This window comes from Hymenobacter sp. AT01-02 (assembly GCF_000961955.2).
In the GTDB taxonomy this organism is placed as follows: domain Bacteria; phylum Bacteroidota; class Bacteroidia; order Cytophagales; family Hymenobacteraceae; genus Hymenobacter; species Hymenobacter mucosus.
The window spans coordinates 114,616-169,907 of sequence record NZ_JZIR02000017.1 but is presented as its reverse complement, the minus strand read 5'-3'; the positions used below and the strand labels follow the sequence as shown (position 1 = coordinate 169,907).

The following is a 55,292-nucleotide window of genomic DNA, read 5'->3' as shown; positions in this document are numbered from 1 at the left end:
TGCCCCCGACAGCTTAGGGCTAGCCCTAACGCACCACTGGATGGTAGGCGACTCCACGCTTATCAACGAGGCTTTTTTCAACCGGGCTACCCCCGTTCAGTTGCCTTACTTTGTAGAGCACACGGCACTGCCCAAGCTGCGTAACCTGCTACTGCAACTCGGGCGCGACTATTTTCCGTTGTTGCTGCTGTTGGTGGGTACCTGCCTGGTTGCGTGGCGGAGTGGGCAGCCGTGGGGGGTATTTTGGGGAGTACAGCTGGCGTTTGCAATTGTTGTAGTAGGCCTGGGGGTAGGGCTGAAGCTGCCGCCCCGCCTCGCCCTCCCCGTGCTGGATTTCTGGGTTCTCGGCAACCTTATCTTCTGCCTGCAGCCCGCCGCCCGCTTTCCGTTACGGTCGGCACTGCTGTTGTTGGTGCTGCTATTGGTAGCTGCCATACCTTACGCGTACAAAACCAGCCACCGGCGGGTGGTGCTCAGCGCTGAAAGAAGCCGCAACCATGAGCGGCAGCGCCTACTTTTTGGTAAAGTGCGAGGAGGCATCTTGGTGTCAGATATCGTTGAGGAAACGTATAAATCGGCCTCGCCTTTCCAGGAGCATCTAGTGCCAACTCAGGGCCATTTGTTAGGAATAGCCGGCTGGCCCACCCTCGATCCGTCGCAGCCCGTGCTTCGCCACGCCCTCACGGACACGCGTGACTTTACTACTAGTATGCGCCGTTTGGCAGAGCAACCCCACGTAGCTTGGGTTCTTTCGCCGGAGGGGGCAGCGCTACTTAACCGTCAGCTAGCTCTACGGCGCCAAACTCAGCAGCCCCACGTGCGGTTGCAACGCGCCCCTGAAGTCGGCCCGCAGGCGTATAAAGCTTGGGTAGAAGACGTGAAATAGCTCCTAAGGCCAAAATTTTATAGGGGGGTATTGGGACTTATTTCGCGGAATGCGGGGTAGTGAATACATACATTTGAGCCAGAATTCTCCTTTTTCCCTACTCCGCACCGCCATGATTGCAAGTGTCACCTCCCGTGCAGAAGTTCTCCAGCATATGGAGTCTTTTGTGAAAGAAAACATTGGGACCTTTCTAAAAAGCGTGGAAGGCAGCTGGCAACCATCTGACTTTCTGCCCGATTCCCGTGTCGATACGTTTTTTGATGAGGTGAAAATCCTGCGTGAGCGCGCCAATGAGCTCAGCTACGATTTGCTGGCCGTCCTCATTGGCGATACGATTACGGAGGAGGCTCTGCCCAACTATGAAGCTTGGTTTCACGAACTCGATGACCTGAATCGGGACCGTGACAACGGCTGGGCGCAGTGGATTCGGGGCTGGTCGGCCGAAGAAAACCGCCACGGCGACTTGCTCAACCGGTACCTCTACCTCTCGGGCCGCGTAAACATGCGCGAGTTTGAGGTGAGCACTCAATATCTCATTGCCGACGGTTTTGATCTGGGTACCGCTCACGACCCTTACCGCGCATTCGTGTACACGAGCTACCAGGAAATGGCTACCAACCTCTCGCACCGCCGGGTAGGTACACTGGCCCGGAAAGCCGGGGAAGATCAGCTGTCGAAAATTTGCGGTATGATTGCCGGCGACGAAACCCGCCATGCTCGTGTCTACAAGACGTTCGTTGAGAAAATCTTTGAAGTAGACCCTTCAGAAATGATGTTGGCCTTCGAGGACATGATGCGCAAGAAAATCGTGATGCCCGCTCACTACATGCGTGAGCTAGGCGTAGAGATGGGCAAAACATTTGGCCACTTCACCGATGCCGCCCAGCGCTTGGGAGTATACACCAGCCAAGACTACACCGATATTCTGGAAACGCTGATTAAGGACTGGAAGATCGAGCAGATTACGGGCCTGAACGGCGCCGCCGAAAAAGCCCGCGACTACATTACGGCCTTACCAAACCGCTTGCGCCGCGTAGCCGACCGGATGCCGGTGCCCAAGCTGGAATACAAGTTCAAGTGGATTGAGTAGATAGCTACCAATCCAGGAGGTTATACCAAATAAAAGCCCCCGCACCGTAAGGAGCGGGGGCTTTTGTGTAAGCTACAGCAGTGATATTGGGTAATGGAGTTACTAGTTAGGGCTATCGGTAGAACGGCTCATTACTAGCTTGCCACTAGGATCAAGCGTGTACTCTACGGTACGGTTGCCCGCGGGAGTGGTAGCATTTTCAGCCGGCGTTACGGGGAACGTACGGGTAAGCGTATTGCCGCTGATCTGGTACGTGTCTTGGCCGCTGTAACCAGCACCTGCCGCCCCAGCCGGTGTACCAGGGTTAGTGATGGGGGTGTAGCCCCGCTCGCCAAACTCGTAGGCGTACAGGCCGCCGTTGGTGTTCTTGTTGTCCGTGAAGATATAGAGCTCAGGCTTGCCGTTGCCGTTCAAATCACCAGAGGCTACGTTGGTAACGGCACCCATAATGTCAACCCGTAGTGGGTCGATAGTTTGGGCAGCGCCGCGGTAAGAACGAATGCTAACTATCCGCTGAGGCTGTGAACCAAAGGTCTTAACCGCGAACCGATAGTTGCCTTGCGTTACTTCCCGGTCAAAGCTTACATCTGAAGCCTCGACGGTAGGCGACGACACATTATCGGCGGAAGAAGATTCGCTGGCTACGGGACGCGTAGTGTCGCAGGCAGACAGCGCTGCAATCATGCCGGAAGCAAGCAGGAGACGGTGAAGCTGAGAAGTAAGCATATAGAAAAGGGGAAATTTTAGGAAGGGCCGAGGTAAGACTACACGGGGTTGTACATACTACGAAGTCCCGGGAGAGAGACTAGCTGTAGGTAACGCAAGTAACAGAATTGAGTTGTATTTTTCCTGTTACATATTGATTAATATACCTGAATGGATATTGTAACCCATCTGCGTGCAAAAGATTCCGGAGAAGGCCCTTGGTAGCTCAGGAACGCGTAGTAGTCTTAGTAGCTGGTACTTGCTGAAACCCGCGGGCGCGGGTGGGCAGGGTATATCGAACGGTACGCCGTCCACCCGAAGGGCAGCAGTTGGCATCAGCTGGACGGTACACCGGAAACGAGCGAAGGAGCTCCTTGCCCTCAATACGGAAGGTGTCCTGGCCCTGGTACCCCTGAGCGGCCGGATCGGGTAGCTCAGGCAGTGCGGGCAAGCGGTTCATGCCTTGTTCGGCGTACCAATACCCGTACACCGACCCATAGGAACCACTGCCGGCGCTACGCACAAAAACCAACAGCTCGGGGTTAGTTTGGCCGCTGAGGGAAGCCAGGGCAGCGTCCTGCACTTCTCCATCAAGGGTGTCGCGCAGCGTACCTATTTCCTGCCCGTTTAGCAAAGTGCGCACGGTAAGCAACCGCAGGCTGCCCTCACCAATGGTGCGCACTTGGTATTGAGTGGGCCCCTGGGTGAAGCTGCGGCGGAAGCTGGTGACCGTGTCTACCTGCCCCGACTCGGCGCTGCGTAGTGCCACGGAGGGAGACGATGTTACGATGGTGTCGCGAGTAGTGTCGCAGGCAGCCAGGGCTAGCAGAACAGTAGCTGCAGCCGGAAAGCGGAAAGAAGCGGGTATCATGTAGAAAGAAGCGTATGCGCTAGTATACGCAAATAACCGCTCTGTAGCCGCCTACGGCACAATTTGTACGCCTTTCCAGAAAGCCACGCGGCCTTTGATTTGCTGAGCAGCTTCCTTTGGCTCGGGGTAAAACCACGCGGCATCTTTGTTCAGCTCGCCATTTACGCGCAAGGAGTAGTAGCTGGCGCGGCCTTTCCAGGGGCAGGTGGTACCTGCAATGCTGTCCTCGAAGTATTCGTGCTTAATAGCATCGGCCGGAAAATAGTGGTTGTTTTCTACTACCACGGTATCATTGCTCTCAGCCACGACAGTGTTGTTCCAGATAGCTTTCATTGGGGGAGGTAAGGTTGAGGTTAGAGAATAACAGCCCAGCAGCCAAAAAGTGAAAACAACTTATCTTAGGTAGACAGTCGCACAATTACCGCCGTGGGCCCGGCGGAAAACGAACATTGCCCGGCTGCTCGTTGTTCTGGTAACTCATTCCCCTTGATTTATGTCCGCAGGCTTTCGTTTTCGGGACTTTACGCCCGAGGAGTCGACCGAGAAAGGCTTCGACTCCCTTTTTAAGATATTCATGCAGCTCGTCACCATCACCAGCGGCGACGTGAGTGAGGCTCTTTCGTGGCTAAACGAGCTAGATAAGCAGCACGGCCTTACGGATAATGAGTACGGCATGGGCGACTTCATTGAAGACCTGAAGAAGAAAGGGTATATCGATGAAGACCCGCAGGAGCCGGGTGCATTCAATATCACGGCCAAAAGCGAGCAGAACATTCGCCGCTCGGCGCTGGAAGAAATCTTTGGCAAGCTGAAGAAGTCGGGCCAGGGCAATCACCGCACTCCCCACACCGGCCAGGGCGACGAGCTGAGCACCGACATGCGGGAATTCCGCTTCGGCGACTCCCTGGACCAAATTCAGATGACGGAGTCTATTCGCAACGCCCAGCTCAACCACGGCATGGAGGGCGACAGCTTCATCCTGACGGAGGGAGACCTGGAAGTACGCGAAAATGAACATAAGTCGCAGACCAGCACGGTGCTGATGATCGACATTTCGCACTCCATGATTCTGTACGGCGAGGACCGCATTACGCCGGCCAAAAAAGTTGCCATGGCCCTGTCGGAGCTAGTGAAGCAGAAGTACCCCAAGGACTTCCTCGACGTTATCGTATTTGGTAACGACGCTTGGCAGATCGAGGTTAAAGAGCTGCCTTACCTGCAGGTAGGGCCCTACCATACCAATACGGTGGCTGGTTTGGAACTGGCCCTAGATCTGCTCCGCAAGCGCAAGACGCCCAACAAGCAGATTTTTATGATTACGGATGGTAAGCCTACTTGCTTGAAAGAAGGCAACGGGTATTATAAAAATAGCTTTGGCCTCGACCGCAAAGTTGTCAACAAGACGCTGAACTTAGCGGCAGCGGCCCGCCGGCTTAAGGTGCCCATCACTACCTTCATGATTGCCTCCGACCCGTACTTGCAGCAGTTTGTGGAAGAATTTACGGAAGTAAACCAAGGCAAAGCCTACTACAGCGGTCTGAAAGGACTAGGCCACTTGATCTTCGAGGACTACAAGCGCAACCGCCGCAAGTCGGTGTAGAGTCGGCAGTCGGAAACGATAGCTGCATTATAAAAGCCGAGCCGCCAGGGTATGACTACCTTGGTAGCTCGGCTTTTATAATGCCCCGTCTGCGTTCAGGCTGCTTAGTTGGGCGTAAGCGAGTAATGTTCTAGCAGCACCGTATTGGCCGCTCGTTGGTACCAATCGTTGTACACCAACTCAAGCGCGTCTACCTCAAATAAGCCAATAGGCACGGACCGGTAGTTCTGAAGGGCAGTAACAAGGCCCTCTGGCTGGGGGAGCGGCGCTATGAAGCGAACAACAGTAGAGTGCGCCGTTTGGATAGTGTAGCGCTGGTCAATGGATTGTTGTAAGCCAGAGCTAAGAAAGGCCATCCGAATCTTGCTACGCAGTTTTTCCAGGCTGTCATCTTCCAGAAACCCTTGGACTATGATGCCCCCCGGCGATGCTGTAAGCCCCGTGTAGCGAACGGTAAACGGGCGGGCCTTACGCAGAACGGTGCGCACTAAGTCCTGGTAGGCCGGTGGGTCAACCTGCGACAGAGTAAACCCGCTGTGACAGGAGATGATGGACAGAATGGTGAGGTGGATGTCAGAAGCAGGGTAGTAGTACTGAGTAGGGTCTAGCTTCTGAAAATCAGCTAAAACGCGCTCAATGGTAGCGAGGATATGCCCCGGCGGACGAGCCAATAACGTAATGCCCCGGCGGGTGTCCTCCCCTGAAGTAAGTAACGGGTCGAGCTCCGCCTTGCCTTGCATGAAATGAGAAAAGGCAGTTGTGCGCATTGCATCATAATGGTCTTGTAGGCTCATGCGGGTAATAAATGAGAGGGACAACAGTAGCCGGCTTACTATTGCCAGCGGCTGAAGCTTGCAGCGTACTTTTAAAGCCTCCTTACTTCATAGCCTTTTTCGCTTTGCGGAAAGATTAGCCGGCCGCAAGTTGTGAACTACGCGCCGTATTGAAGCAACCGCGTGGGGCAGACAGATACCAAACTGCCCACGCCCGGCATCAACAACCTTAATCTTTCCTGTAGCATACTTTATTTTGCCCGAACCAACCGCCCGGCTTACTAGTTATACTACTAATCCGGCGGCCTGAACCAGACTGCTACTAGCCCGGATACGTAGGCAAGCCGGTAATCCACTCCCCGTATGACTCAACCTGACATCCGCACCCTCGGTGCCCTGAAGCAATCCGGCTATCAGCCTCGCTCCGTGAAGCAGGAGCTGCGCGACAATTTGATTAAGAAGCTTCAAAGCAAAGAAGATGTGTTTCCTGGCATTTATGGCTACGAGGAAACCGTTATTCCAGAATTGCAGCGGGCCATTTTGGCCGGTCACCATATTAACCTACTCGGCTTGCGTGGCCAAGCTAAAACGCGCATTGCCCGCTTGTTGGTAAGCCTGCTAGACGAGTACGTGCCCGTGGTAGCCGGCTCGGAGCTGAACGATGACCCTATGCAGCCCTTGTCGGTATTTGCGCGTAACCTCGTGGCCGAGCAGGGTGATGACACTCCCATTACTTGGTTGCACCGCGACGACCGCTACACTGAAAAGCTGGCAACTCCCGACGTGTCGGTGGCCGACTTGATTGGTGATGCTGACCCCATTAAGGCTGCTACCTTGAAGCTGCCGTATTCAGATGAGCGCGTAATTCACTTTGGCTTGATTCCGAGAGCCCACCGGGGCATCTTTGTAATCAACGAGCTACCCGACTTGCAGGCCCGTATTCAGGTATCATTGTTTAATATCCTGCAGGAAGGCGACATCCAGATTCGTGGTTTCAAGGTGCGTTTGCCCCTCGATATCCAGTTCGTCTTCACGGCTAACCCCGAAGACTACACCAACCGTGGTTCCATTGTAACGCCACTGAAGGACCGGATTGACGCTCAGATTATCACGCACTATCCTAAGAGCATTGAAATCGGGAAGCGCATCACCAAACAAGAGGCGCGCATCCGGGAGGAGCAGCGCGGCTTGGTGACCACCAACGAGGTAGTACACGACTTGGTAGAACAAGTGGCTATTGAGGCCCGCGGCTCTGAGTTCGTTGATGCGAAGTCGGGCGTGTCGGCTCGTCTCACTATTTCAGCCTACGAGCAAGTTATTGCTGCTGCTGAGCGCCGAGCTCTCATCAATGGCGAAAAACAGACTTACGTGCGCATTGCTGACTTCTTGGGCGCTGTACCGGCCGTAACGGGCAAGGTGGAGCTAGTGTACGAAGGTGAGCAAGAAGGCGCGGGTATTGTGGCCGAGAAGCTGATGGGCAAGGCTCTGCGCACCCAGTTCCTGAGCTACTTCCCCGACCCCGAGAAAACCAAAAAGCAGCGCGACAAGCCCAATCCGTACAAACCCGTACAGGATTGGTTTGGGTCGCGCACCATCGACCTGCTGCACGATGCTTCCGATGATGACTACCGCAAGGTGCTGGACGTAGTGCCTGGTTTGCAGGATTTGGTGAAGCAGAGCGTACCCGGCGAGTTAAGCAAGGACAACATGCACTTCTGGATGGAGTTTGCTTTGCACGGTATGGCCGAGCATAGCCTGATTTCTCGCAACCGCCTCACGGCTGGAGCCCAGTTCAAGGACTTGCTGTCGTCGATGTTCACCATGCCAAACTTTGGCGATGACGACGATGACGACGAGTACCAATCGTCGCGCAAGCGTAAGCGCAAATAAGCACTACGAAGGCTCGACTCACTACCATAAAACAGCCGCTCCTACCAGGAGCGGCTGTTTTGTTTCCAATTCATATGGCGTTGCTTACTAGTTCTCTACAACAGCAGCACAGCCAGGTATAAAACGATAAGAATACGTGCAGCTAATAATTGGATAAAGTAATACCATGGCCCGTCCGTGTTAGTGGGCCAAACGTCGGTTTATATAGGAGCGTGCGCGAAGGCCTTACAGCCGTTGCACTTCAAGGCGGCTAAGGAAGCGTCTAGCGCCCCGGCGAGGGCGCTAGACGCTTTCTGCTGGCAGAAAGGACAGGCGTGCATATCGCCATCGGTGTCCACGTACAAGAACCGGTCGGCGGCTCCGCTGCAGCCCATGCGCCGCTGGTGGTAACCGTAGTAGTGCACAATTGGCCAATCCAGATAGTCCTTGCTATAGTTAAGCTTTAGGTAGAACTCTTCCAATAGTTCTAGTTCAGCAGCGCCTAGGTCTACCACCTGCCCGGCGTAGTGACCTACGGCCCGGGGCTCCAGTATGTGTATAAACGTGACACCCAGTTGCTTGGCTAAGCGGGCGTAGGCCATAAGATTTTCGGGGGTAGTAAACTCACGGGTGGCGCACACCGTGAGGGCCACTACCAACCCAGCTTCGTGGGCGTACTGCGTAGCGTTTATGGCATGTTGGTACGCGTCTGGCGAGCCCCGGAAGGCATTGTGCTGAGCAGGGTCGTGATGGTCTAGGCTGATGGATACGCCGGTTAGGCCAGCATGCTTGAGTAGCTGCGCATTTTTGCGGGTAAAATGAAAGCCCGAGGTGAACACCCAAAAATCGGTACCGGGCTGGGCGGTGCGTAGCACATCCAGGATATCGTGCACGCGTAGCATGGGCTCTCCGCCGCTAAATAAGATTTGGGTAACGTGGCGGCTCTGAAACTCGGCTACCATGCGGCGTAAGTCGGGCAGGGTGAGCTTTTCGCGTTGGTTGAGCGCATCCCACTCAAAGCAGTGGGCGCAGGCAAGTGGACACTTCTTGGTAATAGCCAGAAACACCATTTGCAAGGAATGGGCGTCGGGCCGGAAGGGTGTTAGGCGGTGTAGGGTAGTAGCTACGTAGCGTGCGTGGGCCACCGAAGGCCAGCCCGGCGTCTGAAACTCGCGGTAATACCGCCCGGCTACGTGCGCCACCTTTTGCACCCGTAAATTGCCATAGTACGCTTGCCGCAGCACCTGCACTTCGGCTCCAGCCTGCCGAATGCGGCTGGGGCTGCGCAAGTAGTGTAAAGTCAGGCCAGTCTCAACGAGCGTTAGGCAGCGGTTGAGTACATCGCGCCGTAGCCCCGATGCTACCATGGTAGGCGACAAGGTAGGCACCGTTACGGGGCCCGATGCTTTGGTGGTAGCCGGTGCAGGATGGTCTAAGTAAGGTAGGTCGGGTAGGATAGTAGCTTGCATAACGTTAGTGAGTAGCGGCTGCTAGGTGTAGCTCCTGATATGACTGGTGGTACTTGTCTTTAGAAAACGTGATAAACCGTCCTGGCTTGCGGAAAGAGTACAGCTCTGTCAGGTTGGGTAGGCCTTCGTAGTTGCGGATGTGCTCGTAGTAGCCACGCGTATGCAGGAAAGCAGTAGTACCATGTGGTCTGGCGTAGGCGTGCTGGCCGTACGGTAGCGCAGGGCCACCTCGGTGCCCGGATGGGTTTGGGCGAGGTAGTGGCTATCGGTGGTGGCGAGGGCCGTGCGCTGGTCACGGCCCTGCTCATCGCGGGCGCTGTGCGGCGTCAGCTTCTCGATGTGCACGGGCGCATCGGCGCTGAAATCAACGGCTGCATAGTCTACCTCCCAAAACATGAAGCCCGTTTCCAGCTTCAAGCGAATAGGGCCGGAAGACGTAGTGCCCGGCACCGTGAACGGGACTACTAGGTCGCGCGACGCCAGGGGGCCTACCGTCTGGATTTGCTCGACGAGTTGCCAACCCTGCGTCGTTTCTATGGATACTCGCAACGGAACGCCCTGTTGCTCCGACCACTCCCGTAGCTCCCGCGCTGGTACGTTGTGCTGGGTGCTGGCCCACTGGCCGTAGTACGACCCGAATTTCTTTGTGAACTCGCCGTAGAGGTAATCCAGCCACAAGGAGTTTTGGGCGTGTAGTACCAACTTGCCAGCCTAGCCTGCGTGGGGTTCGGAAAGGTAAGCACCACGCTGTTGGGAGCAGTGCCAGGCGTTTCGTCGTTGAAGAGTAGCGCGCTCTTGTCGCGCGTTGCGAGGTGGGTGGTGTAGTTGGTGCCAGCGTCGGAAGTTGCTTGCACGGCGGCCATTGGGCGCCCAATGGTGTGCATATTACCCTGGCTGTCTATCAACACGGACGTAGCCGCCGGATGATGCACCAACCACAGCTCTGCCACGTTGGTATACTGCCGCTCCCGCAGTTCGTTCGTGATTTTGAGCTGATAGTCCTGCCCCTGGGCCTGCAGGTTGGGTAGGGGCATGTAATCGTCGCGCTCAGCAGGTGCGAAGATGGCACCCCCGTATGCTTCGCCCACAAACTGGTAATTCGCCCCATCGTAAGCATACACGAAAGGACAAGAACTCTTGGTGAGCAGTACGATGATGCCTAGGATAACATAGGCCCCGCCTACAACTCCAGCGCCGACAAGCACATGAGAAAAAATGGTTTTGCCCGTATCCCGCTCTATCACCTCCAAGCGCTGCATGTCCGCTAGCGGAATACTAACCTGGGAGCCCGTGAACGTATGCGAATCAGTAAGGTAGAGATGAACGAGATTCAGGGCCGTATGCTTGTCACGACGCTTGTAGCGCAATCCCTGACCTATAATGGGAGTAGCATACTGGCGCAATTCCAATGTTAGGTCGGCTTTTTGTCCTTGTAGAGCCTCGCCGCTCAACTGCGGATTTTGAAGCTGCCACACGCTATTGCCTTGGTGCACTAGGAATAACTTAGACGAGGCCAAGCTAGCTACCCCAGCGGGGTCAGCTGTTTGCTGCTGGGGCCAGTAGTAATTGCAGCCGGAAGCCAGCACCATGTGGATCACAAGCGTCACCCCACTCAGCAAGGAAGCAGGTAGGCGCCGTCGGAATGCTGCAAGCACTCCTGGGCGTGTAGTACAGGACGTTTCCATACAGAATAGGATAATCTTACGTGTACTAATGGAGGCAGGCGCAGCGCCCTACAGTAGCAGGTGGCTTTGTTGCTCCGAACGTACTTAGCCCCCGTGCCGCAGCAAAACCAACTGCCTTGCTGTCAAGACTTTCTGCATATCTATGTGATTATATATAGTATTGACTACAAACGTATTGCAACAATTTATTCTGACTTTGTAGAAGTGTTTACAGTTCTGAGCTACACCTAAGTGAGGTTGAATAACCAGCTTAAACGCACAAAAGCCCACCGGAAAATCCGGCGGGCTTTTGTAAACTCAGTACTACTAGAAGAGAAGCTAACCTTACGCCTCTTCAGTTACTACAATCTTTTGAATCTCGTCGTTGGCGCGAATCTGGTCGATAACGTCCAGGCCTTCTACCACTTTACCAAATACGGTGTGGTTGCGGTCGAGGTGAGCCGTATTCTGACGGTCGTGCACAATGAAGAACTGCGAGCCCCCCGTGTTGCGGCCAGCATGAGCCATGCTTAGGGCGCCGCGTTCGTGGTACTGATGGTCGCCGCTCAACTCGCAGTCGATTTTGTAGCCGGGGCCGCCAGTGCCAGGAGCACCTTTGGCTCCCTCGCGGGTGTTAGGGCAGCCGCCCTGAATTACGAAGTTTGGAATTACACGGTGAAACTTCAGGCCGTCGTAGAAACCTTTCTTCGCAAGGTCAGTGAAGTTTTTAACAGTGTTCGGAGCGTCCTTTTCGTAGAACTCCACTTTCATTACACCTTTTGCGGTGTGGATTTCGGCAGTTTTCATCGGGGTGAAAAATGGGTGGTACGGGCGAGTATACGGCAAGTGCCGCCCAGCGGGTGCCGCTGGAGGCGCAAAGGTAGCCAAATTACGTCCTGTCCTACATCCAGTAGATGAGCTACTCTCGTATCTGTACTACCGTAGCACTTACAGAATTACTTTCTTGCACTATTCTCTACCAAAACTCCTAACTGCTTCAATGAAGAAGAACCTGAGCGCTGCTTTCTTGGCTTTGTTGTCAGCTGGCATTGTTACCACTGGCTTAACCAGCTGCGGCGAAAACTCGACCACCGAAACTGCTACTGTTACCACCGAAACGACCACTCCCACCGTGGATTCTGCGGCCATGATGTCGGACTCCGCTCGGATGGGTAAGCCGAAAGGTGTATTGGTGGACGGTGTGGCGATGACGCCCGACAAAACAATCGTGCAAAATGCGGTGCAGGCCAGCAGCGTGACTACGCTAGTGAAAGCCGTGAAAGCGGCTGAGCTTGACGGCACACTCAGCGGCCCCGGCCCATTCACAGTTTTTGCGCCTACTAACGCTGCCTTCGATAAGCTGCCCACGGGAGCCCTAGCTGGCCTGATGAAGCCTGAAAGCAAGGAAAATCTCAAAGGCGTGCTTACCTACCACGTAATCCAGGGCCGGTTGCTAGCCGCCGACCTTAAAGATGGGCAGCAACTGACGACCGTGAACGGCGAAAAAATAAAGATATCTGTGCAGGGCGGCAAGGTGATGATCAGCAATGGCAAGGACGCTCCCGCAACCGTGCAAATAGCGGATGTGGTGTCTAGCAACGGTGTCACACACGTGATTGATGGGGTGCTGCTGCCCCCCATGTAACCCCTTTTGATTTCCTGATTGGTTGAAAAGGCCCGGCTGCTTCAGTCGGGCTTTTTTGCGTGCTCCAAAAAGCAAAGTGCCCGGAAGGAAAAGGACATAGCTCGTTTTCCTTCCGGGCAGCTATCTACTTAGCTGTACGCTACAAACCGGCATTCTCGGCGGCCCGCTCCGCAAAACCAGCCCAGTCATTCTGCTCGCCCTTGGCTACGCTAATGGAGAGGTTGTCATGAATGATGTTGGCAAAGGGCATAGGAGCTACGTATGTGCGCGACTCGTCCAACACCAAGCGCAAATCTTTGCGAATGATGGCCGGAGCTGCGCCAACGGGTTCGTACCGACGGTCGGCCACCAGCTTGCCGTAGTTTTTGTAGATGGGGATGTTGAACAGCGTGTTCGTGAAGAACTCGTACACCTGCTGTCGATCAAGGCCACTTTTTTGCGCCAGGGTAAAAGCCTCGGCCATGGCCTCAATGGCCGCGCCCAGCATAAAGTTGCCGCAGAGCTTTACCGTGCTGGCTGCGCCGGGGTCGTCCCCGAACTCATACGTACCCTGACCAACTGCCTCCAAAAGGGGAAGCAGTTGCTGCCGGGCAGAAGCGGGGCCGGCGGCAGCCAGCCACAACTTGCCAGCGGCAGCCACGTCGGGCTTACCAAACACGGGCGTTGAGACTAGAAACGTGCCGTGTTGGGCGTGTGCTTCTGCCAAGCGGCGGTTCGTATCGGGAGCCACGGTGCTGCACGATGCATGAACGGCACCAGGCTTCATGGCCGGTAAGAAGCCTTCAGGGCCTGTGCACAAGCTTTCAAGGGCGGCATCATCGGTTACCATCGTAAACACGAAATCGGCGTTCTGTACGGCTTCCGTGGGTGTAGCTGCTACGGTAGCGCCCTGGGCTTGCAGGCCAGCAGCTTTGCTAGCAGTGCGATTATATACCGTGAGCGAATGCCCGGCTTTGAGCAGGTTGGCGGCCATGGCCTCGCCCATATTTCCAAGGCCGAGGAAGGCAATGCGGTGCGACATGGAAGAAAAATTAGATGCCAAAGAAGAGTGTAGTAGGTGGCGGCCAGAGTTCAAAGAACCCAGGCCCCGGGACATGATGGTTTACCGAGTAACTATCAAGCCTGAAAAAAGTCTGCTACCCAAAGCAATACGATGTTTTGAGCACGCGAATAGGCTATTTCCGGTTATCATCGCCTTCCAGCATGCTTACGTAGCTGTCGTAGCGAGGGAGGGCAATTTTACCTTTATCTACGGCTTCACGCACGGCGCAACCAGGTTCGTGGGTGTGCTGGCAGTTGTGGTAGCGGCACTGATTCAGCAAGGCCCGCATTTCGGGGAAATAGTGCGCCAGTTCCCCGGGTTTCATATCCACGAGGCCCAATTCCTTGATGCCTGGCGTGTCAATGAGGTAGGTGCCGGGCCGTACTTCCAGCATTTCGGCAAACGTAGTGGTGTGCACGCCCTTGTCGGAAAACTCGCTGATTTCAGCCGTCTTCAAATCCAAATCCGGTACTAGCACATTAATCAACGTGCTCTTGCCAACCCCAGAGTGGCCCGACAGTAGGGATACTTTGCCATCTAGCAAGGCATCAATGGCCGGTACACCCTCGCCGGAATGGGCCGAGCAGCGTAGCCCGGGGTAGCCCACGCGCTGGTACATCTTCAGGACTTGCTCTTGGTAGTCGGCTAAGTCCTCGTCGTACAGGTCGGTTTTGTTGAACAAGAGCGTAACGGGGATGTGGTACGCTTCGGCCGTAACCAGAAATCGGTCGATGAATCCGAACGAAGTAGCGGGTGAAGCTAGCGTCACAACCAGCAGGGCTTGGTCGATGTTGGCGGCTACAATGTGCGCATGCTCGGTTTTGTGCACCGAGCGGCGAATGATGTAGTTGCGGCGGGGCTCAATATGATGAATGACGCCCGCGCCTTCCGTTTGCTCCTCAACGGTAAAATCTACCTGGTCGCCTACGGCCAACGGGTTGCTTACCTTCAGCCCCTTGTGCTTAAACTTGCCCCGCAAGCGGCAGCGGTGTAATTGACCGTTGCCCGTTTCGCGTACCACGTACCACGAGCCCGTCGACTTAACGATGATTCCGGTCATATAAAAGTGAAGTTGGGAGTGGGAGGTAAGGGGAAATGCGGAGTTGAAACTTGGCTGAGATGCTGAGCAAAGCAGATGCTTATGGCTGTACTACGTCACGTTCTAGCCAACTCATTATCTTACCAGTTGCTCCACTGTGGTCGTGCACGTAATCGAGGCTAATGTCTTGCACTGCCAAGCGCGCCTCCTCCCGGTGGTAGAGCGGGCCAAAAGCTGTTAGTAGCTCATCGGCTGTTTTGATGGGAAAAGCGCACCCTAAGTCTACCAAGTCTTGTGCTTCCTGAAACTTGTGGTAAGTTGGGCCAAAGAACAGTGGCAACCCAAATGCTGCTGCCTCCAGCGTATTGTGCAGGCCTTTGCCAAAGGCTCCTCCTACGTAAGCAAAATGCCCAAACCGGTACAGCTGGCTGAGCATGCCTACGTTGTCTATTAGCAAGAGGCGCGCTTCGGCCACGGTGGCAAGGTGAGCCCGGGAGAAACGGACAACCTTGCCGGGAAGCGCCTCCTCCACCAAGCGCAGATTGGTTTCGTTGATTTCGTGGGGGGCTACCACAAAGCGCAAATGGTCGGCGTACTGCCGAAATAAGGGCGTGAGGGCAGGCAAATCCTCGGGCCAGCTACTGCCAATAATGAATACGGGCGACCAATCATCGGTGAAAGCCTCAATCAGGGGCAGAGGCTTGGGTGGCACCGATGCGGTACGAACTACCGTATCGAAACGAGTGTCGCCAGCCACGCTAGCACGCGTGAGACCTACGGCGCGCAGCAGCTCCACCGACGAGGCATTCTGCGTGAAAATGTGCGTGAAGCGGCCAAGGGTACGGCGGAAAAAACCGCCCCAGGGCCGAAAAAACGACTGTTCGGGCCGGAAGATGGCCGATACGCAGATGGTTGGGACTTGGCGCCGCTCAAGCTCCGTGAGGAAATGATACCAGAATTCATACTTCACGAACACGGCTAAGCGAGGTTTCACCGCCGCTAAGAAGAGCCGAGCATTCTCGGCTGTGTCGAGGGGGAGGTAAAACACGTAGTCGGCGCCCGACCAGTTCTTGCGTATCTCGTAGCCCGAAGGCGAGAAGAACGTCAGGACCAGCTTGTGGTGAGGATGGCGAGCCATATACGCCTCCATGACGGGGCGGCCCTGCTCAAACTCACCCAGGGAAGCGCAGTGAAACCAGACAATTGGGGCCGTTTCGGCGTGTAGTGCCTGCTGGATGTGAGCTAAGAGGCCGCGGCGCCCCTCTACCCACTGTGCAGCTTTCGGCACCAAGGGCGCCACTAGTTGCAACAGCAGGCCGTACAGGTGCAGGGCTATAGAATATAGGAAAACCAATTCGAGGAAAGGACTTAGAGGTGATGCTCCGCAAAACAAATATTTAGTCGAACCAAGGGCCGACAGGTAGGAAGCAGAGGCGGCAAAAATAGGCGTTTACTAAACGGCAAACGAAAAAAGCCCCAACCAGCTGAGGTTGAGGCTTTGTAACCCATGCGGGACTATGGTTAGTAGGCCGTCTTTTTACTAGAAAGCTACTGCCGTTATCGCCAGTGTTAGGAAACACGTGCTTGCCTTCTTCCCAGTTGGCGGGGCACACTTCACCGTGCACCTCAAAGTATTGCAGGGCATCTACATGCGCATGGCTTCATCCACGCTACGCACCAGGGGGCCATCATTGATTACCTGGTGGCGGATAATTCCGTCCTTGTCAATTAGAAACAAGCCGCGGTAAGCCAACGGCGACCCGACAAAGGTCATTTCACCGGCTTCGTTATAGTCGAAGTGGCCACCTAGTACATCGTAGTTAGCCGAAATAGTCTTGCTGGCGTCGGCTACCAGCGGGTACGTGATGCCGGCAATACCACCAGCGTCACGCCCGGTTTTCAGCCAGGCTGCATGCGAGAAGTGGGTATCGGTAGAACAGGCTACCACTGCCACGCCCTTGGCTTCAAAGTCGGCTATCCGATCCTGAAAGCCTAAGATTTCGGTGGGACATACCTGCGTGAAATCGGCGGGGTAGAAGAAGAAGAGTACGTGCTTCTTCCCCAAGTATCGGTCGAGAGAAAATTCTTCTTCGAATTCGCCGGCAATAACGGCGGTGGCTTTAAACGAAGGGGCGCGTTTGCCAACTAGAACTGCCATGAAGTGGAGTAGTGAGGAGGGGGGACAAGAAAAACAGATCAGCTGATCTGTCTACTTACTGGTACGCATAGCGAGCTGAAAAGATTGAGTGCCTGCTGTGCGCCCGTTATTTCATACCCCTAGTACCCACTACATGCAAGGAGAACGACCGGGGCTGAAACCCTTCTAGTTCGCGCGCCGCAAAAAATTGACGAATCAGTTCATCCAGTTGCGGGTCGCAATAGTCAATGATTTCCTGTGTATCGGTGCAGAATAGATGGTGGTGTTCCGTGCAATCGGCATCGTAGCGGCGAGAAGCTCCCTCGGCTGAGGCTACACGCCGCGTAAGGCCAGCCGCTACAAAGGAATCAAGCGCCTTGTATACTGTGCCCAGAGAAATGGAAGGAGAATGGCCTACTACATGCCGATGAACTTGCTCGGCAGTAGGATGGCCAGGCAAGGTCAGTAGGCTCTCTAAAATAACCAGCCGCTGCCGGGTAGCCCGGAGCCCCGCTTGGGCTAGGCGACTGCGCAAGGCTCCCGGATTGACTGCCGATGCCGATGCGTGCATATGGTTGGGTGAAAGGCTCACTAGGTAGGAATGATTATCAGTAAAGGTAGAGGGATAAGGTAGCAGAAGACAAAAATGTTTCGTTTTGGCGGTCTACAACTTCCTACGTGGTACTGTAGTGGCAATTAGGTGGCAGGTTTGTCTGCTGCTACTTACCCGTAACCAATCAGGCACTGACCTCGTTAAAACTTCCCCGGCAAACGAACTGAAATGTTTGGCGGGTCCGCTGTTCCAGCAACAACTCCCGGTCCTGGGCAATCCGCCGAATGCTAGCGGTATCGTAGTTTTTGATGGTGTATAACTCCAGGCCGGTATTATAATGAATGGTGAACTGCTCGCGCAAGAGGTCCAAGAGCTTCTCTAAGCGGTACGCCGAAAAATCAGTGCACACGGAAAAGCTGATAGCCGAGTTCTGCATCAGGTTGATCTTCAGGCGTACCTGAGCCAACGCCCCAAAAATGACCTCCAGGTTTTCTTCCGAAATGAAAGTAAGGTCCTTAGAGGAAAAGGAAATCAAGCACTGGGCGGCCTTACGAATATAAGCAGGAGCCAGTAGGCCGTGGCGGCAGTCATGGATTTTAGTGCCCTCTGCCGTAGGATCTACGAACGACTTTACCAGCAGCGGAATATGCCGCACGGCCAAAGGCTTTATGGTTTTGGGGTGAATAACCGAAGCGCCATAGTAAGCCATTTCAATGGTTTCCTGGTAGCTGATTTCTGGGTAGCGCACGGTATCGGCAAATATTTTGGGGTCAGCGTTCAGCAGGCCGGCCACATCTTTCCAAATAGTGACGTCCTGTGCCCCCAAGCAGTACGCCAGAATAGCAGCCGTGTAGTCAGAGCCCTCACGCCCTAAAGTAGTGGTATAGCCGCTGGCGGTTCCCCCCAGAAAACCCTGCGTTACGATGGGGCCGTTGCTTAATAAAGGGGGCAAGGTTGCCCGCAGGCTACGCTCGGTAGTGGGCCAGTCTACGCGGCCTTCCCGCCAGGTATGGTCCGTCCGAATCAGAGGGCGGCAATCAACCCACTGTGCCTCTAAAGCGGCGGCTACAATGCGCGTGGCCAGCAGCTCTCCAAAGCTTACTACTTGGTCGTATTGCTTATCGTAGTCACCGGTAGTTATCGTAGCTAGTCGGTCGCCAAGCTGCTCTAGCAGCTCCACTATGCTGGGTGCAGTGGGCAGAGTAATATCGCTATGCCAAGCTCCGCTGCCACGCCCAAGTGAAAGGCGCGTAGCGCTGCCAACGGTGCGGTATATTCCTGGCCCCCATGGGCTAGGTGAAAGAGGTCTTCGAGTGCATTAGTCGTCTTGCCCATAGCCGATACGACAATCAGCAAGGGACCCGGCCCGCTGTGCTCTCGTACAATCAGCTGGAGGTTACGAATAGCAGCTGCGTCTTTCACCGAAGCGCCGCCGAACTTGTAAATTTTGAGTTGATGCGGTTCCTGCATGGCCCAAATGTAGGGCGAAGTACTTTTTTACCTAGCATAACTATCGTATTCCAGAGCCGGTACAAGGCTTGCCGCAGCCGTACGTACTAATCCGCGCACCATTAAAGGAAATACGCTATTTTTGGACTGTTGTATCGTTTTGTTTCCTTTGCTTTTACTTTCTTTCCTTTTTTCTTAGTCTTTCCTATGAACCACCCCGACAAGCTGGCCTTACCTGTAGGTACTACCCTGGACCGCTTTATCATGCGCAAGCAGGAAGACTTTCCGTACGCAACGGGGGAACTCTCGCAACTGCTGCGCGACATTGCTTTGGCCGCTAAAATTGTAAACCGCGAAATAAACCGTTCGGGCCTTATCGATATTGCTGGCGCGTATGGCAACCGCAACGTGCAAGGGGAGGATCAGCAGAAGCTCGATGTTATTGCCAATATTCGGTTTATTCGGGCATTGCGTAATGGGGGAGAGGTATGTACTATTATCTCCGAGGAAGATGAAGAAGTGATTCAGACGGGCAATGTGCAAGGCAAGTACATTGTTGCTATCGACCCCTTGGACGGCTCTTCCAACATTGACGTAAACGTGAGCATCGGGACGATTTTCAGCATCTACCGGCGTGTGTCGCCCACGGGAGGCGAGGGTACCCGCCAAGACTGCTTGCAAACGGGTACGCATCAGGTGGCCGCCGGCTACGTGGTCTACGGTTCTAGCACCATGCTGGTGTATACCACGGGCAATGGCGTCAACGGCTTCACGTATGAGCCTTCACTAGGAGAGTTTTTCCTTTCGCACCCTAATATTCAAACGCCTGCTACGGGCGCTATCTACTCAATTAACGAAGGCGCGTCGGCAACCTTCTCGGCCGGGACCACTGCCTTCGTAGCCTACTGCAAAGAGCAAAACTACTCCGCCCGTTATATCGGCTCATTGGTAGCCGACTTCCACCGCAATCTGCTAAAAGGGGGGATTTACATGTATCCCGCATCGGCTAAAGCTCCGCAGGGCAAGCTGCGTCTCATGTACGAGTGCAACCCACTCGCCTTTATTGTGGAGCAAGCCGGTGGTAAAGCTACCAGCGGGCGGTGCCGTATTCTGGAAATAGAGCCCCACGAGATGCACCAGCGCAGCCCTGTATTTATTGGCTCCTCGGAATTGGTAGAGAAAGCAGAGCAATTCCTCGCGCAAGACAACGCTAGCTGATAATTAGCAGGGTTTTTACTACTTTTTATAATATAAAAAAGCCTCCTGAATGCATCAGGAGGCTTTTTTACGTGAGAGCGAGCAGATATATTATTCTGCTTTCTTCTTAGCCGCTTTTTTGGCGGGTTTCTCCGTTGCAGCTTCTGGGTTGCCCGCAGCGTCATCTTCCGAAGAGGATGCAATGATACCAGCTGTGCTCAGCGCTTCGTCGGCAGAAGGCTCTTCTGCCGAGGCCGTGGTTTCATCCTCCGTTGCAGGTGCCTGGTACTCCAAGCGGCTGCTCACAGTGTGATACCACGTCACCAGCTTCTTGATGTCAGACATGTACACCCGGTCCCGGTCGTAGTCAGGGATGATAGTACCCATGAAGGCCGTCAGGTCCCGGTCATCCGATTTATTGGTGAGGGGCAGAGCAGTGCCGTACTGCTGGTGAATCCGGTCGAATACTTCCGTCAAGGGTACCGTCTGATCGTAGTCTTGGGTATAGATGGAAATTTCGTGAAGCAGCGACACCTTGTTGCGGGCCGAAGCCACGGAGCGGGTGCCTTTCTCGTCGAGGGCTTCAATGATAACGCCAGCGCGGGTAGGCTTCAGCAGGCGGTACAGACCGGGCATGCCGCTGATAGCAGCTACCTCTCTCAGGTCGTAGGGCATAAGGAAAAAAGCAATTGTTGGAAAGTGCGAAGTTACTCAGTAGCGGCGGCTTGGCCGGGCGCAGGCAGCTTAAACGTGATGGGCAGGCTGGTCAGGATGGCGTAATCAGGCTTGTTAAACTTTAACAGGCGCACTACGCGCAACGCTTCTTCGCCGCAGCCACCGCCAATGTTCTTAACCAGCTTGATGCCTGACATAGTGCCATCGGTATTTAGCGTAAAGCTCACAATACACTGACCCTGAATGCGGTTGCGGCGGGCCATAATTGGATACTTCAGTTCCTTGGCGATGAAGGCATACATGGCTTCCTGACCGCCCTCGTAATATTCGGCTACCGGAATAGCCTTCGGAGCCGGAGCTTGCTGGCTGGTGCATCAGGTGCAGGCGCCGATTGGGGTGCTGCGGCATCCTCCTTCACTTTTACCTTGGTTTTTTGCGCCAGGACTGGGGCCGATAGAGCCAGGAGCCCAAAACCTAGCAGGAAGGAAATTTTTTTCATGCAATAAAGAGAGAACAAAACGTACAAATGAGACTGCCGAAAACTAGGCAATTACGGGGCCAATCTACGCATTACTGCCTTCTTCGGCCAGTTGCCGATTCACTTCCGCAATAAACTCTAGCACTTCTTCTCGCCCAGTCTTTTCTTCCGCCGACGTAACAAAATGACGCGGCAATTCGTCCCAGGTTTCCTGCATCTTCCGCAAGTAATCAGCCACGTTTTGTTGCGTGCGCGTACCCGAAAGTTTGTCGGCCTTCGTAAAGATCATCACGAATGGAATGCCCTCGGAGCCGAGCATTTCCATAAACTCTAAATCCACTGCTTGTGGCTCATGGCGCGAATCAATTAGCACAAACACGCAGGTAAGGTTTTCGCGCTGGCGCAAATAATAATTAATCATTCGCCCCCATTTCACGCGGGCATCTTTGCTCACGCGGGCATAGCCGTAACCTGGTAAATCGACCAAATACCACTCATTATTAATAAGAAAGTGATTAATAAGTTGCGTTTTGCCAGGCAATGAAGATGTTTTAGCTAAGCCCTTGTGGCCCGTCAGCATATTAATAAGCGACGACTTACCTACGTTGGAGCGTCCAATGAAGGCGTATTCAGGTAGCGTAGGAGCCGGGCACTGCTCTACGCGGGTATTACTCATCAGAAACTTGGCTTCCCGGATATTCATTGGCAACAGGTTGTGAAACGCAAAGGTAACCAATTGCATGCGGAGGCTGCCGAGCATAATTTTTCATGAAAAAACTTGCTGTTTAATGAGTGGACCTATATTTGCGCGGCCTAAACAGCATAGCTCAACTATAGAGGAATACCAAAATCTATTTTTCGATGTGTTGCGTATCGTATTGTACGAAATTGGATATGGCTAAGGTCGTATTATAAAACTACTATCTTTGCCCGTAAATACACCAGATTCAGGCAACTGACTATTTGGGAAAGTGAGCAGATTACCTACAAACAGTTTGTGGTAGATGCAAATTTGCCCATATTATCTTAACCCTGGAACTTAATTTCAGTATAAGAGGCAACTTCCCGAAAACCGCATTTACAGCCCGTAATCGGTATTCTAACTTCTCCTTGCAACTCCTTATTTCCCTAACCCCTCCAACAATGGACAACTTAGTCAGAAGGTTATTGAAAGCCTCGTGCGCCTTCGCGCTGACGGCGGCTATGGCCCAACCTGCACTGGCCCAGAGCACGCGTAAACAGCTGAAGACTGCAAATAAGTTCTTTGAGAAAGAGAACTACCGGGCTGCCATCCCTTACTACGAACAAGTGTTGGCCAAGGAGCCAAACAATGCGCTGGCGTTGTTCCGGGCGGGCATATCCTATATGTCTTTCGACAAAGAAAAGGCCAGCGACTACATTTATAAGGCTCAAAAGCTGAAACCAAAAGTATCAAAGGATGTAGAGTACTGGCTAGGTCGGGTAGACCACCTGAACTACAACTTTGATGAGGCCATCACGCACTTTCAGGCATACAATGCTACGCTAAAAAGCAAAGACACGCGCAAGCGCGAACTTGCTCTGCTGATTCAGCATAGCAAGAACGCCAAAGTGCAGTTCAACAGCCCCAAGGATATCTTCGTGAAGAACTTGGGCCCTACTATCAACTCGCAGTACTCAGAGCACAGCCCTGTTATTTCTAACGACGACAAACTGTTGCTGTTCACCTCGCGTGGTGAAAACGTAACTGGTGCTGGCAATACGGATAGCAAGAACAAAGGCAACATTGCTTCCGATGGTGAATACTACGAAGACATCTTCGAAGCCAAGCGCCTCGGTGACGATGAATGGGATAAGCCCCGTTCGTTGAGCGGTGTGCTAAACGGCAAAGGCCATGATGCATCCATTCAAGTGTTCGATAACGACACCAAGATGTTGATGTACCGCCAAGATGAGAATGGTGACATTTTCTACTCGGAGAAATCGGGCGGAGACTGGACGTCTCCAAAGAAGCTAAACGGTAACGTTAACTCGAAAGCCTTTGAGTCAGACGCCTACATCACGCCAGATGGTCGCACAATTTATTTCTCGACCGGCAAGTATTCGGAAGATGGTTCGCTAGACATCTACTACGCTACGCGTCAGGAAGGTGGCGACTGGGGTTCGCCCAAGTCAGTAGGTAGCGTCATCAACACGCAGTACGATGACGACAGCCCGTATTTGAGCCGGGATGGTAAGACGCTGTACTTCTCTTCCCGTGGTCATAACACCATGGGTGGCTACGACATCTTTAAGTCGGATTGGGATTCGGTAGGCAACAAGTGGGGCCGTCCGGAAAACATGGGTTACCCCGTGAACACGCCCGATGATGACACGTACTACCGCCTCAGCCCTGATGGTAGCTACGCGTATCTGTCGTCCTACCGCATTGGTGGTTACGGTGAAAAAGACATCTATACCATCAACTACATCAAAAATGCCGTTATCCGTGGTAAGGTAATTTCCAAGCGGGATAGCTCAGTAATTTCGGGTGTAGAATTGGTGTTCAGTGGTACGCAAGCCGATAAAACGGCTCTGAGCTACCGCGACATCACCAAGCCGGAAACTGGCGACTATCAGGTAAGTGTGCTTTCGGGCCGTACCTACCAGGTGGCAGTATCAAGAGATGGCAAAAACATCGAGACGCAAGAGTTCCCGGTGCCCGTGTCAACGAACGACTCGACTATCATCGAGAAGAACTTCTACGTTGACTACATCGACACTACAACATTTGCTCAGTTCAACAAGATTTACTTCGATACCGACAAGTATAAGTTGCGGCCGGAGTCAATTCGCGAGTTGAACAACATTAGCAATATCCTGAAGGCAAACCCCGGGGTAAACATCTCCATCGAAGGCCACTGCGACTCGCGCAACACCGACGAGTACAACATTGTACTGGGTCAGAACCGTGCTGATGCTGCCTACAACTACTTGAAGAAATCAGGTATTGGTGAGACCCGCATGGTGACGGTAAGCTACGGTGAGCGTCGTCCGGCTGCCGCCAACGACTCGCCAGAGAACATGCAGCTGAACCGCCGCGTAGAGTTCCGTGTGATTCTGAAGGAAGGCGAAACAATGCCTCAGCTCAACTCCGGTACTACTGGCTCGGGTGCTGGCACGGGTGCTACCACTGGCGGAACCTCTACCACCACTACAGGCACTTCCGGAACTAGCACTCGTACTACGGTGCCATTGTCGCCGGGCAAGAGCAAAGCCAAACTGCCCGACGGTACGAAGGTGAAAACTAAAGTAGATGAGGACAGCGACAAGGTGAAAGTGAAAACCAAAGGCGCCAACGACGAGAAAAGCAAGACTGTAACCAAAGACGGTACTATTGACTCGAAAGCCAAAGAGGCTGATGGTTCTAAAACTAAGGTGAAGACGGACAACGACTAATCCACGTCACCAAATTCCTAGAAACGGGTCGGACCTCAAGTCCGGCCCGTTTTTTTTCAACATAATGCGGAGGTTGGCGTTATCAAAAGGCAATTTTGCCTTTGTTTTGCCGTTCTTCGCACTAAGCACTATGGCCGTAGTACCCTACAAAGATGACACCGCCGACAAGAAGTCGCAGGTGGCACACATGTTCAACAGCATTGCTGGGAAGTATGACTTTCTGAATCACTTCCTTAGCGTTGGTACTGACATCTACTGGCGGCGCAAGGCTGTGGGAGAGCTAAAGCAACTCCGGCCCGCTCGCATTTTAGATATTGCTACCGGCACGGCGGATTTCGCCATTGAAACGCTGCGTGCTGCTTCCCCCGATGCCCACGTAACAGGCGTGGATATTTCGGAAGGTATGCTGGAAGTAGGTCGCCGCAAGCTCCAGGAAAAAGGCCTTGCTAACCGTATTCAGCTGGAGCTGGGCGATTCGGAAAACTTGCCATTTCCTGACAACCATTTCGACGCGGTGACGGCTTCGTTTGGCGTGCGCAACTTTGAGAACCTAGAAAAAGGCCTCAGCGAAATGCGCCGCGTTTTGCGGCCTGGTGGCAAGCTGGTGGTGCTGGAGTTTTCGAAGCCTACGGCTTTCCCGCTCAAACAAGCATACAATTTTTACTTCCGGCGCATCTTGCCGGTGTTTGGTAAACTGATTTCCAAAGACAATTCCGCCTATACCTACCTGCCCGAATCGGTGCAGGCCTTTCCCGACGGGCCCGATTTTCTGGCTATTCTGCGAAAGGTTGGCTTTACTACTCCCGCATGGCAACCCCTCACGTTCGGCATCAGCTCCATCTATACCGCGCAAAAGTAGGCCGGCTGGCTCTGCTGGCATTAGCAGCTGCTACTATTCCTTTTGCAGCCGAGGCGCAAAAGAAAAGTCGTAGTAGCGCCAGCAGAGGAAAAAATGGACAAGTAAAATCAGTAACAACCGAAAACCTTCCGGGGTACGACAGCCGGGCGCTGCACCTCGGCATGCACGTAGCACCGAACTTCTCGCGCTATAAGATTGAGCAAGCTCCGGGGTATCCAAGCCAAGGGGTTTCGGCTAACTCTATCATCAGTCCTGGGTTCACGGTGGGCTTTTTGGCTGATGTTCGGCTAGCGGACTACCTCAGCTTCAACTTTGCCCCTGGGGTAAGCTTCATGACGCGACGTATTGAGTTTAAGCCGTATGGCTACTCACAAAATACCACGCAGTATCCTTCTGACCCAGAGGAAATCACCACCCAAGAAATTGGCGCTACGCAAGTGAATATGCCGCTGCTGCTTAAGCTCAAATCACAGCGTCGGCGTAACACTAGGGTGTACTTAGTGGGCGGGGTAAACCCAAATTTTAACATCGGTAACCGCCGCAAAGACCCGGAAGTGAACCTGCTGCGGGCCGCTAGTTCCGACTTTGCTGTCGAGTATGGGGTAGGGCTGGATCTGTTCTACCCGTTCTTTAAGTTCTCGCCGGAACTGCGATTTTCACACGGCCTGAAAAACCTCCTGGAACCTGGTACGGACGTATACAGCCGAAGCCTTCAGAGCATGAAGAGCAACACCGTAACGTTGTACTTAAATATTTATTCGGGCCGCTAGGTCTGCGTTGTCATGCGTAAAACCGCTTTTATCACTGGCGCCTCTTCCGGAATTGGATGGGCCACAGCAGTAGCGCTGGGTCGCGCGGGTTTCCAACTGGTGCTCACGGGTCGTAGGCGCGAGCGGCTGGAGGCCTTGGTACAGGAGTTGGGGGACGTTCCTACCCACTTGCTCACCTTCGACGTGCGAGATAGGGCTGCCGTAGACGCGGCAGTACAAACCCTACCGGCTGCTTTCCAGGATATTGATGTCCTCATCAACAATGCTGGTAACGCCCACGGCTTATCGCCTATTCAAGAAGGCAACCCCCAAGACTGGGATGATATGCTCGACGGCAATGTGAAAGGCTTGTTGTACGTAAGCCGGGCAGTGCTTCCATCTATGACGCGCCGCAAGACGGGACACATCATCAACATTGGCTCTATTGCCGGGCACGAAACCTACGCCAATGGGAACGTCTATTGTGCTTCCAAAGCTGCAGTAGCAGCCCTTACGAAAGGCATGCGGCTAGACTTGCTGCCCCAGCACATTCGGGTAGCGGAAGTAAATCCAGGAGCTGTAGAAACCGAGTTTTCCGAGGTGCGCTTCAAAGGCGACAAGGAGCGGGCTGCCACGGTATACAAAGGGTTTGAGCCGCTACGAGCTAGCGACGTAGCCGACCTGATTGAATTCATGGTAACGCGCCCAGCCCATGTAAACATTGCTGAGGTACTTATCCTGCCGGCTGCGCAAGGCGCAGCCGCTACCATTCGCAAGGAGTAGCTGGTGCTTGCACACACCATGTAGAAAAGCCCCACCATCGTTTAAACGATGGCGGGGCTTTTCGGTGTTAAAGAGCTTTCTCCATTGCTTGGAGGCGCAGCAAAACGTCGGCATCTAGGGTATGGGACCCGGAAAAGCGGATAACAATAGGTGTTGCGCCTACCTTGGAAAGATAGGCGTATTGCTGCTCTAAGTCGGTGGTAGAAACGTACGCATCATCGGTGCCGCAGACCAGTGTTACGGGCAGTTGCTCTAGCAATCGAGAAGCAGTAAAAGGCTCCATATCTGGTGGGAAAGCCCCGGCCCAAAGCACGAGATGCGCAGGACGGAATGAGGCATGAGCCAGCCAACACCCCACCGTGGCAGCACCTTGCGAAAAGCCCAATACTGTAACCTGTACAGTAGCTGCCGCTAGGGGGAGGGTGGCCGTGGTCAGTTGGTTTAAGTAAGCCACGTAATCCTCTATTTCCGTTAGGCGGTCTTCCTTCGTCATCCAACTAGCACCCACGCGTCCGCCGGTTCCTTGGAGGTAGAAGCGCGATAAGCCTTCGGGAGCAATGACTACCAACTCCGGGTCAGCTACGGTAAGATGGGCAAAGTGACGGATGAAGTACGCTGCCAACTGACCGTATCCGTGGCATACAAACCATACCCGCTTGGTAGCCGCTGATAATTCTCCCAGTTGATAGTATCGGGCCGTACGTGTAACGGAAAAATGATGCTCCTGAGCCGCCATTAGGAAGGTAAAAGCGAGAAAGAAAAGTCAAGCTGGACTGCAGCAAAAGGTGCGTACACCAGAGTGCCAACTAGCACAGGTGAGCCTTGGTGCCAAGGAAACCGCACAAGAGCTGTGCTTCCTATGGTTATTGATTAGGCGAGGGGAGGTCGTCGGGAGTGAAACCCAAGGGTAGCAAATCAGAGAGCGACTTGAATCGGTAGATGCTACCGTTTGGGCCCTGTAGCAGTAGCGGAATAGCTTGGCGCTGGCGGTGTTCGTATTCGGCCATCACTTGTCGGCAAGCGCCGCAGGACGTTACCGCAACAAACTCACCGTTGGCGGGACGGGCGGCTACGGCCATGCCCAGGATACGGCGTTCAGGCTGGGTGGCGGCTAGTCCAAACAAGGCAGTGCGTTCAGCGCAAAGACCAGAAGGGAAAGCCGCATTTTCCTGGTTTGTACCCCGGAACAGCGTGCCATCGTCGAGTAGGAGGGCCGTGCCCACGTGAAAGTGCGAGTAAGGCGCGTAAGCGTGGTCCGTGGCGGCGCGGGCGGCCTGCCACGTGGCAGTTTCGGCAGGGGTTAGGTCGGCTTCGGAAGCCAGTACCTCCACAGTGATAGTCAGGTGGAGCGGTTGGGCCATCGGCGGGGCTAAAAAGAACGCACCGGCGCCGACAGGCGGCCCCGGTTAGTGAAAGGGGCGGTGAATGTACCATTTTTTCTTGGATGCACGAGTGCATTGTGTACCGCGTGATAGGAGCACGCGTAGGCGGCCCAACAGTTGCTGGGTTTTTCCGATTATTGGTTCCTGTTTGACATTTCTCCTTCCTCGGCATCTATGTCCCGTATTCTGCTTCTTGGCGCTGGCCGCTCAGCCTCTTCGTTACTCCAGTACTTGTTGCATCACGCCCCTACAGAAGGCTGGCAGGTAACTGTGGCCGACGTGAACCCAGCGCCTGTGCGCGCCTTGCTACTTCCTCACGCGGCCTATGCGCAGGCCGTGCCCTTTGCCGTGGAAGACAATGCCCGCCTGGAAGAGTTGATTTCGCAGGCCGAGGTAGTCATTTCGATGCTTCCGGCGCTTTTTCATCCGCTGGTGGCACGCGCCTGCCTGCGTTTTCAATGTCATTTGGTAACGGCCAGCTACGCGAGTGAAGAAATCAACGCCTTACACGAGCAGGCGCAGGCCGCAGGTCTTGTCCTACTAATGGAATGCGGCCTCGATCCTGGCCTAGATCATATGTCGGCCATGCAGGTAATAGACGAAGTACGGGCCCAGGGAGGGGAACTGTTGTCCTTTAAGTCGTACTGCGGCGGGCTGATGGCCCCTGGCTCGGAAGGCGACAACCCGTGGCGCTACAAGTTCACCTGGAATCCGCGTAATGTGGTGCTGGCTGGGCAAGGAACGGCCAAATTCTTGGATGGCGGACAGCCCCGTTTCATTCCGTATCAGCAGTTGTTTGCTCGCACAGAGCTTCTATGTATTCCTACTTACGGGGAGTTCGAAGGCTATGCCAACCGTGATTCGCTGAGCTACCGTGCACCATACGGCCTCCACGACATTCCAACGATTTTGCGCGGTACGCTGCGCCGCCCAGGTTATTGCGCCGCCTGGCACGCTTTGGTGCTGCTGGGGCTCACCGACGATGCAGTACATCTTGGCAACGCGGCCAGCATGACTTGGTCCGAACTGGTAACGGCCTATCTACCTCAAGCAGCCGACCATTCCTTACTACTGGCCACTCGTACGGCCCAGCACCTAGGTTTAGCTCCAGACTCGCCGGAGATGCAGCGCCTCGCATGGCTAGGTATATTCTCCGACGTTCCCGTAGGGCTTGCTAACGCCAAACCTGCTCAGTTACTGGAGCGGCTACTTACGGCGAAATGGCAGCTAGAACCTACAGACCAGGATATGATTGTGATGCAGCATTTATTCAGGTACACGTTAGGTGGTGTACTGTACCACCACACATCTTCCCTAGTAGTGCTTGGGGATGATAGTATTCATACTGCAATGGCAAAAACAGTTGGTTTACCGGTGGGAATAGCCGTACGACGTTTATTGCAAGGACATGTCTCGCAGCGTGGAGTCGTTATTCCTACCAGCGCCGAGTTATACGAACCCATCTTGCACGAGCTAGCTACTCAGTACGGCATCCACTTTGTAGAAAACAAGCAAACTGTTACGCAGTAAACTCTTTAGATTCTCTAACCTTATGAAGTGCATGCGCTACTACCGTGCGGGGTAAGGGTAGTGTCCCAAAATGAGCAAAGCAAGAAATAATATTCCCATTTTGATTGGGAAACAATTTCATCATCTTATATTTACGTGGTAAGCACAATTCTACTTTTCGGGTTGCCATTTCGCTCGCTCGTAATGCGAGGTTATAGATCAACTTGCTTAGAGATATGCTACCGCTGGCTCAATGTATATGACCCAGCTCCGTCGCCACCACCTATTGCACGGGAGCCGCACCTATTTTGGATGCGGCTCTTTTATTTTAGGGCCATTGAGTTCTGACGTCACACGAGTATGCTACTCGCTTTTTGTGGGAAAAGACATCCACTACCGGACGCTCTGGTGGTTCCACTATTCAGCTTGGCAACAGAATACAAGACAATAGATTAGGCGCAGTAGCTGTTTGTTTGAAATAGTAAAACCTCCGATTCAGTGCTGGTATAGCTAGGGCTGGGCTGTACTTTCAACTCTTTTACGCATTGTCGGTCTTGATCTTCTGTTCTCATGCGCACATCTTCCTACCTCAGTGGCACGAGCACTAGGCCATTGCTAGGCGAAACTATTGGTGAAAACCTCCGCCGCACAGTAACGCTTTTTCCTGACCGAGAGGCCTTGGTGGTAGCCCAGCAGGGCTATCGTGCCACGTATGCCGAGCTGTGGGAGCAAACCGGAGCCCTAGCAAAAGGGCTGCTGGCTCTGGGAGTGCAAGCTGGAGAACGGGTCGGGATTTGGTCGCCCAATCGGTACGAATGGGTGGTGACGCAGTTTGGCGCGGCGCGGGCGGGCGCCATTCTCGTTAACATTAACCCAGCATATCGAGCCGAAGAACTGAAGTATGCTTTAAATCAGGCGGGGTGCCGCGTGCTGCTGCTTGCCGCCAAGTTTCGTCTGACGGACTACCAAGCTCTTTTGGAGCAGGTACAGTCTCAGTGCCCGGCTTTAGAATACGTGTTGATACTGGATGATGACTGGGACGACCTGCTAGCCCGCGGCAATGCTCAACCCAATAAACTGCTGGCCGAGCGCGAAGCCACGCTACAGTTCGATGACCCCATCAACATTCAATATACTAGCGGGACTACCGGGTTCCCTAAAGGTGCCACCCTATCCCACCATAACATCCTCAACAACGGCTACTTCATTGGGCAAACTTTGCGCTATACGGAGCAAGATAGGGTATGCATTCCAGTGCCATTCTATCACTGCTTCGGAATGGTTATCGGTAACTTGGCCTGCGTATCGCACGGAGCTTGCATGGTAGTACCCGGCGAGGCGTTCGACCCATTGGTTACCTTGCACACCATAGAGCAAGAGCGTTGCACCTCACTCTATGGTGTGCCCACTATGTTCATAGCCGAGTTAGATCACCCAGCGTTCAGTAGCTTCAACTTATCCTCTCTGCGGACTGGAGTAATGGCGGGCTCACCCTGCCCCGAAGAAGTAATGAAGCGGGTGCAGCAACTCATGAACATGCGCGACGTCACCATCTGCTATGGAATGACGGAAACCTCACCCGTATCAACGCAAAGCTACCCCGACGACCCACTAGAGCAGCGGGTAAGTACCGTGGGCCACGTACATCCACACCTGGAAGTGAAGGTAGTAGACCCCGAAACAGGCAACGTAGTGCCCTGTGGCACGCCCGGCGAGCTATGCACCCGGGGCTATTCCGTTATGCTTGGCTACTGGAACAATCCCGAAGCAACCCGGGCGGCCATTGACACCGCCGGCTGGATGCACACGGGCGATTTGGCCACTATCTCTGAGCACGGATACGTAAACATCGTGGGCCGCATCAAGGACTTAATTATGCGGGGCGGCGAAAACGTGTACCCGCGTGAAGTAGAAGAGTTTCTCTATCAGCACCCAGCGGTACTTGATGTACAAGTAATTGGAGTGCCAAGCTTTAAGTATGGCGAAGAGGTAATGGCATGGGTAAAAATCAAGGATGGCTGCACGGTAACGGGCGATGAGTTGCGTGACTTCTGCCGGGGGCGCATTGCTACTTTCAAAATTCCCGCTTATTGGAAATTTGTAGATGACTTCCCTATGACGGTGACGGGCAAAATCCAGAAGTTTATCATGCGCGAACATTCTGTTCAGGAATTGGGTCTAGGTGATGCGGCGCTCATAAAAACCGCTTAGGCTCCCGCTACCGTCATAGATGCAGATAAAACGGAGTAAGCAGCGTCTGAAACTCTTCCGAATAGGTATCACTATCGGCCGCCTTAATTGGCAATACTCGCTCGGCCACTTCGCTTGGGCGCCGGGTAAACGTCAGGATGTGCCGTTGCGGCTTGCTGCCCCTACGATGTACAAGTACTATTCTGTTGCGAGGCCACAATCCACAAACTGTTGCGGCGTGCACAAAGTGCTCCATCTCTGGGGGAGGTAGTAGCACCGTAAGTTGCCCTTCAGGAGTAAGAAATTTGGTTGCGAAAGCCGCTAACTCCGTAAAGGTGAGGGTGTCTTCTGCCGTATGGCGGGCAGTAGTACGTTGCGCACTCGGTGAGCGAAGTGAATCCCGAAAGAAAGGAGGATTGCAGATAATATAGTCGAAGGGGTAAGGTTGACTAGCTGCAAACTGTGCCAAAGGCTGCGGATGCAGTTGCAACCGGTTTGTCCAGGGAGAAGCCTTGAAATTAGCTGCCGCTTGGATAGCAGCGGCTGGGTCAAGCTCCACTGCCTCAATACAAGCCCCCGGCGCCCGTTGAGCAGCCATAAGCGCCAACAAGCCGGTGCCAGTACCAATGTCCAAAATACGCGAAGCGCCTTCCAAACCAGCAACCGCGCCTAGCACGCACGCATCAGTGCATACTTTCATAGCGCAGTTGCTTTGCTCAATACGAAACTGCTTAAACTGAAAGTAGGAGTTTGACACGCCGAAAAGAAAAAGGGAGGAATTGAAGGTTGCCGCTACCGATATGCGGATTTAGTTTTTTCTAAAATTTGCTGATAAGGTAAATGTGCTGCTGACTGTTGCACGTGGTAAGAGAAGACGCGCACATAGCCATCATGATATACTTCCTTAGCAGACAGACCTACAAAATTTGGAGGGTGCTTGTCGTAGTCAATAACAGCATATTCATAGGCAGTGCTCGGCTGCGGCTCAGTATTGATAATTATAGAAGGATCTTGCTGATGGAGATAATGATATAGCAGTAACACATAGTCTCGCGAATTCACTAGTATCCGCCGTGAGTTTTTGGCGTGTAGCAGCTGATATACTGTATGAATACGCTGGTCCGCTACCCTCAGCGGATAGATACGTTGCTCCGTATGAAATATTCCGTAAATCCCATATAGAAAAATGCCTATCGGTATGAGTACTAACCACACACGGCGTGAGTGAAATAATACGTTACTCAATCTATCATAGCAGATTCCAAACAAAAGTGCCAGAAAGAGAACCCGATAAGATAGAACTCGGGCTGGAGTTAGCACACGCTGCGCCACGACAAATAAGAATGGTAACAGTACATAAGCGCAGGATATTATTCCTAGTAATCTAATCTTGCTGGATTTTTCAGTTTGAAGAACATAAACACAAACGATAATTATACACGCAGTAAACCAAATTCCTAATCTTTCTTGCCCAGTAATGAAGCCCTCTGAATAGGAGTAAAATGGCAGAAATGTTGCCCAAAATTCATGTGCATTTTTTGCTGCTACATACTTATTGCCGATTAGTGACTGTAGACCAGAAACTGCTAGAACAGGAGTGTAGAGTAATGTTCCGCAAAGCGCGATGATAGCGCAAGCTACCGCAAGGTTAAGAATGTCATTCTTGCGCTTATGCTTTACAAATGATATTGTTAAGACTACTACTAATGATAAGAACGGATACAGGAATGTAGGAACAGTATAAAACCCCAGTATACTGCTACTTATAATGCTAAACCAAGAAAGGCGCTTGTGTTTATTTGGTTCGTAGATCAGTTGTATACCAGCGAAGAAGCTGATACTAGCTAAGTAAAATAATAAAAAATACCCGCGGCCAACAAATGCGTACTCTAAGCCATATGGAGAGAAGCAAAATATAAAAACAGCACATGTGGCAATAGTAAAATTGCTAAAGCGTAGTAGCAATAAATAGACTAGGTAAGTGCCCGCTCCGCTAATTAGCAAAGTAGGTAAGCGGCTAGTCCAGTAGAAATTGACATGTAGCTGATGAAAAATCCAGCAAATGCTATTGTATAGTATATGATTATTCGGCAAGGGGTAATAACTGCTAACGTACGTAATGCCTTTACTGACGAAGAAATTATAAGATGTAATTTCATCATCGCTAACTGGATAATTGAAAAAATAAAAAACTCTGGCTATTAGCACGCTGCTGCCCAAGAGAAGTACTATCAGCCGCTGATTATAACTCGTTCTATTCCACGCAATAAATAGCTCAAGGCGTGCTGCACGACTTTCCTTACGTAAGTGTGCTAACTCCGTGTATATGGTGTTTCGCTTTGCGCATGCATGTAGTAATACAAATAGGGCGCATATACATAGGATAGAAAGAAAAGCTCTGAAAATAGAATATGTAGTGCCTGTTACGTAAGGAGTAGCGTGATAAAATGTATTATTATATTCTATATCTGCGAAGCGTAGGAATGCTTGATAAGAATGAGAGTGAAGCAACAAAGTAAGATATACACTGATAACAGTAAGTGAAATTAATCCTGTTATCCATAGAAATTTGGTTTGTTGCATGCTAATAGAAAAGCAAGTCTATTATATGATGTTGGTGAAACCTAAAATAACACCGCCGAGCTACTTAATCTTATGATAGATAAGGTCAGTATCTCAATGAGACTCAGTAGAATTGGCAGTGGTATCTAAGCGCGGCGGGCCTCTATCAACTCGTAGCCTTCATCCGTTAGCAAGGGGCCCTGCGTGGCGCTACGCACGGCTAGTTGGTCGCACCGCTCGTTCTCTGGGTGTCCATTGTGGCCGCGTACCCAGCGAAATTGTACGTTCCGTTGACGGTACACTTTCACGAAGCGCCGCCACAAATCCTCGTTGGCTTTCTTTCCAAAATCGGGCTTATTGAGCCAGTTGAATACCCATTTCTTCTCTACCGCGTCCACCACGTATTTTGAGTCAGTGACGACTGTGATGGGTAGCTCAGGGCGCGTGATGGCCTCCAGACCTACTATCACCGCTAGCAACTCCATGCGGTTATTGGTCGTGAGTCGGAAGCCTTGGGTGAGTTCCTTTTCGTGCTGGCCAAAGCGCAGAATGGCCCCGTAGCCCCCAGGGCCAGGATTGCCCCGGGAGGAGCCGTCGGTAAACAAATGAATCATACTGCGAAACAGGTCTAAGGCGGACGTGCGCCCCACAGGGCTTGCCAAGCAGCTACTTAATAGCACTACTGCTTAGTAGTGCCGAGAGCTGAAGGCAAGAACCTAAAAATTCGATTTAAACAGCTTGATGGCAATTGCCAGTAGAATCACGCCGAACACACGGCGGAGAATATCCTCTCCAGCTTTGCCAATTTTACGCTCAATCCAAGCGCTGCCTTTCAACACGATATACACAAACACCAAGTTGAGGGCAATACCCACCAACACGTTGGGCAAGGAATACGCCGCCCGCAACGAAAGCAGGGTTGTCATGGTGCCGGCACCCACAATAAGGGGAAAAGCCAGCGGAACAATGGAGCCCGAGGACGTGAGCGGGTTATGCTTGAACAGCTCAATTCCTAGTACCATCTCCATCCCGATAAGAAAGATGATAACCGCGCCAGCCAAGGCAAATGATTGATAATCAACCCCAAATAGGGATAAAATACTTTGCCCTAGAAATAAAAATACGACCATCAGCACTCCAGCCACCATTGTGGCTTTTTCGGAGTGAATTTTACCCTCGCGCTGTCGAATTTGGATGATAATAGGTATTGAACCCAGAATGTCAATGACAGCAAACAGCGTGAGCGTGACGGAGAATATTTCCTTGAGGCTAAACATTGGGGGTAGGTGAGGAAGAAACTATAGCGCAGGTAAGAGATAGTCTAGTTGGTAGTCGACAGGCTACTATACTCTGCTAACTACCAACTAGACCACCTCCTCAGTTAAACTATCCGTTACGCAAACTCGCGGGCGAAAAACTGCACCAGCTGCTCAAAAGCTGCATCGGGAATGGCTGGGAAGTTGGCAATGCGCAAGCTGGTAGGCTTCCAGTTGCCGTAGCCACTACCCAGTTGCAGGCCCTGAGCCAAAGCCCGGCGCTTCACTTCGTCAATGAGCGGAGCCGGGGCTTTCAGGCCAACGACGGTGGTAGAGCGGGCTTCTGGATTTGTGATGAGAGGGGTAAGTTGGGTTGCTTGGTCGAAGTAGTCGTAGAGTTTGGTGGCCCGATCCACAAGGTGCTGGTGGGTGACCTTGATGGCGGGACGGTCGTGGATGATGCGGTTCAGCAGATAGATACCCAGCACGTTGGGGGTGTGGGTAGTTTGGAAGTTAAGCATCTTCTCGTACTGGGCCGTGAGCGAGTTGTAATGCGCCCGCTCGTTGATTTTGCGCATGCGCTCTATGGCTCGCGGTGAGAGCAACATAACGGACAGGCCTGCGGGTAGGCCAAAGCATTTCTGCACCGAGGCGTACCAAATATCTCCCTTGATGTACTTCAATTGAATGCCTGCCATGGAGGACGTGGCATCTACGGCCAGAAGGGCATTGCCTGGTAGGCGGTTGTAGATGTTGAGTACGGCGCCGTCGCGGAGCTGGGTGGCCGTACTTGTTTCGTTTTGCGTGATGCAGACAAGGTCGGTTTCCTCATCAAGGCCCGGCAGATTCTGCAAATTGGGTAGCTCATCAATGCCAAACTGCACGCCCGTAGATGCTGGGCGCTGGGCTTTAGCATAGTCCAGCCACTTCTCGCCAAAAGCACCATTGTACAAGTGGAAGCTCTTGGTAGGAGTGAGGCTTTGCACTAATACTTCCCAGCACTCGGTGGCCGAGCTCATGAAGAAGATGGTGTAGTCCTGCGGGATGTTGAGCTTATTTTTCAGCTCCGTGATGGTTTCGCGCATGAGCTGCACAAACCGCTCGCCCCGGTGTTGGGCAGAAAGCCAGCCCTGGTCAAAGGAATCAAGCAGGTACTGACGCACTTGCGGATATACTTGGGAAGGGCCGGGATTGAACGTATACATAGAAAGAGAAGGCTACAGGAAATGGAAGCGCAAAGGTAGGACGCTAGCCGCAGGGGCAGCGGCGCTACTGCAAGAAAGTGACATGAAAGAATACTCAGCGGCGCAGCGCTAGCTACCCCCTAACGCTGAACACCACGGTTTCCGTCTTAGAAACTGCTGCTGTTGCTCTAAGCCGTTTGGAGCACGGTGGCCGGCACTGCCACAGGCACAGGTGCCATGGCAGTGCGTTACACCTTGAACCCCACCCGCCGCGGGCGCAAGCCGTCGAAGTAATGGAGCGCTAGCTTGTAGCTGTCGAGCTTGAAGCCGCTGATGCTACCCACACAGTTGCGGCCAATGAGGCTTTTCTGGCGGAACTCCTCGCGGGCATGCAGGTTGCTCAGATGAACTTCTACTACCGGTGAGCTAATTGCGGCTATGGCATCGGCAAGGGCTACGCTGGTGTGCGTGTAGCCGCCGGCATTCAGCACAATGCCATGGTAGGTGAAGCCCACTTCGTGCAATTTGTCAATCAGCTCACCCTCGTGGTTACTTTGAAAGTAGGCTAGCTCAAACTGCGGAAAAGCTTCCCGCAATTCGGGCAGGTAGTCGTCAAAGGAACGCGTGCCATAGATGCCTGGTTCGCGGCGGCCCAGCAAATTCAGATTGGGGCCGTTGAGGAGGAGGATTTGCATGAGAACAAAGAAGAGCGCGGAGAGATGTACTAGCTAAAAAGACCAATACTAGGTATTGTTCTGACAAAATGGTGAACAAATGACGTAAGCCGCTGGCGGCCTGGCTAAAAAACCAGCTATCCGCTAGTTCGGCTGCTTTCCGCAGGCGCAATGGCCAACGAGCACGTACCGGTAGCAGAACGAAAAGCCCAATACGGCTTGAAGGGGGAGTAGTACGGCTATCTTTGCCCGCATGTCTACCTGGTCTATCAGCATCAAACAGTTCGAGGGGTACTTGCAGCTCGAAAAGTCTCTTTCCGCTAACTCCGTGGAGGCCTATGTGCGCGACGTGCAGAAGCTGCGCCAGTACCTAGAGCTGGAAAAGCTGCCGGCCTCCCCCCAACAAGTCACCACCCGCATCCTGCGCGACTTTCTCTCGTGGCTTGGTGGGCTGGGCATGACGGCCACCTCGCAGGCGCGCACGCTCTCAGGTATCAAAGCCTTCTACAACTACCTCATCATGGAGGACCTGCTCACGCTGGACCCTACCGATACGCTAGAAACGCCCAAAACCGGCCGCAAGCTTCCTGATACGCTCAGCTACCCCGAAATAGAGCAGCTACTAAGTGCTATTGACCTGAGCACGCCCGAGGGCACGCGCAATCGGGCTATACTGGAGGTGCTGTATAGCTCCGGCCTGCGCGTGAGTGAACTAACGGAACTGCGCCTCTCTAATCTGTACGCCGACCAGGGCTTTGTGCGTGTAACGGGTAAAGGCAACAAGGAACGCCTCGTGCCCATTGGTCGCGACGCCCTCAAGCACCTTGGGTTTTACCTGCAAGGCATACGGGCTCACCTCGATATTAAGCCAGGGCACGAAGACATCGTGTTTTTAAACAAGCGGGGTACCAAGTTATCCCGCGTGATGGTGTTTCACATCATCAAGGCCGCCGCCGACCGGGCAGGCATCCGCAAGACCATCAGCCCGCACACATTTCGGCACAGCTTTGCTACCCACCTGATAGAAGGAGGTGCTGACTTGCGGGCCGTGCAGGAAATGCTGGGCCACGAAAGCATCACGACCACGGAAATCTACACCCACCTCGACCGGGACTACCTACGACAGGTGATTACGGAGTTTCACCCGCGCAGCTAACGCCCAAAGCAGGCGTGGGCGTGCCTTACACTGCTGGAGTACTCGTCCTGTCGTTCCGGGCAGGCTAGTAACCCGGCGTTGCTACTACCTACCTTTGCGCTTCCTCATGCTGCGTTTCATTGATGCCTGATGTTATAGAGCGCCCTGTGCCAGTGCGCCGCCGGGTGTTGCCTCTGCTATGGGCAGTGGTGGCCGTATTGCTTTTTCACGCTCCTTACCTCTGGCTTGGCTCCGCTAGCTACGTCACTCTCGACGATAACTTAGATACGGAAGTAGTGTTGCCCTGGTTGCTCACCCGTTCGGGTACGGCCCTCGACTACCACGCGTCCACGGTAGTGCCGGCCTTGATGAACGGGGTGCCTCGCAATGCGCTACGGCCCGGCTTAAGCCTCACGGTTTTGTTGTTTAACAGCTTCGAGCCGCTGACCGCTTACCTGCTCAATCAGCTCTTGGTGCGGTTGGTAGCGCTGCTAGGAATGTACAGGCTAGTGCGGCAATATGGCCTGCCGAAACCAGCACAACGGGGGCTAGCAGCACTTCTCGCCTTAGCCTGGGCTATACTACCCCTGTATTCCATGTACGGAATATCCGTGCTAGGGCAGCCGTGGCTGCTGCTGGCACTGCTGCAGTTGCGGCGGCCCGGCGCAAGTTGGCTGCACTTGCTGCCTCTGGTGCTCTTTCCCCTCTGGTCGAATCTGGTGTTAGCGGGGGCTTTTGTGCTGCTGGGTGGCGCAGCAGTGCTAGGTATCAATGCGGTTCGGAGTGGCCGCGTGGCGTGGCGGGCTGTGGCTGGGCTTGCGAGCATGGCGCTCCTGTATGCCGTAGTGGAATACCCTCTGCTTTACTCTCTGCTGATAGAGCGGCAATTTGTACCTCACCGAGTAGAGTTCGACTACGCCCGGCTAACTCCCGGAGGGGTAGGGGCAGGAATTCTGGCTAGTGCCCGCTACTTTTTGCTGGGCCAGTACCACGCTGGCCTTTTCCTGCGGGCCGCGCCAGTGCTGGCAGCTGGCCTAGCAGTATGGGTCACGCCGTCGCCTCGTCGTTACCCCCTGGTTAGAGAACTAAGCTTCCTTCTAGTAGTGCTAGGCCTGACGGCCGTGTTCTGTGGCTTTTACCCTCAGCTAATGGGAGCGGTGCAGAAGCAGCTTCCTTTGCTGCGTACGTTCAACCTTTCCCGGTTTCACTTTCTGACACCCTTACTCTGGTTTGTTGTGCTGGTGCTGAGTTTACGCCACCTACCGTCCGCTGCTGCGCGGTGGTCTGTAGTAGGCTTACAGCTGCTAATCGGGCTGGCTATGAACACCGAATGGGTTATCAATCTGCGATACCTAGCGGGCCGTGCGCCCGCCAATGAGCCTTCTTATGCGGCCTACGTAGCGCCCTCACTATTCCAACGCATTCAAGCCGATGTCAAGGCGCGTACTGGGTTGGAGCCAGCGCAGTATCGGGTGGCTAGCTTGGGCCTGCCGCCGGCGGTGGCTTCCCTCAATGGGTTCTACACACTAGACGCGTACCTTAACAACTACCCCCTGACCTATAAGCGCCAGTTCCGCCCCCTTATTGCCGATGAGTTGGCCCAAAGCCCCACCCTTGCTACCTACTTTGATGCGTGGGGCAACCGATGCTACTTGTTTTCTGCCGAGTTAGGTAAGAACTTCCGGGTAGGAGCCGTACCCATGCGCACCATTCGGGAGTGGCGGTTCAACGCCGCTGCTTTCCGGAAGCTGGGTGGGCGCTACGTGCTTTCGGCTGCCCGGCTTGCTACCCCAGCCCGGAGTGGTCTGCGGCTGGCCGGGGACTATGCCATGGCGGGTGCCTACTGGCATATATGGGTCTACGAGGTGCAATAGGGGAGGGGGTGAGTATAGGTCGAATGCAATGCTACAAGCTGATAGTACACATTCGTACCAATTCACTAAATCACCACGTTAGCACATCATCCCATCAGCACATCACATAATTGTCTAGATTTGGTGCTTTGGTGCGTGAGAATGGCTAAAAATACCTACAAGCAACAACCCAACACGGCTCCCGGCCGCTCCAACGAGCCCCGGCCCACAGAACCGCGCCCGGTGCGTAACCAGCCCCGTCCGGCGGAGGCCCCCGCGCGCGAACCTCGTCGTAATGAAGCAAAGGCTGCCCCGGTGCCCAAAGTGCCCCGCAAGCCCCTGCAACTTCCCCAATTTCAGCTGGGCGGGTTGTTTAGCTTTCTGCGCGACCGACGGTTCCAACTCTTCCTCGGCTTCTTCTTCCTGATTGGGTCCATCTACCTGACCATTGCCTTCCTGTCGTTCCTCTTCACGGGCCATGCTGACCAAAGCGTGGTAGAAACCGTGGGGAGTACGCCAGTAAGAGAATCTGGGCAAGAAACTGGCAACTGGCTGGGCCTACTTGGCGCCATGCTGGCTCAAACCCTCATCTACAAAGGATTTGGGGTGGCAGCCTTCGCCGTTATTCCCATTGTGTTCTTCCTAGGCTACAAGATTGTCTTCCGACGAGCGGGCGTGTCCTTTTCGTATGTGCTGAGTCTAAGCCTGTTCACTATGATCTGGCTGAGCGTATTGCTCGGCTACGTGGTGCTCACTATCCAAAGCCCCGATGCTGACCCCGCCTTGGCCCACAGCCTCGATTTCCTGTGCGGTGGTATTGGCTACGAAACGGCTTCGTTGCTCAATAGTCTCATTGGGTGGGGAACCGTGCTGCTGCTGGCCTTCCTGCTTATCTCCTTTGTGGTGTTCTTCTTCAACGTTACCAGCCTCAATCTGAACCTGCGCCGCAGCGCGGGAGAGGAGGATGACGACGAAGAGGAAGTGGCTCCGGCTCCGGCTTTCGGTGCTTCCACGGCCGCGGCCAACCGCGTAGCTCGTCCTGTGCCTTCTTTTGAAGAGGAGGAAGTAAAAGAGAAAGATGATTCGCTGGGCATCACGCTCAAGCGGGTGGGGCCTCTAGCCGCTCGCCCTGCCGTAGCGGAAGAACCAGCCCAGGAAGACTTGCCACAGCCCCAGCGCACTGGCCCGGTTGCCTCACCTAGTCCAGCATTTAGTGTTGCAGCGCCGGTAGCGGCTACGGCATCTGCCGCCGCTGCGGTTGGTGCTGGGGGCTTGGCAGCGGCCACAGTGCCGCTGAGCGTAGCTCCTGCCGCCGGGGCCGCCCTAGCAGGTGCGGTAGCTCCGGCCACTACTGCTGGGGTGCCAGCCAGCGGACCCAGCTTCTCCGTGGAAGCACCTGCCCTGGAGGTTGCTCCCCCAGTGCCGGCTCGCGTACCCACGCCTTTGTCCATGGCTGACTTGGTGGATGATGCCACTCCCTTACCAGTAGCAAAAGCACCGGTAGCACCCGTTGTGCCCGCAGCTCCGTCGGTAGCATCCGGCTTGTCGTTTGAGGTAGAAGATGCCACGGCGCCCGAGGCCACAGCCCACGAACTGGACCCCGCAGCTGGGGCAGATATGGCCGTCATTGCACAGGAGGATGAAGATGCGGAGGCCATGCCAACCGGCGAGTACGACCCTACCCTCGACCTGCCCCGCTACCAGTATCCTACCCTTGACCTACTAAACGACTATGGTCCTGCCAAGGCGCAGGTAACCAAGGAGGAACTAGAGGCCAACAAGGACCGGATTGTAGAAACGCTGGGCCATTATGGCATCAACATCGCCAGCATCAAGGCTACCATCGGCCCTACCGTCACGCTCTACGAGATTGTGCCCGATGCTGGGGTGCGCATCTCCAAGATCAAGAGCCTGGAAGATGACATTGCGCTAAGCCTTGCCGCACTCGGTATCCGCATTATTGCGCCTATTCCGGGCAAGGGTACCATTGGTATTGAGGTGCCAAATACGAAAAAAGAAATGGTGAGCATCCGCTCGGTATTCAATACCGACAAGTTTGTGCACACCGAAATGGACTTGCCCATTGCCTTTGGCCGCACCATTACCAACGAGGTGTTCGTGGTCGACTTGGCCAAAATGCCCCACTTGCTGATGGCCGGTGCTACGGGCCAAGGTAAATCGGTAGGGCTGAACGTGATTCTGGCTTCTCTGCTCTACAAGCGCCATCCTTCCCAGCTCAAGTTTGTGCTTGTCGATCCTAAGAAGGTGGAACTAAGCATCTTCAATAAAATTGAGCGTCACTTCCTCGCCAAACTCCCCGACTCCGACGAGCCTATCATTACCGATACCAAGAAGGTAGTGAACACGCTCAACTCCTTATGCATGGAGATGGACCGGCGCTACGATTTGCTGAAAGACGCTGGCTGCCGCAACCTTAAGGAGTACAACCGCAAATTTGTGGAGCGCCGCCTCAACCCCAAAAAGGGGCACCGCTACATGCCTTTCATTGTACTAGTGATTGACGAGCTGGCCGATTTGATGATGACGGCCGGCAAGGAAGTCGAAACGCCTATTGCACGCCTGGCTCAGTTGGCTCGTGCCATCGGTATTCACCTCATTGTTGCCACGCAGCGCCCCTCCGTAAACGTTATTACGGGTATTATCAAGGCCAACTTCCCCTGCCGAATTTCCTTTAAAGTAACCAGCAAAATCGATTCCCGGACCATCCTGGATGCCGGCGGGGCCGACCAGCTAGTAGGGCAGGGCGACATGCTGATTTCCCAGGGCTCCGATATTATTCGGGTGCAGTGTGCCTTCATTGACACGCCGGAGGTAGACAGCTTGTGTGACTTCGTAGGAGAGCAGCAAGGGTACCCCGACGCTTACCAGCTACCCGAAGTAGTAGGCGAAAGTGGCGGTGGCAACGGCGACGCCGAAGATATGGACCCCAGCCAGCGCGACGCTATGTTTGAGGAAGCCGCCCGCGTCATCGTTACGCACCAGCAGGGTAGCACCTCGCTGCTGCAGCGCCGTCTTAAATTGGGCTACAACCGTGCGGGCCGCCTCATCGACCAACTAGAACACGCTGGTATCGTAGGGCCATTCGAAGGAAGCAAGGCCCGGGAGGTTTTGATTCCTGACGAATATAGTTTGGAACAGTTGTTGAATAGCTTGCCTAAATAGCAGCAAGTAGTACCAGCCAAGCGGGACATAATTTCGCTGGCAATTGTTTAAACAAAGTTGCGCTTTGCGCGTCTCACTGAGTACTACTCCAACACACCTCTCTACTACCTAATGAAAAAGTTTCTCACTCTGCTTGCCGTTTCTGTATCGGTTTCGACGGCTGCCTTGGCGCAGCAGGATCCGAAAGCCGGTAAGATTCTGGACCAGATGAGCGCCAAATACCAGGCGTTGAAGGCCTTCAAGGCTACCTTTACTCAAACCCTCGAAAACGATGCGGCCAAGGTGAAGGAAAATTTGAGCGGTGATATTACGGTGAGTGGGCAGAAGTTTCGCCTAAAGATGAGTGGCCAGGAGGTCATCAACAACGGCCAGACTCTGTGGACTTATATGCGGGCTGAAAATGAAGTGAACATTTCCGACTACGAGCCCGAAGACCAGGAAATTTCCCCTTCCCAGATCTATACCCTATATAAAAAGGGCTATAAGTACTCCTACGTGCAGGAAGCCAAAGAAGGCGGAGAGCTAGTAGACGTTATCGAGCTTTCCCCGGAAGACCGCTCCAACCCGGTATATAAGGTGCGCCTGAAAGTAAGTAAGGCTGATAAATCGGTGAAAAGCTGGCAGATGTTCAAGAAGAACGGTAACCGCTACACCTATAAGATTAGCAAGTTCCAACCCAACCCTCCGGTTGACGCTACCACCTTCACCTTCGATAAAAACAAGTACAAGGGCGTTAAGGTGATTGACCTGCGCTAGACGCCCAGCAGTGCTGCCATTCTGACCGGCCCGCTCTTGCATCAATGCAGGGGCGGGCCGGTGTGCGTTGGTCGTAGAGTAGTGCTGTAGCCTATTGATCTGTATGGAAGAGTAAACTATCTTCCGTGCTTAAGACTACTTACTAGCACTATATACCCGTGAAGGAAGATTTTCTACACTACGTTTGGCAGCATCAGTATTTCGAAAAAGCTAACCTATGCACGCAGGAAGGACAGCCCATTACGGTGCTGCGGCCTGGCATGCGCAACCCCGATGCCGGGCCTGATTTCTTGGGTGCCCGCCTACAGCTAGGTGAGGTAGAGTGGAACGGGGCCGTGGAGATACACCTGCGCGCATCTGACTGGTACCGCCACTACCATCAGCAGGACCCCAAATACGACCAAGTAGTGCTACACGTAGTGCACACAGCCGATCAGGAAGTGCAGCGCACTAACGGCTCGGTAGTACCGGCGTTAGAGCTTGCCCCACGCCTGTCGCCGGCTTTGCTCCACGCCTACGAGCGGCTTACTACCCCCACGGCTGCCGAGTTGCTCCCGTGTGCGTCCTTGCTCAGCCAAGTGCCCAGCCTCACGCGTACCATGATGACTGGGCGGGCGCTACTGGAACGGATGGAAAATAAGGCGGCTGTCATTACAGGCTTGCATCAGCAACTGGGTCAAGATTGGGAAGCTACGGCGTGGCATGTCGTAGCAGCGGCCTTTGGGTTTCAAAAAAACACGGAGCCATTAGCCCGGCTTGCCAAAGCCCTGCCGCTAGCTGTGCTGCGCCGTCACCGCCACGACCCCCGCCAACTGGAAGCTCTATTATTTGGGCAAGCGGGCTTCTTAGGTGCTGGCGAGGATGTAGCGCACGACCTGTATATCCGGGACTTAAGCCAGGAGTATGCGTTTTTGCGCCACAAGTACAACCTAGCCGGCACGGCTCTGGCTGCGCACGAGTGGAACTTCTTGCGGTTGCGCCCTGCTAATTTCCCCACGGTGCGCCTCGCGCAATTAGCTGGCTTGCTGCACGCGCGGCCTGCTCTCTTTGACGCCCTGCTAACTGCTACCGATGTAGCAGCTCTGCTACAGTTTTTTGCCGCACCTATTTCGGCTTACTGGCAAACTCACTACCGGCCTGGTAAGGCCGGGAAGGTGCCCGCTTTAGGCCGAACTAGCCTACATGTGCTCATCACCAATGTGGTTGTACCCTTGCGAGTGGCGTACTACCAGCACGTAGGAAACCCAGAATTGGTGGAAGCTGCCGTAGCTTTGCTAGATCAGCTACCCGCCGAATACAACCACGTGACCGACCTCTACGATACGTTAGGCTTCATCCACCGCACCGCTGCTGATTCGCAGGGGCTGCTGGCGCTGCATAAAGGCTACTGCACGCCACGCCGGTGTTTGCACTGCGCCATTGGTAGCCGCCTGCTGCAAACCAAGCCCGCCGCCCGGTGCGAATAATACTGGCACTCCTCCTTAATGCTGCCTTGCTAGGAGGGCTGCTTGTGTGGTTGCGGCGGCAGCACCAGAAGCCCCGTATAGGCGGTTGGGTGCTTCCTACCTTACTGCTGAAGCTAGCCACCACGGGGCTGTCGGTGCGCTTCATGAGTGAAGACTCCTACCTCTTCACGATGTGGGCGCGGCGCATGACGGTGCAGTTTTGGCAGCAGCCTAAGGCGTGGCTGCAAATGCTAGGACAGGAAGAATTTCACTTTGGTAGTTGGCACCTCATCTATCATGGTTTTTCTAACACCCTGTTCATGATGAAAGTCCTTTCGATGCTGAACGTAGTATCGGGAGGTGTGGTGTGGCTCAATGCCCTATACCTGTCGTTGTTTAGCTTTTGGGGCGCTTGGACACTGGCGTGCACGATTGGTCGCTTGTGGCCCGCCGCCCGACCAGGCGGCGTAGTTATCGGCTTTTTGCTGTGGCCAACGGTGGTGTATTGGACGTCTGGGCTGACCAAGGAAAGCCTGCTGGTGGGCAGTGGTGCGGCTTTGCTGGCCTATGTGTTGCAGCTATACTACCCATTGCTCTCGGGGCGGCAGTGGCAGAAAGTGGCCCTCGTGATACTGCTGGGGTGGCTGCATTTCAAGATGCGGTTCTTTTTTGCCGCCGTGCTACTAGGCGTTTTAGCGGGCTTAGGATTGATACGAGTCCTTCAGCGTCTCACTGGTACGCGCCGCCGGATGCCGCAACTGCTGCTAATGGTAGGGCTGCTGAGCGCTGGAGCTTGGGCCGCCAGTGAAATTAGCCCGGCCTTCCGGCTCAATAAGTTTACCAGCCAGCTCCAGCGCAACTACACCGACCTGTTAGCTATATCGCGCAATCGACCACATCTGGAGTACCCTACCTTGGCGCCCACTACAGAGAGCGTATTGCGCAATGCTCCGGCGGCCATTTTTAATGCTACCACGCGCCCCTGGCCTTGGGAGGGAACCAGCTTGCTGTACTTAATAGCCGGTATGGAAAACGCGCTGCTGGCGGCGCTATTGCTACTAGCGGCTTGGGCGGTAGTCCAGCGGCGGAGTGGTAAGCTACCATTTGGCGTGATGCTGGCCCTTCTGCTGTACTGTCTGCTGCTGGCCATTTTACTCGGGCTATCAACCCCCAACTTGGGTACCCTGAGTCGCTACCGGGTAGCGTTTCTTCCCTTTCTGTTGCTGCTCATCACGCAAAATGAGTATTTCTGCGGAGTAGTAAAGCGTCTAAGGGGGTAGGAACATCTGTTGCAACCCAACTGTTAGCACTAGGACCCTGGCTTCCATTACCTACATGATCATCTGCCGCAGGTGGTCCGGGCGAGAAGCTGTATCTTTGCTGTTGAAATAACCTATCGGCCGCGCTACGCGGCCGTTTTTCGCTTGTATGGAAAATCCCGTAATCATTCTCGGCGCACAAACCGTTGGCACTACTGCCCTAGATGCTTTTCAGAGCAACGACGTGGTCGTATACTGCCTGCTCGACGACGACACGAAGCTGCAAAACACCGAGTTGAACGATGTGCCCGTGATGGGTAACACCGACGATAAAGAGCTACTGAAGCTACTTGGTAAGAAGTGCGAAGTGTTTGTGGCTACCGATGATACTGCCAGCCGCAAAAGCCTCACCAGCATGCTGCGCGATGAATATGAGGTAGCACCAGTGAATGCTATTCACCAGCGCGCCAGCGTATCGGAACACGCGTGGCTGGGCCATGGTAACCTCATTGGGCCCAATGCCGTGGTGGCCGGCAACGCCAAGCTCGGTGATGGCTGCATCGTGGGGGCCAACGCTGTGATAGACGTAAAAGCAGAGCTGGGCGACTACTCCCAACTAGGTGCTGGTGCTATTCTGAATGCCGGCGTAGTAGTAGGCGAGCAAGCTTCATTGGAGCCGGCGCGGTAGTAGTAGCTGGCGTTAAGATTGGAGCCAAGGCGCGCGTAGGAGCTGGATCGGTGGTAGTAGCCGATGTGCCTGCCAACCAAACCGTGTTCGGTAACCCCGCTCAAAAAGTATAAATCGTAGACCCAAGAAGTACGGCTAGAAGTAGGGGCCGCCCGCTCAGCCTTTTTGCCGTTTACTTCTCGCTTCTGATAACACCATGGACTACCTCGTTCTGCTGTATTACTGCTACACGCCCCTTGCTAACCCCGAAGAGTTCCGGGAAGAGCACCACCGGCTGTGTTTGCGCCTGCATCTGCTGGGCCGCATCATTGTGGCTTCGGAAGGACTAAATGGCACTGTGTCGGGCCGCCGGGCTGATTGTGAAGAGTACATGCGGCTGGTGAAGGCTGACCCGCGTTTTGCCGCTCTGGAGTTTAAAATAGAAGAGGCATCGGCCCACACCTTTCAGAAGCTGCATGTGCGCGTGAAGCCCGAAATTGTAAATGTGGGCCTCCCGCACATTAAGCCCTATGAGCGTACAGGAATTCACCTCTCGCCCGAGGAGTTTCGGGATTTGAAGGACCAAGACGACGTCGTAGTGCTCGATGTTCGCTCTGACTATGAGCACCACTTGGGCCGCTTTAAAAATGCCGTAACCCTGGATATTGAGAACTTCCGCGAGTTTCCCGAGAAGGTAAACGAGCTGGAACAGTACAAGGGCAAGAAGGTCCTGACGTACTGCACGGGTGGCATCAAATGCGAAAAGGCCAGCGCGTTTCTGTTGGAACAAGGCTTCGAAAACGTGTACCAGCTCCACGGCGGTATCATCAAATATGGCTTGGAGGCTGGTGGTGAGGACTTCGAGGGCAAGTGCTACGTGTTCGATGGGCGCGTGGCCGTGGATGTGAACAGCGTCAACCCAACCGTCATCAGCCACTGCCACCATTGCCATACGCCTTCTGACCGCATGGTGAACTGCGCCAACCCGCATTGCAACGCCCACGTACCGCTGTGTGAGGCCTGCGGGCAGCAGCTAGAAGGCGCTTGTTCGGAGGCCTGCCAGCAGCATCCCGACAAGCGCCCGTACGACGGCACAGGTACCTACCCTAAACACAGCAACAACTACAACCCCGAGCAGGGACTGCTTTCCTACCGGGCGCCCGTTCGGTAAGCCAGATAATCTTTTTTCTGTCATCCGGAGCACAAGCGTAGTACCAGCACAGGGCAGAACAGGTAACCTAACGGTGACGTGTTCAGTTCTCTACTGGCTCTGGACTTGCGCTCTGGATGACAGTTGTTTTTAGGTCTGTACCCAAACTGTCGTTTTTCGCGTACCATTGCACCTTCCTTTTCCTCCAACATTCCCTGCGCATGGCTATTCCCGAATCGGAGCTGATTCTTAACAAAGACGGCAGCATCTACCACCTGAACCTGATTCCTGACCATATTTCCGATACGATTATCACCGTGGGCGACCCGGAGCGCGTGGCTACGGTGAGCCAGCACTTCGACTCCATTGAGACCAAGATTCACAAGCGGGAATTTGTGACCCACGTGGGGTACTACCACGGCAAGCGGGTGACGGTTATCAGCTCAGGCATGGGCACCGACAACATCGACATTCTGCTTAATGAGCTGGACGCCCTGGTAAACGTGGATTTGTTTACGCGCGAGGCTCGGCCCCTGGAAGAGCGCATTTCCCTGCGCATCATCCGCGTGGGCACTAGTGGCTCCTTGCAGCCAGATATTCCGGTGGGCTCCCTGCTGGTTTCGGAGCACGCAGTGGGCCTCGATTCCCTTATGCAATTTTACCCCCTGGTCGAAACGGGCCTCGAAGTAGACGTAGCGCGCGGCGTGCAGGAAAGCTTGCAGCTTGAGTACCGCCCGTACTGCGTGCGTGGTTCCGACCTGCTGCGTGAGCAACTGGGCGCCGGAATGGTAGTTGGCAATACGCTCACTTGCCCCGGCTTCTACGGTCCGCAAGGTCGCGTGCTGCGCCTCGACCTGCGCATGCCCGACCTCATCGAGAAGTTTCAGCAGTTCCGCCACCACAGCGCCGAAGGCGAGTTTCGCCTCACCAACTTTGAAATGGAAACGGCTGGTTACTACGCTCTAGGCCGAATGCTGGGTCATGACGTGGTGTCGCTCAACGCTATTGTGGCCAACCGGGCCACGGGCGAGTTTGCCACCAATTCGGAGGCCATCATCAACAACTTAATTGCCACGACGCTTTCCCGTTTGTAGTCCTTGCTACCAGCGCCAAGACCATAAAAAAAGCCTTCCCATAATTGGGAAGGCTTTTTTTGTTACGTAAGGCAATAGCGTATGCTGTAGATGCATGGACTAGGCCTCTTGGTGCAACCACTCTTTCTTCTTGAGCAGGTCTTGCTGGGCTTCGCGGTAGTCGGGGTCGTCTACGCAGCAGTCTACAGGGCATACTGCCGCGCACTGTGGTTCTTCGTGGAAGCCCACGCACTCGGTGCACTTATCTGAAACGATGTAGTAGTACTCGTCGGAGATGGGAGTTTGAGGCGCCACGCCAGAAACCGTCTGGCCGCCGTCCATCTGCACTTCTTTCAGTTTGGTGCCATCGGCCCAGCGCCATTGGGCTCCGCCCTCGTAAATGGCGGTGTTGGGGCATTCCGGTTCGCAGGCACCACAGTTGATGCACTCGTCGGTTATCATGATGGCCATAGCCTATTCCTCGGTTTGGGAGTGAGTAGATGAGAGTCGTAGCCCTGTATACGTAGCTGCAAGCAGGTACGGGCAGGCAAAAGTAGAAATTAGCCGTACACAGTTCAGTACTTTTGCCCCACCGATTTTTGTTTTTTCCGCTCTATGCTACATTCTGACCGCCTGGCCGCCTTCGTGGCGCTTGGCCAGCGCCTGCATCATCTCTCTGACGACGAACTAACTTCTCTAGCTTCCCGCGCCCGCAACCAAAATCCGTGGTTTGATACACCCAACGTAACGGCTGCCGTGCGGGGCATTGCGCGCTTGCTCTCCGAAGCTACCCTGCGCCAGTGGGCGGCCCGCTACCCCGCCGAGCCCGCCACCCCGCGCCAAGTAGGCGTTGTGATGGCCGGCAATATTCCGTTGGTGGGCTTCCACGACATGCTGTGCGTGCTGCTTTCGGGCCATGTCCTGCTTGCCAAGCTTAGCAAGGACGATACATTCCTCATGCGCTGGGTGGCCGACGAACTGCTGCGCCTGGAGCCCCGCTTTGCCGATCAACTACAGTTTGTGGAGCGCCTGAATGCTGCGGATGCTTTTATTGCTACCGGCTCCGACAACACGGCTCGCTACTTCGAGTACTACTTCGGCAAGAAGCCCCACATCATTCGGCGCAACCGTACCAGCATTGCCATCCTGACCGGCCGCGAGTCTAACCACGACTTGGGGTTGCTGGGGGCCGACATCTTCCGGTATTACGGCCTAGGCTGCCGCAACGTGAGCAAGCTCTACGTGCCCGAAAACTACGATTTCACGCCGTTGCTTGACTCGTTGCAGCCCTGGCACCACGTGCTGGAGCACAACCGCTACCAGAACAACTACGACTACAACAAAAGCATTCTGCTGGTAAACCGCGTGCCCCACCTCGATTCTGGTTTTCTGTTGCTCACGGAAGGCGCCCAGCTTGTGTCGCCCATATCGGTACTGCACTATGGTACCTATGCCAGTGAGGTAGATTTGGTAGATCAGCTGACGGATGTGGCGGCGCAAACTCAGTGTTTGGTTTCGGCCGGAGGGCAGTATGCCGGTAGCGTTACCTTCGGCCAAGCCCAGGAACCCGGCGTGATGGACTATGCCGATGGGGTAGATACGATGGCCTTTTTAGCAGAACTGGCGTAAATAGAGTTGGAGTGCTCATCAACGGCCGGTGTGCCTCATGTATTCTTCATACGTGGCGCGGCACATTTCTAACGTTACATGGGCTGTTCCTGTCCATTTTATCCGTTCCTGCCATGATACCCGAATTAAAAACCACTGATGCCCAAATAGAAACCGTCGATAAAGATGTTATTCCGACCCTGCGGTTTTCCCAAGAGGATGTACTGACGGATCCGGCGGCCATAAAACGCCGACGCCATGATGCCGAGCGCGCTACCACCTTAGGCAATGCTTATCATGGTAAGCTCGACATCTACTTTCAAACCGAAGACGGCAGTACCAAACGTGTATACACCACTGTGTGGGCCACCCACGAAGAATATCTGACCCTGAAATCGGGTATTTCGCTACCTCTGCGGGCTGTGGTAAGCTTCGACTTTTACTAGGTGTAGCGTAGCTACTCTTCTGGTTTAGCCCTATTACAAATGAAACGGCCTTCTTTTGGGAAGGCCGTTTCTATGCGCGGGTAGCGCGGTTCTCAGGCCGCGGAACGCGACGCCACAAACACGGGCTAAGTACCGCAGTTAAAATACTTGTCGTAGGCCGACTCCGGGATGAGGCGGAATTGGCTGAGAAATTTGATCGGCCAGCGTAGCAAGCGAATCAACTCGTAATTATTTGGGTAGGCGCGAAACGTTTTGGGTGGGGTGGCCACAATCTGCTCAAACTCCTCACGCGTGAGACCCAGCCGTTTGATGCACAAGTTGATGACCTTCTCATCTTCGATGGCGTTGATGTGGCTGACTTTTTCCAAAGCAACTGCGCGGGGCATCTGGCCTGAACGTACTAGCGCTGAGTAGTTAAATAAGCGCCGGTCGATGCCAAACTTGGTGCGATTGAGGTAGTAAATAACGCTTTGGTACAAATCGTCGAAGTAGTGTGCCCCGGGGTTCACCCACTGCAATTCCCGCACTAGCAGCTCATCCACATCGGCCCGCACGTAGTCGATGTGGTAGAGCAGCGTTACGGTTTTGATGCGTCGCACGAACGCATAGTAAAACATTTCTTTCAGGTCCAGGTGAAAGCCGGGGTCGTCGGGCTTCCAGGGGCGCAGCGGTACCGTGCCAAACTGCCGGTGCACCGCTTTTAGATATTTTCCATCAAGGTAGTTCCAGCTTAGAGGCGCAATGCCCTCCGTGCGGAACGACTGCCCAATAACAATGCGCTGAATACCTTCCTTGGCTGCTACCCCGTACAGGGCGGTAGCAATTCCCAGGTCGGTGCCTTCCTCCATGTCGGGGGTAGATGCCTTCAGAAAAGCAATCTTCAGGTCTTTCGATTCGCGCCAGTCGGAGGTAATGGTACGCATTTCTACGCCCAACTTCCGGCAGGCCTTCACCATGTTCTCGCCCGCTACGGGGTTGCCAAATCCGTCGTTAAAATGCACTGCTAAGGGCCGCAGGCCGAGCTTTACCACGCAATACCAAAGCGTGAACGATGAATCTCGCCCCCCGCTTACCCCCAGCACACAGTCGTACTTCTTGCCTTTGCCCAGCCGCTTCATATCCTCAGCCATGGCGCTACGTGGCGGTGGCCCACTTCGCCCAGCGGAAAAGCGCGGTCTAGCTTGTCGTGCAACTGACAGAAGTTGCACTCCCCCCGGCCATCAAATCGAATACCGGGCACGGTGGTATCCATAATGCAGCGAGTGCACTGGCGGTAGGTACCGGTATGGGTAGTAGATGAGGATGTGGGTGCAGGGGCCGGGGTGGCAGCCGAAGAAGATGAAACCATGTAGGTTAGCTTGGGAGAGTGTCAAAAGTAAAGCCTTTGCGGCGCAGCATCTCGCCAATGGCGGTGCCTTTCTCCGCCCGAATGGGCCGGGGTACTTCTGCTACAACGAGTTCTCCGGCAAACTCATTGAAGGTGCCCTGCGCCCGAATACCGCTGGCGTCTACGGCCAGCGAGCAACCTACACTTTTTTTGCCTTCGTATGGGCCGCCCACAATGTAGCCCACGGAGGTAGTGCCGACCACAGCTATGTTGTAGAGCTGGGCCAAGATGGAGTAAGGCGTAACCCACTTTTCTCGGTAGGGGTCGTCTTCCTCCGTAATAGAATAATCTACTGTCCACGACGAGGGCGACAGGATAATCTCGGCCCCCATGCGCGCCAAGGTATGCCCGATGGAAAGGCCATCCAGAAAATTATCGGCGCAGATGTTTACGCCAATCTTACCGAGGGGCGTGTCCACGACGTTGAGGGTTTGTCCTACTGCGTAAAAAGGCTGCTCCACCATCAGTAGGTTTATTTTGTGATACTTACAGATGATTTCTCCCTGCGGATTGATAAGCAAGGCGGCGTTGTAAATGCGGCCGTCGGGGGCGCGCTCCGTCAGGCCTGCGCACAGATATACGCCGTGGCGCTGGGCCTCCTGACACAACACGGCCGAGTAGGGCCCCGGAATGGGCTGCGCATCAGTAAGGGCGCTAGGATGGGTCCAGGCGAAATCCAAGGTTTCGGGTAGTAGCACTATGTCGCAGCGTTGCTGGGCTGCTTCCTCTATCATTCGGGCGGCCCGCTCTAGGTTGCGCTGGGGCTCGCCGCCTTCTACTAGAAGCTGCCCCATGCCAATGCGCCACGTTTCAGTGGGGATGGGCACGGGGCTAGGGGTAGGCGCCGCCGCGGCTGGTGCCGGGCTAGGAGGGGGTGGGGCAGGCTTGAACGGCTTGCGCAAGGAAAAGAAGGCGGCCATGGAAGCTGACGAAATAAAAGTGCAGCGCGTGCTGGTACGCAAGTAGAAGCAAGGAGCACAAGACCCCATTCCCTCAAATGTAGTAGTAAATGGCATTCGAGGCCACCCGTGGTGGCGGTAGCACTGACCCACGCCAGAGGCCTATTGGGGCGGGAAACGGTTGTGTTTTACGGTCCATTTCCCGCCCCGCCCCGAAATTCCTACTTTTGCTAGTATTCTGAACTGACTTTTCTCCGACGATGTCTATCGCCAAAACCTATACCCCCGCCGACGTTGAAGCCAAATGGTACCAGCGCTGGCAGGAGCAAGGCTTTTTCAAAGCCAAAGCCAACCCCCGCAAGCAGCCTTACTCGGTAGTAATTCCGCCGCCTAACGTAACGGGAGTGCTGCACATGGGCCACATGCTCAACAATACGATTCAGGACGTACTGGTGCGCCGAGCCCGCATGCAGGGCAAAGAAGCCTGCTGGGTACCTGGCACCGACCACGCGTCCATTGCCACCGAAGCCAAGGTAGTGGCACTGCTCAAAGAGAAAGGTATTGAGAAAAAGGACCTGACGCGCGAGCAGTTTCTGGAGCACGCCTGGGAGTGGAAGGAAAAGTACGGCGGCATTATTCTAGAGCAGCTTAAGAAGCTAGGTGCTTCCTGCGACTGGGACCGGACGCGCTTCACTATGGAGCCGGAACTCACGGAAGCCGTGCT

The 55,292-nt window shown here is 54.2% G+C and carries 54 protein-coding genes and 2 pseudogenes (1 of these 56 running past the window's edge); 25 read left to right on the top strand and 31 right to left on the bottom strand.

Features of this window, described 5'->3' with window-relative positions; translation table 11 throughout:
- Both VI25_RS08245 and VI25_RS08240 read left to right on the top strand, forming a co-directional pair.
- A partial coding sequence (locus VI25_RS08245; protein WP_161806900.1) for a hypothetical protein occupies positions 1–886 on the top strand: 886 nt, incomplete at its 5' end.
- Positions 887–998: 112 nt separating this feature from the next.
- Complete coding sequence (locus tag VI25_RS08240; protein ID WP_045687556.1) at positions 999–1,976, top strand: acyl-ACP desaturase; 978 nt, start codon at positions 999–1,001, stop codon at positions 1,974–1,976.
- A gap of 102 nt (positions 1,977–2,078) precedes the next feature.
- On the opposite strand, the gene VI25_RS08235 is transcribed toward VI25_RS08240, so the two are convergent.
- The 3 genes from VI25_RS08235 to VI25_RS08225 form a co-directional block, all read right to left on the bottom strand.
- On the bottom strand, positions 2,079–2,702 hold the full coding sequence (locus VI25_RS08235) for a hypothetical protein (protein ID WP_045687555.1): 624 nt from the start codon (positions 2,700–2,702) through the stop codon (positions 2,079–2,081).
- Between the two features lie 205 nt (positions 2,703–2,907).
- Positions 2,908–3,552 (bottom strand): PliI family lysozyme inhibitor of I-type lysozyme, encoded by a 645-nt coding sequence (locus VI25_RS08230; protein WP_052695024.1) that lies wholly within the window; start codon positions 3,550–3,552, stop codon positions 2,908–2,910.
- A gap of 51 nt (positions 3,553–3,603) precedes the next feature.
- Positions 3,604–3,885, bottom strand: coding sequence for a DUF427 domain-containing protein (locus VI25_RS08225; RefSeq protein WP_045687554.1), 282 nt, complete (start codon positions 3,883–3,885; stop codon positions 3,604–3,606).
- A 160-nt stretch (positions 3,886–4,045) separates the two neighbouring features.
- Here VI25_RS08225 and VI25_RS08220 point away from each other — a divergent pair, with 160 nt between their 5' ends.
- Positions 4,046–5,152, top strand: a complete 1,107-nt coding sequence (locus VI25_RS08220; protein ID WP_045687553.1) for a vWA domain-containing protein — start codon at positions 4,046–4,048, stop codon at positions 5,150–5,152.
- A gap of 104 nt (positions 5,153–5,256) precedes the next feature.
- Here the strand turns inward: VI25_RS08220 and VI25_RS08215 are convergent, their stop codons facing one another.
- Positions 5,257–5,946: a 2'-5' RNA ligase family protein gene (locus tag VI25_RS08215; protein WP_045687552.1), complete on the bottom strand. Its 690-nt coding sequence runs from the start codon at positions 5,944–5,946 to the stop codon at positions 5,257–5,259.
- Between the two features lie 342 nt (positions 5,947–6,288).
- On the opposite strand from VI25_RS08215, the gene VI25_RS08210 reads away from it, so the two are divergent.
- Positions 6,289–7,815 (top strand): sigma 54-interacting transcriptional regulator, encoded by a 1,527-nt coding sequence (locus tag VI25_RS08210; RefSeq protein WP_045687551.1) that lies wholly within the window; start codon positions 6,289–6,291, stop codon positions 7,813–7,815.
- Positions 7,816–8,015: 200 nt separating this feature from the next.
- Here the strand turns inward: VI25_RS08210 and VI25_RS08205 are convergent, their stop codons facing one another.
- The 4 genes from VI25_RS08205 to VI25_RS08190 form a co-directional block, all read right to left on the bottom strand.
- A complete protein-coding gene (locus VI25_RS08205) occupies positions 8,016–9,263 on the bottom strand; it encodes a radical SAM protein (RefSeq protein ID WP_055562421.1) in 1,248 nt (415 codons plus the stop codon).
- 108 nt (positions 9,264–9,371) lie between these two features.
- On the bottom strand, positions 9,372–9,812 hold the full coding sequence (locus tag VI25_RS08200) for a hypothetical protein (protein ID WP_055562420.1): 441 nt from the start codon (positions 9,810–9,812) through the stop codon (positions 9,372–9,374).
- On the bottom strand, positions 9,797–10,948 hold the full coding sequence (locus VI25_RS08195) for a hypothetical protein (RefSeq protein WP_152981545.1): 1,152 nt from the start codon (positions 10,946–10,948) through the stop codon (positions 9,797–9,799). Before VI25_RS08195 ends, VI25_RS08200 begins: the two co-directional genes overlap by 16 nt.
- A 324-nt stretch (positions 10,949–11,272) precedes the next feature.
- Positions 11,273–11,734 carry a peptidylprolyl isomerase gene (locus tag VI25_RS08190; protein ID WP_055562418.1) on the bottom strand — a complete coding sequence of 154 codons (462 nt, stop codon included), beginning with the start codon at positions 11,732–11,734 and terminating at the stop codon, positions 11,273–11,275.
- Between the two features lie 193 nt (positions 11,735–11,927).
- Here VI25_RS08190 and VI25_RS08185 point away from each other — a divergent pair, with 193 nt between their 5' ends.
- Positions 11,928–12,572 carry a fasciclin domain-containing protein gene (locus VI25_RS08185; protein WP_052695023.1) on the top strand — a complete coding sequence of 215 codons (645 nt, stop codon included), beginning with the start codon at positions 11,928–11,930 and terminating at the stop codon, positions 12,570–12,572.
- A 139-nt stretch (positions 12,573–12,711) separates the two neighbouring features.
- On the opposite strand, the gene VI25_RS08180 is transcribed toward VI25_RS08185, so the two are convergent.
- From VI25_RS08180 to VI25_RS28405, 7 genes and pseudogenes are all read right to left on the bottom strand, one after another.
- Positions 12,712–13,593: an NAD(P)-dependent oxidoreductase gene (locus VI25_RS08180; RefSeq protein ID WP_045687546.1), complete on the bottom strand. Its 882-nt coding sequence runs from the start codon at positions 13,591–13,593 to the stop codon at positions 12,712–12,714.
- 154 nt (positions 13,594–13,747) lie between these two features.
- Positions 13,748–14,674, bottom strand: coding sequence for a ribosome small subunit-dependent GTPase A (gene rsgA / locus VI25_RS08175; protein ID WP_045687545.1), 927 nt, complete (start codon positions 14,672–14,674; stop codon positions 13,748–13,750).
- A 79-nt stretch (positions 14,675–14,753) separates the two neighbouring features.
- Positions 14,754–16,007 (bottom strand): 3-deoxy-D-manno-octulosonic acid transferase, encoded by a 1,254-nt coding sequence (locus tag VI25_RS08170; RefSeq protein ID WP_055562417.1) that lies wholly within the window; start codon positions 16,005–16,007, stop codon positions 14,754–14,756.
- A 181-nt stretch (positions 16,008–16,188) separates the two neighbouring features.
- A pseudogene (locus tag VI25_RS08165) lies at positions 16,189–16,811 on the bottom strand (peroxiredoxin); the annotation flags it as partial.
- 106 nt (positions 16,812–16,917) lie between these two features.
- Entirely contained in the window at positions 16,918–17,361 is a 444-nt protein-coding gene (locus tag VI25_RS08160; protein WP_045687544.1) for a Fur family transcriptional regulator, read from the bottom strand.
- 166 nt (positions 17,362–17,527) lie between these two features.
- Complete coding sequence (locus VI25_RS08155; RefSeq protein ID WP_316934287.1) at positions 17,528–18,523, bottom strand: aspartate kinase; 996 nt, start codon at positions 18,521–18,523, stop codon at positions 17,528–17,530.
- Positions 18,523–18,813, bottom strand: a complete 291-nt coding sequence (locus tag VI25_RS28405) for a hypothetical protein (RefSeq protein ID WP_316934286.1) — start codon at positions 18,811–18,813, stop codon at positions 18,523–18,525. Before VI25_RS28405 ends, VI25_RS08155 begins: the two co-directional genes overlap by 1 nt.
- 186 nt (positions 18,814–18,999) lie before the next feature.
- Between VI25_RS28405 and fbp the strand changes: the two genes are divergently transcribed.
- Positions 19,000–20,010: a class 1 fructose-bisphosphatase gene (gene fbp, locus VI25_RS08150; RefSeq protein WP_045687543.1), complete on the top strand. Its 1,011-nt coding sequence runs from the start codon at positions 19,000–19,002 to the stop codon at positions 20,008–20,010.
- A 90-nt stretch (positions 20,011–20,100) separates the two neighbouring features.
- Here fbp and VI25_RS08145 read toward each other — a convergent pair whose 3' ends face one another.
- From VI25_RS08145 to yihA, 4 genes are all read right to left on the bottom strand, one after another.
- A complete protein-coding gene (locus VI25_RS08145) occupies positions 20,101–20,664 on the bottom strand; it encodes a DUF5606 domain-containing protein (protein ID WP_045687542.1) in 564 nt (187 codons plus the stop codon).
- A gap of 32 nt (positions 20,665–20,696) precedes the next feature.
- Complete coding sequence (locus VI25_RS08140; protein WP_052695022.1) at positions 20,697–20,966, bottom strand: energy transducer TonB; 270 nt, start codon at positions 20,964–20,966, stop codon at positions 20,697–20,699.
- 29 nt (positions 20,967–20,995) lie between these two features.
- Positions 20,996–21,163 (bottom strand): hypothetical protein, encoded by a 168-nt coding sequence (locus tag VI25_RS25095; protein WP_161806899.1) that lies wholly within the window; start codon positions 21,161–21,163, stop codon positions 20,996–20,998.
- Positions 21,164–21,227: 64 nt separating this feature from the next.
- Positions 21,228–21,845, bottom strand: coding sequence for a ribosome biogenesis GTP-binding protein YihA/YsxC (gene yihA / locus VI25_RS08135; protein WP_045687566.1), 618 nt, complete (start codon positions 21,843–21,845; stop codon positions 21,228–21,230).
- 440 nt (positions 21,846–22,285) lie between these two features.
- Here yihA and VI25_RS08130 point away from each other — a divergent pair, with 440 nt between their 5' ends.
- The 4 genes from VI25_RS08130 (at position 22,286) to VI25_RS08115 (ending at position 26,950) form a co-directional block, all read left to right on the top strand.
- Positions 22,286–24,559: an OmpA family protein gene (locus VI25_RS08130; protein WP_236704970.1), complete on the top strand. Its 2,274-nt coding sequence runs from the start codon at positions 22,286–22,288 to the stop codon at positions 24,557–24,559.
- A 130-nt stretch (positions 24,560–24,689) separates the two neighbouring features.
- Complete coding sequence (gene ubiE / locus VI25_RS08125) at positions 24,690–25,418, top strand: bifunctional demethylmenaquinone methyltransferase/2-methoxy-6-polyprenyl-1,4-benzoquinol methylase UbiE (RefSeq protein WP_045687541.1); 729 nt, start codon at positions 24,690–24,692, stop codon at positions 25,416–25,418.
- Positions 25,367–26,188 (top strand): porin family protein, encoded by an 822-nt coding sequence (locus tag VI25_RS08120; protein ID WP_052695021.1) that lies wholly within the window; start codon positions 25,367–25,369, stop codon positions 26,186–26,188. The genes ubiE and VI25_RS08120 overlap by 52 nt, the downstream gene beginning before the upstream one ends.
- Positions 26,189–26,200: 12 nt before the next feature.
- Complete coding sequence (locus tag VI25_RS08115; RefSeq protein ID WP_045687540.1) at positions 26,201–26,950, top strand: SDR family NAD(P)-dependent oxidoreductase; 750 nt, start codon at positions 26,201–26,203, stop codon at positions 26,948–26,950.
- 67 nt (positions 26,951–27,017) lie between these two features.
- Here VI25_RS08115 and VI25_RS08110 read toward each other — a convergent pair whose 3' ends face one another.
- Complete coding sequence (locus VI25_RS08110; RefSeq protein ID WP_045687539.1) at positions 27,018–27,686, bottom strand: alpha/beta hydrolase; 669 nt, start codon at positions 27,684–27,686, stop codon at positions 27,018–27,020.
- 127 nt (positions 27,687–27,813) lie between these two features.
- Positions 27,814–28,311, bottom strand: a complete 498-nt coding sequence (locus VI25_RS08105) for a cytidine deaminase (protein WP_045687538.1) — start codon at positions 28,309–28,311, stop codon at positions 27,814–27,816.
- A 195-nt stretch (positions 28,312–28,506) separates the two neighbouring features.
- On the opposite strand from VI25_RS08105, the gene VI25_RS08100 reads away from it, so the two are divergent.
- On the top strand, positions 28,507–29,862 hold the full coding sequence (locus VI25_RS08100) for a saccharopine dehydrogenase C-terminal domain-containing protein (RefSeq protein WP_045687537.1): 1,356 nt from the start codon (positions 28,507–28,509) through the stop codon (positions 29,860–29,862).
- Positions 29,863–30,411: 549 nt separating this feature from the next.
- Positions 30,412–32,052: an AMP-binding protein gene (locus tag VI25_RS08095; RefSeq protein ID WP_045687536.1), complete on the top strand. Its 1,641-nt coding sequence runs from the start codon at positions 30,412–30,414 to the stop codon at positions 32,050–32,052.
- Positions 32,053–32,065: 13 nt separating this feature from the next.
- Here the strand turns inward: VI25_RS08095 and VI25_RS08090 are convergent, their stop codons facing one another.
- The 6 genes from VI25_RS08090 to aroQ form a co-directional block, all read right to left on the bottom strand.
- Positions 32,066–32,788 carry a tRNA1(Val) (adenine(37)-N6)-methyltransferase gene (locus tag VI25_RS08090; protein WP_045687535.1) on the bottom strand — a complete coding sequence of 241 codons (723 nt, stop codon included), beginning with the start codon at positions 32,786–32,788 and terminating at the stop codon, positions 32,066–32,068.
- A gap of 35 nt (positions 32,789–32,823) precedes the next feature.
- The gene (locus tag VI25_RS24655) at positions 32,824–34,614 is read right to left on the bottom strand and encodes a hypothetical protein (protein WP_152981542.1); all 1,791 of its coding nucleotides are present in this window, start codon (positions 34,612–34,614) and stop codon (positions 32,824–32,826) included.
- Between the two features lie 125 nt (positions 34,615–34,739).
- The gene (gene rnhA / locus VI25_RS08085) at positions 34,740–35,207 is read right to left on the bottom strand and encodes a ribonuclease HI (protein ID WP_045687563.1); all 468 of its coding nucleotides are present in this window, start codon (positions 35,205–35,207) and stop codon (positions 34,740–34,742) included.
- 102 nt (positions 35,208–35,309) lie between these two features.
- The gene (locus tag VI25_RS08080) at positions 35,310–35,870 is read right to left on the bottom strand and encodes a MarC family protein (RefSeq protein WP_045687534.1); all 561 of its coding nucleotides are present in this window, start codon (positions 35,868–35,870) and stop codon (positions 35,310–35,312) included.
- Positions 35,871–35,986: 116 nt separating this feature from the next.
- Entirely contained in the window at positions 35,987–37,054 is a 1,068-nt protein-coding gene (locus VI25_RS08075; RefSeq protein WP_045687533.1) for an aminotransferase class V-fold PLP-dependent enzyme, read from the bottom strand.
- A 227-nt stretch (positions 37,055–37,281) separates the two neighbouring features.
- Positions 37,282–37,728 (bottom strand): type II 3-dehydroquinate dehydratase, encoded by a 447-nt coding sequence (aroQ, locus tag VI25_RS08070; RefSeq protein WP_045687532.1) that lies wholly within the window; start codon positions 37,726–37,728, stop codon positions 37,282–37,284.
- Between the two features lie 232 nt (positions 37,729–37,960).
- Between aroQ and xerD the strand changes: the two genes are divergently transcribed.
- The 9 genes and pseudogenes from xerD (at position 37,961) to VI25_RS08025 (ending at position 50,249) form a co-directional block, all read left to right on the top strand.
- On the top strand, positions 37,961–38,863 hold the full coding sequence (gene xerD / locus VI25_RS08065; RefSeq protein WP_045687531.1) for a site-specific tyrosine recombinase XerD: 903 nt from the start codon (positions 37,961–37,963) through the stop codon (positions 38,861–38,863).
- A 122-nt stretch (positions 38,864–38,985) separates the two neighbouring features.
- Positions 38,986–40,716 carry a DUF6044 family protein gene (locus VI25_RS08060; protein ID WP_045687530.1) on the top strand — a complete coding sequence of 577 codons (1,731 nt, stop codon included), beginning with the start codon at positions 38,986–38,988 and terminating at the stop codon, positions 40,714–40,716.
- 141 nt (positions 40,717–40,857) lie between these two features.
- On the top strand, positions 40,858–43,878 hold the full coding sequence (locus VI25_RS23990; RefSeq protein ID WP_082455450.1) for an FtsK/SpoIIIE family DNA translocase: 3,021 nt from the start codon (positions 40,858–40,860) through the stop codon (positions 43,876–43,878).
- 111 nt (positions 43,879–43,989) lie between these two features.
- Complete coding sequence (locus tag VI25_RS08050; RefSeq protein ID WP_045687529.1) at positions 43,990–44,634, top strand: LolA family protein; 645 nt, start codon at positions 43,990–43,992, stop codon at positions 44,632–44,634.
- A 158-nt stretch (positions 44,635–44,792) separates the two neighbouring features.
- On the top strand, positions 44,793–46,100 hold the full coding sequence (locus VI25_RS08045) for a DUF2851 family protein (protein WP_045687528.1): 1,308 nt from the start codon (positions 44,793–44,795) through the stop codon (positions 46,098–46,100).
- Positions 46,091–47,359, top strand: a complete 1,269-nt coding sequence (locus VI25_RS08040; RefSeq protein WP_152981541.1) for a hypothetical protein — start codon at positions 46,091–46,093, stop codon at positions 47,357–47,359. Before VI25_RS08045 ends, VI25_RS08040 begins: the two co-directional genes overlap by 10 nt.
- Positions 47,360–47,507: 148 nt before the next feature.
- Positions 47,508–48,139, top strand: a pseudogene (locus tag VI25_RS08035) (NeuD/PglB/VioB family sugar acetyltransferase).
- Between the two features lie 83 nt (positions 48,140–48,222).
- On the top strand, positions 48,223–49,176 hold the full coding sequence (locus VI25_RS08030) for a rhodanese-related sulfurtransferase (RefSeq protein WP_045687525.1): 954 nt from the start codon (positions 48,223–48,225) through the stop codon (positions 49,174–49,176).
- Positions 49,177–49,376: 200 nt separating this feature from the next.
- Positions 49,377–50,249 (top strand): nucleoside phosphorylase, encoded by an 873-nt coding sequence (locus VI25_RS08025; RefSeq protein WP_045687524.1) that lies wholly within the window; start codon positions 49,377–49,379, stop codon positions 50,247–50,249.
- Positions 50,250–50,348: 99 nt separating this feature from the next.
- Here VI25_RS08025 and VI25_RS08020 read toward each other — a convergent pair whose 3' ends face one another.
- Positions 50,349–50,699 carry a 4Fe-4S dicluster domain-containing protein gene (locus tag VI25_RS08020; RefSeq protein ID WP_045687523.1) on the bottom strand — a complete coding sequence of 117 codons (351 nt, stop codon included), beginning with the start codon at positions 50,697–50,699 and terminating at the stop codon, positions 50,349–50,351.
- A 144-nt stretch (positions 50,700–50,843) separates the two neighbouring features.
- Here VI25_RS08020 and VI25_RS08015 point away from each other — a divergent pair, with 144 nt between their 5' ends.
- The gene (locus VI25_RS08015) at positions 50,844–51,857 is read left to right on the top strand and encodes an acyl-CoA reductase (protein ID WP_045687522.1); all 1,014 of its coding nucleotides are present in this window, start codon (positions 50,844–50,846) and stop codon (positions 51,855–51,857) included.
- Positions 51,858–51,970: 113 nt separating this feature from the next.
- Positions 51,971–52,282, top strand: coding sequence for a hypothetical protein (locus VI25_RS08010; protein WP_045687521.1), 312 nt, complete (start codon positions 51,971–51,973; stop codon positions 52,280–52,282).
- A gap of 125 nt (positions 52,283–52,407) precedes the next feature.
- On the opposite strand, the gene VI25_RS08005 is transcribed toward VI25_RS08010, so the two are convergent.
- Genes VI25_RS08005 through VI25_RS07995 form a run of 3 tightly spaced genes read right to left on the bottom strand, consistent with a single transcriptional unit; the run spans position 52,408 to position 54,496 of the window.
- Positions 52,408–53,412 carry a hypothetical protein gene (locus VI25_RS08005; protein ID WP_052695020.1) on the bottom strand — a complete coding sequence of 335 codons (1,005 nt, stop codon included), beginning with the start codon at positions 53,410–53,412 and terminating at the stop codon, positions 52,408–52,410.
- The gene (locus VI25_RS23985; protein ID WP_052695019.1) at positions 53,397–53,630 is read right to left on the bottom strand and encodes a hypothetical protein; all 234 of its coding nucleotides are present in this window, start codon (positions 53,628–53,630) and stop codon (positions 53,397–53,399) included. Before VI25_RS23985 ends, VI25_RS08005 begins: the two co-directional genes overlap by 16 nt.
- Before the next feature lie 5 nt (positions 53,631–53,635).
- A complete protein-coding gene (locus tag VI25_RS07995; protein WP_161806898.1) occupies positions 53,636–54,496 on the bottom strand; it encodes a carbon-nitrogen hydrolase family protein in 861 nt (286 codons plus the stop codon).
- Here VI25_RS07995 and VI25_RS25090 point away from each other — a divergent pair.
- Both VI25_RS25090 and VI25_RS07990 read left to right on the top strand, forming a co-directional pair.
- A complete protein-coding gene (locus VI25_RS25090; RefSeq protein ID WP_161806897.1) occupies positions 54,489–54,635 on the top strand; it encodes a hypothetical protein in 147 nt (48 codons plus the stop codon). The two genes, VI25_RS07995 and VI25_RS25090, sit on opposite strands and share 8 nt — an antisense overlap.
- A 193-nt stretch (positions 54,636–54,828) precedes the next feature.
- Positions 54,829–55,292: the beginning of a valine--tRNA ligase gene (locus tag VI25_RS07990; protein ID WP_045687518.1), read on the top strand. 2,170 nt of this gene lie beyond the right edge of the window; 464 of the gene's 2,634 nt are visible here — the first part of the coding sequence; the start codon lies at positions 54,829–54,831; its stop codon lies beyond the right edge, outside the window.

Bases quoted from the DNA above. Each gene is read 5' to 3' on its own strand.
- VI25_RS08100 (WP_045687537.1), top strand. From the start codon at position 28,507: ATGTCCCGTATTCTGCTTCTTGGCGCTGGCCGCTCAGCCTCTTCGTTA.
- VI25_RS08095 (WP_045687536.1), top strand. From the start codon at position 30,412: ATGCGCACATCTTCCTACCTCAGTGGCACGAGCACTAGGCCATTGCTA.
- VI25_RS08235 (WP_045687555.1), bottom strand. From the start codon at position 2,702: ATGCTTACTTCTCAGCTTCACCGTCTCCTGCTTGCTTCCGGCATGATT.
- xerD (WP_045687531.1), top strand. From the start codon at position 37,961: ATGTCTACCTGGTCTATCAGCATCAAACAGTTCGAGGGGTACTTGCAG.
- VI25_RS23985 (WP_052695019.1), bottom strand. From the start codon at position 53,630: ATGGTTTCATCTTCTTCGGCTGCCACCCCGGCCCCTGCACCCACATCC.
- VI25_RS08180 (WP_045687546.1), bottom strand. From the start codon at position 13,593: ATGTCGCACCGCATTGCCTTCCTCGGCCTTGGAAATATGGGCGAGGCC.
- VI25_RS08230 (WP_052695024.1), bottom strand. From the start codon at position 3,552: ATGATACCCGCTTCTTTCCGCTTTCCGGCTGCAGCTACTGTTCTGCTA.
- VI25_RS08160 (WP_045687544.1), bottom strand. From the start codon at position 17,361: ATGCACGCATCGGCATCGGCAGTCAATCCGGGAGCCTTGCGCAGTCGC.
- VI25_RS28405 (WP_316934286.1), bottom strand. From the start codon at position 18,813: ATGCAGGAACCGCATCAACTCAAAATTTACAAGTTCGGCGGCGCTTCG.
- fbp (WP_045687543.1), top strand. From the start codon at position 19,000: ATGAACCACCCCGACAAGCTGGCCTTACCTGTAGGTACTACCCTGGAC.
- VI25_RS08105 (WP_045687538.1), bottom strand. From the start codon at position 28,311: ATGGCCCAACCGCTCCACCTGACTATCACTGTGGAGGTACTGGCTTCC.
- VI25_RS08240 (WP_045687556.1), top strand. From the start codon at position 999: ATGATTGCAAGTGTCACCTCCCGTGCAGAAGTTCTCCAGCATATGGAG.
- VI25_RS08205 (WP_055562421.1), bottom strand. From the start codon at position 9,263: ATGCAAGCTACTATCCTACCCGACCTACCTTACTTAGACCATCCTGCA.
- VI25_RS08115 (WP_045687540.1), top strand. From the start codon at position 26,201: ATGCGTAAAACCGCTTTTATCACTGGCGCCTCTTCCGGAATTGGATGG.
- VI25_RS08080 (WP_045687534.1), bottom strand. From the start codon at position 35,870: ATGTTTAGCCTCAAGGAAATATTCTCCGTCACGCTCACGCTGTTTGCT.
- rsgA (WP_045687545.1), bottom strand. From the start codon at position 14,674: ATGACCGGAATCATCGTTAAGTCGACGGGCTCGTGGTACGTGGTACGC.
- VI25_RS08210 (WP_045687551.1), top strand. From the start codon at position 6,289: ATGACTCAACCTGACATCCGCACCCTCGGTGCCCTGAAGCAATCCGGC.
- VI25_RS08030 (WP_045687525.1), top strand. From the start codon at position 48,223: ATGGACTACCTCGTTCTGCTGTATTACTGCTACACGCCCCTTGCTAAC.
- VI25_RS08025 (WP_045687524.1), top strand. From the start codon at position 49,377: ATGGCTATTCCCGAATCGGAGCTGATTCTTAACAAAGACGGCAGCATC.
- rnhA (WP_045687563.1), bottom strand. From the start codon at position 35,207: ATGATTCATTTGTTTACCGACGGCTCCTCCCGGGGCAATCCTGGCCCT.
- VI25_RS08145 (WP_045687542.1), bottom strand. From the start codon at position 20,664: ATGCCCTACGACCTGAGAGAGGTAGCTGCTATCAGCGGCATGCCCGGT.
- VI25_RS08190 (WP_055562418.1), bottom strand. From the start codon at position 11,734: ATGAAAACTGCCGAAATCCACACCGCAAAAGGTGTAATGAAAGTGGAG.
- VI25_RS08185 (WP_052695023.1), top strand. From the start codon at position 11,928: ATGAAGAAGAACCTGAGCGCTGCTTTCTTGGCTTTGTTGTCAGCTGGC.
- VI25_RS08220 (WP_045687553.1), top strand. From the start codon at position 4,046: ATGTCCGCAGGCTTTCGTTTTCGGGACTTTACGCCCGAGGAGTCGACC.
- VI25_RS23990 (WP_082455450.1), top strand. From the start codon at position 40,858: ATGGCTAAAAATACCTACAAGCAACAACCCAACACGGCTCCCGGCCGC.
- VI25_RS25090 (WP_161806897.1), top strand. From the start codon at position 54,489: ATGGGCACGGGGCTAGGGGTAGGCGCCGCCGCGGCTGGTGCCGGGCTA.
- VI25_RS08225 (WP_045687554.1), bottom strand. From the start codon at position 3,885: ATGAAAGCTATCTGGAACAACACTGTCGTGGCTGAGAGCAATGATACC.
- VI25_RS08215 (WP_045687552.1), bottom strand. From the start codon at position 5,946: ATGAGCCTACAAGACCATTATGATGCAATGCGCACAACTGCCTTTTCT.
- VI25_RS08010 (WP_045687521.1), top strand. From the start codon at position 51,971: ATGATACCCGAATTAAAAACCACTGATGCCCAAATAGAAACCGTCGAT.
- VI25_RS08195 (WP_152981545.1), bottom strand. From the start codon at position 10,948: ATGGAAACGTCCTGTACTACACGCCCAGGAGTGCTTGCAGCATTCCGA.
- VI25_RS08130 (WP_236704970.1), top strand. From the start codon at position 22,286: ATGGACAACTTAGTCAGAAGGTTATTGAAAGCCTCGTGCGCCTTCGCG.
- VI25_RS08015 (WP_045687522.1), top strand. From the start codon at position 50,844: ATGCTACATTCTGACCGCCTGGCCGCCTTCGTGGCGCTTGGCCAGCGC.
- VI25_RS08005 (WP_052695020.1), bottom strand. From the start codon at position 53,412: ATGGCTGAGGATATGAAGCGGCTGGGCAAAGGCAAGAAGTACGACTGT.
- VI25_RS24655 (WP_152981542.1), bottom strand. From the start codon at position 34,614: ATGCAACAAACCAAATTTCTATGGATAACAGGATTAATTTCACTTACT.
- VI25_RS25095 (WP_161806899.1), bottom strand. From the start codon at position 21,163: ATGAAAAAAATTTCCTTCCTGCTAGGTTTTGGGCTCCTGGCTCTATCG.
- VI25_RS08050 (WP_045687529.1), top strand. From the start codon at position 43,990: ATGAAAAAGTTTCTCACTCTGCTTGCCGTTTCTGTATCGGTTTCGACG.
- VI25_RS08075 (WP_045687533.1), bottom strand. From the start codon at position 37,054: ATGTATACGTTCAATCCCGGCCCTTCCCAAGTATATCCGCAAGTGCGT.
- VI25_RS08060 (WP_045687530.1), top strand. From the start codon at position 38,986: ATGCCTGATGTTATAGAGCGCCCTGTGCCAGTGCGCCGCCGGGTGTTG.
- VI25_RS08120 (WP_052695021.1), top strand. From the start codon at position 25,367: ATGGCAACCCCTCACGTTCGGCATCAGCTCCATCTATACCGCGCAAAA.
- VI25_RS08020 (WP_045687523.1), bottom strand. From the start codon at position 50,699: ATGGCCATCATGATAACCGACGAGTGCATCAACTGTGGTGCCTGCGAA.
- VI25_RS08140 (WP_052695022.1), bottom strand. From the start codon at position 20,966: ATGTATGCCTTCATCGCCAAGGAACTGAAGTATCCAATTATGGCCCGC.
- aroQ (WP_045687532.1), bottom strand. From the start codon at position 37,728: ATGCAAATCCTCCTCCTCAACGGCCCCAATCTGAATTTGCTGGGCCGC.
- yihA (WP_045687566.1), bottom strand. From the start codon at position 21,845: ATGAATATCCGGGAAGCCAAGTTTCTGATGAGTAATACCCGCGTAGAG.
- ubiE (WP_045687541.1), top strand. From the start codon at position 24,690: ATGGCCGTAGTACCCTACAAAGATGACACCGCCGACAAGAAGTCGCAG.
- VI25_RS08110 (WP_045687539.1), bottom strand. From the start codon at position 27,686: ATGGCGGCTCAGGAGCATCATTTTTCCGTTACACGTACGGCCCGATAC.